The 47,136-nt window shown below is 64.5% G+C and carries 47 protein-coding genes; 25 read left to right on the plus strand and 22 right to left on the minus strand.

What is annotated here, in order from left to right; translation table 11 throughout:
- Nucleotides 1-189 (plus strand): transposase (locus tag F3H26_RS16530; protein ID WP_149777095.1); only part of this gene is annotated, 189 nt, incomplete at its 5' end.
- On the opposite strand, the gene F3H26_RS16535 is transcribed toward F3H26_RS16530, so the two are convergent.
- From F3H26_RS16535 to cobU, 4 genes are all read right to left on the minus strand, one after another.
- Nucleotides 186-1,700, minus strand: coding sequence for a YifB family Mg chelatase-like AAA ATPase (locus F3H26_RS16535; RefSeq protein WP_149777096.1), 1,515 nt, complete (start codon nucleotides 1,698-1,700; stop codon nucleotides 186-188). The genes F3H26_RS16530 and F3H26_RS16535 overlap by 4 nt on opposite strands.
- A gap of 64 nt (nucleotides 1,701-1,764) precedes the next feature.
- The gene (locus F3H26_RS16540; protein ID WP_149777097.1) at nucleotides 1,765-2,643 is read right to left on the minus strand and encodes a glutathione S-transferase; all 879 of its coding nucleotides are present in this window, start codon (nucleotides 2,641-2,643) and stop codon (nucleotides 1,765-1,767) included.
- A gap of 58 nt (nucleotides 2,644-2,701) precedes the next feature.
- Entirely contained in the window at nucleotides 2,702-3,280 is a 579-nt protein-coding gene (locus tag F3H26_RS16545) for a histidine phosphatase family protein (RefSeq protein WP_149777098.1), read from the minus strand.
- Entirely contained in the window at nucleotides 3,277-3,798 is a 522-nt protein-coding gene (gene cobU / locus F3H26_RS16550) for a bifunctional adenosylcobinamide kinase/adenosylcobinamide-phosphate guanylyltransferase (RefSeq protein ID WP_149777099.1), read from the minus strand. The genes F3H26_RS16545 and cobU overlap by 4 nt, the downstream gene beginning before the upstream one ends.
- A 101-nt stretch (nucleotides 3,799-3,899) precedes the next feature.
- On the opposite strand from cobU, the gene F3H26_RS16555 reads away from it, so the two are divergent.
- The 6 genes from F3H26_RS16555 (at nucleotide 3,900) to F3H26_RS16580 (ending at nucleotide 10,505) form a co-directional block, all read left to right on the plus strand.
- Nucleotides 3,900-4,778 (plus strand): RNA polymerase factor sigma-32, encoded by an 879-nt coding sequence (locus F3H26_RS16555; protein ID WP_149777100.1) that lies wholly within the window; start codon nucleotides 3,900-3,902, stop codon nucleotides 4,776-4,778.
- On the plus strand, nucleotides 4,775-5,599 hold the full coding sequence (locus F3H26_RS16560; RefSeq protein WP_149777101.1) for a ChaN family lipoprotein: 825 nt from the start codon (nucleotides 4,775-4,777) through the stop codon (nucleotides 5,597-5,599). Before F3H26_RS16555 ends, F3H26_RS16560 begins: the two co-directional genes overlap by 4 nt.
- Nucleotides 5,600-5,663: 64 nt before the next feature.
- Entirely contained in the window at nucleotides 5,664-6,860 is a 1,197-nt protein-coding gene (gene coaBC, locus F3H26_RS16565) for a bifunctional phosphopantothenoylcysteine decarboxylase/phosphopantothenate--cysteine ligase CoaBC (RefSeq protein ID WP_149777102.1), read from the plus strand.
- Nucleotides 6,861-6,905: 45 nt separating this feature from the next.
- Nucleotides 6,906-7,361 (plus strand): dUTP diphosphatase, encoded by a 456-nt coding sequence (gene dut, locus F3H26_RS16570; protein ID WP_149777103.1) that lies wholly within the window; start codon nucleotides 6,906-6,908, stop codon nucleotides 7,359-7,361.
- On the plus strand, nucleotides 7,361-8,407 hold the full coding sequence (locus F3H26_RS16575; RefSeq protein ID WP_149777104.1) for a HesA/MoeB/ThiF family protein: 1,047 nt from the start codon (nucleotides 7,361-7,363) through the stop codon (nucleotides 8,405-8,407). The genes dut and F3H26_RS16575 overlap by 1 nt, the downstream gene beginning before the upstream one ends.
- A gap of 82 nt (nucleotides 8,408-8,489) precedes the next feature.
- Complete coding sequence (locus F3H26_RS16580; RefSeq protein WP_149777105.1) at nucleotides 8,490-10,505, plus strand: M3 family metallopeptidase; 2,016 nt, start codon at nucleotides 8,490-8,492, stop codon at nucleotides 10,503-10,505.
- An 87-nt stretch (nucleotides 10,506-10,592) separates the two neighbouring features.
- On the opposite strand, the gene F3H26_RS16585 is transcribed toward F3H26_RS16580, so the two are convergent.
- The 6 genes from F3H26_RS16585 to F3H26_RS16610 form a co-directional block, all read right to left on the minus strand.
- Nucleotides 10,593-11,519: a 2-hydroxyacid dehydrogenase gene (locus tag F3H26_RS16585; protein WP_149777106.1), complete on the minus strand. Its 927-nt coding sequence runs from the start codon at nucleotides 11,517-11,519 to the stop codon at nucleotides 10,593-10,595.
- 15 nt (nucleotides 11,520-11,534) lie between these two features.
- Nucleotides 11,535-12,674 carry a rod shape-determining protein RodA gene (rodA, locus tag F3H26_RS16590; RefSeq protein WP_149777107.1) on the minus strand — a complete coding sequence of 380 codons (1,140 nt, stop codon included), beginning with the start codon at nucleotides 12,672-12,674 and terminating at the stop codon, nucleotides 11,535-11,537.
- Nucleotides 12,671-14,617, minus strand: coding sequence for a penicillin-binding protein 2 (gene mrdA / locus F3H26_RS16595; protein WP_149777108.1), 1,947 nt, complete (start codon nucleotides 14,615-14,617; stop codon nucleotides 12,671-12,673). The genes rodA and mrdA overlap by 4 nt, the downstream gene beginning before the upstream one ends.
- Nucleotides 14,614-15,150 carry a rod shape-determining protein MreD gene (locus tag F3H26_RS16600; RefSeq protein ID WP_149777109.1) on the minus strand — a complete coding sequence of 179 codons (537 nt, stop codon included), beginning with the start codon at nucleotides 15,148-15,150 and terminating at the stop codon, nucleotides 14,614-14,616. The genes mrdA and F3H26_RS16600 overlap by 4 nt, the downstream gene beginning before the upstream one ends.
- A complete protein-coding gene (gene mreC / locus F3H26_RS16605; protein ID WP_149777110.1) occupies nucleotides 15,143-16,048 on the minus strand; it encodes a rod shape-determining protein MreC in 906 nt (301 codons plus the stop codon). The genes F3H26_RS16600 and mreC overlap by 8 nt, the downstream gene beginning before the upstream one ends.
- Nucleotides 16,049-16,109: 61 nt before the next feature.
- Nucleotides 16,110-17,156, minus strand: coding sequence for a rod shape-determining protein (locus F3H26_RS16610; RefSeq protein ID WP_005978801.1), 1,047 nt, complete (start codon nucleotides 17,154-17,156; stop codon nucleotides 16,110-16,112).
- Nucleotides 17,157-17,312: 156 nt separating this feature from the next.
- On the opposite strand from F3H26_RS16610, the gene F3H26_RS16615 reads away from it, so the two are divergent.
- Nucleotides 17,313-18,098: a 23S rRNA (adenine(2030)-N(6))-methyltransferase RlmJ gene (locus F3H26_RS16615; RefSeq protein ID WP_149777111.1), complete on the plus strand. Its 786-nt coding sequence runs from the start codon at nucleotides 17,313-17,315 to the stop codon at nucleotides 18,096-18,098.
- A 168-nt stretch (nucleotides 18,099-18,266) separates the two neighbouring features.
- Here F3H26_RS16615 and F3H26_RS16620 read toward each other — a convergent pair whose 3' ends face one another.
- Complete coding sequence (locus tag F3H26_RS16620; protein WP_149777112.1) at nucleotides 18,267-19,838, minus strand: 2-isopropylmalate synthase; 1,572 nt, start codon at nucleotides 19,836-19,838, stop codon at nucleotides 18,267-18,269.
- 287 nt (nucleotides 19,839-20,125) lie between these two features.
- Between F3H26_RS16620 and F3H26_RS16625 the strand changes: the two genes are divergently transcribed.
- Complete coding sequence (locus tag F3H26_RS16625) at nucleotides 20,126-20,791, plus strand: SDR family NAD(P)-dependent oxidoreductase (protein WP_149777113.1); 666 nt, start codon at nucleotides 20,126-20,128, stop codon at nucleotides 20,789-20,791.
- A gap of 4 nt (nucleotides 20,792-20,795) precedes the next feature.
- On the opposite strand, the gene F3H26_RS16630 is transcribed toward F3H26_RS16625, so the two are convergent.
- Complete coding sequence (locus F3H26_RS16630; protein WP_149777114.1) at nucleotides 20,796-22,265, minus strand: MORN repeat-containing protein; 1,470 nt, start codon at nucleotides 22,263-22,265, stop codon at nucleotides 20,796-20,798.
- A 155-nt stretch (nucleotides 22,266-22,420) separates the two neighbouring features.
- On the opposite strand from F3H26_RS16630, the gene F3H26_RS16635 reads away from it, so the two are divergent.
- A complete protein-coding gene (locus F3H26_RS16635; RefSeq protein WP_149777115.1) occupies nucleotides 22,421-24,079 on the plus strand; it encodes an NAD+ synthase in 1,659 nt (552 codons plus the stop codon).
- A gap of 309 nt (nucleotides 24,080-24,388) precedes the next feature.
- Nucleotides 24,389-24,616 (plus strand): hypothetical protein, encoded by a 228-nt coding sequence (locus tag F3H26_RS16640; protein ID WP_223162544.1) that lies wholly within the window; start codon nucleotides 24,389-24,391, stop codon nucleotides 24,614-24,616.
- A gap of 135 nt (nucleotides 24,617-24,751) precedes the next feature.
- Here the strand turns inward: F3H26_RS16640 and F3H26_RS16645 are convergent, their stop codons facing one another.
- The gene (locus tag F3H26_RS16645) at nucleotides 24,752-25,684 is read right to left on the minus strand and encodes an MBL fold metallo-hydrolase (protein WP_149777117.1); all 933 of its coding nucleotides are present in this window, start codon (nucleotides 25,682-25,684) and stop codon (nucleotides 24,752-24,754) included.
- Nucleotides 25,685-25,823: 139 nt separating this feature from the next.
- On the opposite strand from F3H26_RS16645, the gene gltX reads away from it, so the two are divergent.
- Complete coding sequence (gene gltX, locus F3H26_RS16650) at nucleotides 25,824-27,149, plus strand: glutamate--tRNA ligase (protein WP_149777118.1); 1,326 nt, start codon at nucleotides 25,824-25,826, stop codon at nucleotides 27,147-27,149.
- Between the two features lie 69 nt (nucleotides 27,150-27,218).
- On the opposite strand, the gene F3H26_RS16655 is transcribed toward gltX, so the two are convergent.
- The gene (locus F3H26_RS16655) at nucleotides 27,219-27,788 is read right to left on the minus strand and encodes a gamma-glutamylcyclotransferase family protein (RefSeq protein WP_149777119.1); all 570 of its coding nucleotides are present in this window, start codon (nucleotides 27,786-27,788) and stop codon (nucleotides 27,219-27,221) included.
- A 96-nt stretch (nucleotides 27,789-27,884) separates the two neighbouring features.
- Between F3H26_RS16655 and F3H26_RS16660 the strand changes: the two genes are divergently transcribed.
- Nucleotides 27,885-28,331, plus strand: coding sequence for an RrF2 family transcriptional regulator (locus F3H26_RS16660; RefSeq protein WP_005978780.1), 447 nt, complete (start codon nucleotides 27,885-27,887; stop codon nucleotides 28,329-28,331).
- A gap of 3 nt (nucleotides 28,332-28,334) precedes the next feature.
- Here the strand turns inward: F3H26_RS16660 and F3H26_RS16665 are convergent, their stop codons facing one another.
- The gene (locus F3H26_RS16665) at nucleotides 28,335-30,863 is read right to left on the minus strand and encodes an ABC transporter permease (protein ID WP_149777120.1); all 2,529 of its coding nucleotides are present in this window, start codon (nucleotides 30,861-30,863) and stop codon (nucleotides 28,335-28,337) included.
- The gene (locus F3H26_RS16670; protein WP_149777121.1) at nucleotides 30,860-31,555 is read right to left on the minus strand and encodes an ABC transporter ATP-binding protein; all 696 of its coding nucleotides are present in this window, start codon (nucleotides 31,553-31,555) and stop codon (nucleotides 30,860-30,862) included. Before F3H26_RS16670 ends, F3H26_RS16665 begins: the two co-directional genes overlap by 4 nt.
- Nucleotides 31,556-31,581: 26 nt before the next feature.
- Here F3H26_RS16670 and F3H26_RS16675 point away from each other — a divergent pair, with 26 nt between their 5' ends.
- Both F3H26_RS16675 and trxC read left to right on the plus strand, forming a co-directional pair.
- Entirely contained in the window at nucleotides 31,582-32,247 is a 666-nt protein-coding gene (locus F3H26_RS16675) for an arylesterase (protein WP_149777122.1), read from the plus strand.
- A 156-nt stretch (nucleotides 32,248-32,403) separates the two neighbouring features.
- The gene (trxC, locus tag F3H26_RS16680) at nucleotides 32,404-32,829 is read left to right on the plus strand and encodes a thioredoxin TrxC (RefSeq protein ID WP_149777123.1); all 426 of its coding nucleotides are present in this window, start codon (nucleotides 32,404-32,406) and stop codon (nucleotides 32,827-32,829) included.
- Between the two features lie 29 nt (nucleotides 32,830-32,858).
- Here trxC and F3H26_RS16685 read toward each other — a convergent pair whose 3' ends face one another.
- The 3 genes from F3H26_RS16685 to ettA form a co-directional block, all read right to left on the minus strand.
- Nucleotides 32,859-33,065 (minus strand): cold-shock protein, encoded by a 207-nt coding sequence (locus F3H26_RS16685; RefSeq protein ID WP_149777124.1) that lies wholly within the window; start codon nucleotides 33,063-33,065, stop codon nucleotides 32,859-32,861.
- Nucleotides 33,066-33,311: 246 nt separating this feature from the next.
- Nucleotides 33,312-33,965, minus strand: a complete 654-nt coding sequence (locus tag F3H26_RS16690; protein WP_149777125.1) for a hypothetical protein — start codon at nucleotides 33,963-33,965, stop codon at nucleotides 33,312-33,314.
- A gap of 16 nt (nucleotides 33,966-33,981) precedes the next feature.
- Nucleotides 33,982-35,649, minus strand: coding sequence for an energy-dependent translational throttle protein EttA (ettA, locus tag F3H26_RS16695; RefSeq protein ID WP_149777126.1), 1,668 nt, complete (start codon nucleotides 35,647-35,649; stop codon nucleotides 33,982-33,984).
- Nucleotides 35,650-35,787: 138 nt separating this feature from the next.
- Between ettA and F3H26_RS16700 the strand changes: the two genes are divergently transcribed.
- A complete protein-coding gene (locus F3H26_RS16700) occupies nucleotides 35,788-36,444 on the plus strand; it encodes a nicotinate-nucleotide adenylyltransferase (RefSeq protein ID WP_149777127.1) in 657 nt (218 codons plus the stop codon).
- A gap of 32 nt (nucleotides 36,445-36,476) precedes the next feature.
- On the plus strand, nucleotides 36,477-37,955 hold the full coding sequence (gene dacB, locus F3H26_RS16705; protein ID WP_149777128.1) for a D-alanyl-D-alanine carboxypeptidase/D-alanyl-D-alanine endopeptidase: 1,479 nt from the start codon (nucleotides 36,477-36,479) through the stop codon (nucleotides 37,953-37,955).
- An 11-nt stretch (nucleotides 37,956-37,966) separates the two neighbouring features.
- On the opposite strand, the gene F3H26_RS16710 is transcribed toward dacB, so the two are convergent.
- Nucleotides 37,967-38,389: a tellurite resistance TerB family protein gene (locus F3H26_RS16710; protein WP_040633393.1), complete on the minus strand. Its 423-nt coding sequence runs from the start codon at nucleotides 38,387-38,389 to the stop codon at nucleotides 37,967-37,969.
- A 256-nt stretch (nucleotides 38,390-38,645) separates the two neighbouring features.
- On the opposite strand from F3H26_RS16710, the gene F3H26_RS16715 reads away from it, so the two are divergent.
- From F3H26_RS16715 to F3H26_RS16725, 3 genes are all read left to right on the plus strand, one after another.
- Nucleotides 38,646-40,220: a lysine--tRNA ligase gene (locus tag F3H26_RS16715; protein ID WP_149777129.1), complete on the plus strand. Its 1,575-nt coding sequence runs from the start codon at nucleotides 38,646-38,648 to the stop codon at nucleotides 40,218-40,220.
- Between the two features lie 49 nt (nucleotides 40,221-40,269).
- Complete coding sequence (locus tag F3H26_RS16720) at nucleotides 40,270-40,671, plus strand: DUF4864 domain-containing protein (protein WP_149777130.1); 402 nt, start codon at nucleotides 40,270-40,272, stop codon at nucleotides 40,669-40,671.
- Nucleotides 40,672-40,810: 139 nt separating this feature from the next.
- Nucleotides 40,811-43,096 carry a glycosyl hydrolase family 28-related protein gene (locus F3H26_RS16725; RefSeq protein ID WP_149777131.1) on the plus strand — a complete coding sequence of 762 codons (2,286 nt, stop codon included), beginning with the start codon at nucleotides 40,811-40,813 and terminating at the stop codon, nucleotides 43,094-43,096.
- Nucleotides 43,097-43,138: 42 nt separating this feature from the next.
- On the opposite strand, the gene F3H26_RS16730 is transcribed toward F3H26_RS16725, so the two are convergent.
- A complete protein-coding gene (locus F3H26_RS16730) occupies nucleotides 43,139-43,804 on the minus strand; it encodes a hypothetical protein (protein WP_149777132.1) in 666 nt (221 codons plus the stop codon).
- Between the two features lie 152 nt (nucleotides 43,805-43,956).
- Between F3H26_RS16730 and F3H26_RS16735 the strand changes: the two genes are divergently transcribed.
- The 5 genes from F3H26_RS16735 to F3H26_RS16755 all read left to right on the plus strand — a co-directional run bounded on the left by F3H26_RS16735 (nucleotide 43,957) and on the right by F3H26_RS16755 (nucleotide 46,098).
- Entirely contained in the window at nucleotides 43,957-44,277 is a 321-nt protein-coding gene (locus tag F3H26_RS16735) for an antibiotic biosynthesis monooxygenase family protein (protein WP_149777133.1), read from the plus strand.
- Between the two features lie 72 nt (nucleotides 44,278-44,349).
- Nucleotides 44,350-44,757 (plus strand): universal stress protein, encoded by a 408-nt coding sequence (locus tag F3H26_RS16740; protein ID WP_149777134.1) that lies wholly within the window; start codon nucleotides 44,350-44,352, stop codon nucleotides 44,755-44,757.
- A 63-nt stretch (nucleotides 44,758-44,820) separates the two neighbouring features.
- The gene (locus tag F3H26_RS16745) at nucleotides 44,821-45,276 is read left to right on the plus strand and encodes an excalibur calcium-binding domain-containing protein (protein ID WP_149777135.1); all 456 of its coding nucleotides are present in this window, start codon (nucleotides 44,821-44,823) and stop codon (nucleotides 45,274-45,276) included.
- Nucleotides 45,277-45,492: 216 nt separating this feature from the next.
- A complete protein-coding gene (locus F3H26_RS19745; RefSeq protein WP_223162545.1) occupies nucleotides 45,493-45,681 on the plus strand; it encodes a hypothetical protein in 189 nt (62 codons plus the stop codon).
- A 63-nt stretch (nucleotides 45,682-45,744) separates the two neighbouring features.
- Nucleotides 45,745-46,098 (plus strand): MmcQ/YjbR family DNA-binding protein, encoded by a 354-nt coding sequence (locus F3H26_RS16755; protein WP_149777137.1) that lies wholly within the window; start codon nucleotides 45,745-45,747, stop codon nucleotides 46,096-46,098.
- Here the strand turns inward: F3H26_RS16755 and F3H26_RS16760 are convergent.
- A complete protein-coding gene (locus F3H26_RS16760; RefSeq protein WP_149777138.1) occupies nucleotides 46,095-46,802 on the minus strand; it encodes an ORF6N domain-containing protein in 708 nt (235 codons plus the stop codon). The two genes, F3H26_RS16755 and F3H26_RS16760, sit on opposite strands and share 4 nt — an antisense overlap.
- Nucleotides 46,803-47,136 lie beyond the last annotated feature (334 nt).

The following is a 47,136-nucleotide window of genomic DNA, read 5'->3' on the forward strand; positions in this document are numbered from 1 at the left end:
CGCTCCGACCCGCCGCCGCTGGACCGGGAAACCTACAAGCGGCGCAACCGGATCGAACGGTTTTTCTCAAAGCTCAAGCACTACAGGGCCATCGCAACCAGATACGAGAAACATGACGCCAACTTCCTCGCCCTAGTCAAACTCGCCGCAACACGCATCTGGTTGCGCGTCTATGAGTCGTTGACCTAGGCCGCAACCCGCGCGCTGATCCTGTAGCTCAGCGCCTCGGCCACGTGGGGGCGGCGCACATCGGGCGCGCCCTCGAGATCGGCAATGGTGCGGGCCACGCGCAGAATGCGGTGGTAGGCCCGCGCCGACAGGCCGAACCGCTCGGCCGCCTTGACCAGCAGGTCCTTGCCCTCGGCATCTGGTGCGGCGACCTCTTCCAGCAGATTGCCCTCGATATCGGCGTTCTGGCGAATGCCGGGCGTGTCCTGAAAGCGCCGGGCCTGAACAACGCGCGCCTGTTGCACCCGCGCGGCGACGGTCACCGAGCTGTCGCCGGATGGCGGCAGGTCAAGGTCGGTAAAGCCCACGGGCGGCACTTCGATCCGCAGGTCGAACCGGTCCATCAGCGGCCCCGAGATGCGGCCCAGATAGTCCTCGCCGCAGACCGGCGCGCGCGAGCAGGCGCGCGACGGATCGCTGAGATATCCGCATTTGCAGGGGTTCGCCGCCGCCACAAGCATGAACCGGCAGGGGTATTTCACATGGGCGTTGGCGCGGGCGACCATGACTTCGCCGGTCTCGATGGGCTGGCGCAGGGTTTCCAGAACCGTTCGCGGAAACTCGGGGAATTCGTCCATGAACAGCACGCCGTTGTGGGCCAGGGAAATTTCGCCGGGTTTCGCGCCTTTTCCGCCGCCCACGATCGCCGCCATCGACGCCGTATGGTGCGGTTCGCGGAACGGACGGGTCCGGCTGATGCCGCCCTCGTCCAGCATGCCGCACAGCGATTGGATCATCGAGGTCTCGAGCGCCTCGGTTGGCGTCAGCGGCGGCAGGATGCCGGGCAAGCGGGCGGCCAGCATGGATTTGCCTGACCCCGGCGTGCCGATCATGATCATGTGGTGACGGCCGGCCGCTGCGATTTCCAGCGCGCGTTTTGCCCGTTCCTGCCCCTTGACGTCACGCAGATCGCGGGTCGAGGGTTCCAACCTGACCTCGCCGGGCTGGGCGACCGGCAGGGGCGACTGGCCGGTGAAATGGCGCACGACGTCGGCCAGGGACGCGGCCCCGATCACCTGGGTCGCGTCGACCCAGGCCGCCTCGGCGCCCGACGCGCGCGGACACAGCAGTGTGCGGCCCTCGGCCGCGGCGGTCATCGCGGCGGGCAGGGCGCCGGCCACGGGCACCAACGAGCCGTCCAGCGAAAGCTCGCCCAGAGCCATGGTGCTTTCGGCAGCGTCGGCGGGCAGGATGTCGATGGCACAGAGCAGGGCCAGCGCGATCGGCAGGTCGAAATGGCTGCCCTCCTTGGGCAGATCGGCGGGCGACAGGTTGATCGTGATGCGTTTGGATGGCAGCGCAATGGCCATCGCGCCAAGCGCACTGCGTACGCGTTCGCGGGCCTCGGACACGGCCTTGTCCGGCAGCCCGACGATCGAAAAGGCGGGCAGCCCGGGGGATACGGCGCATTGCACCTCGACCGGGCGGGCCTCGACCCCCTGAAAGGCAACGGTATGAGCGCGGGCGACCATGGCAATCCTGTTATTGGTTAACGGGACCTTGCTGCCATGGCTTCGGTTTAGGAATGGTTAACGGTCACACCGCTTGCCGGATCATTTGCGTGAATTTCGGCCACGCTCCGGGGTCGGCCAGGGTTTTGTCGCGGCAGAAGGTGTTGCAGAAGCCCCATCGATTTCCATCCAGCTCAAGAAATGCGGTCACCGGCTTGCCGGAATAGGGGCAGAGGTCATTGACCGAAGGCCCCGCCTCAACCGCGCGGGCCGTCGAGGCCCCGCCGATCGGCCAGGGCTCGGCGTTGAGCGGCTGGTCATAGGGGAACGGGTCGTAGTCGACAGTCAGCCCCATCGCGCGCCATTGCCGAACCGCCGGGTCTGACAACAATTCCATGCAGTAGTCGTGGCTCTGCACGGACACGGGCAGACCGTAGCCGATGATCCGGGCTGCGACCGGCGTATAGAACACATCGGCCAGCGAATAGCGGCCGAACAACGGGCCGGACGTCGTGCCCGAGATCTTGCGCGCATGCGCCCACAGGGTCTCGATCCGGGTCAGATCGGCGCGGGTTTCTCCAGACGGCTCGAACCCTTTCCAGCGGTGTTTGAGTTGCATGGGGCAGGCCGACCGCAGCGCGTGGAACCCGGCGACCATCTCGGCACACAGCCAACGGGCGGTTGCGCGAGCGGCGGCGTCTTGCGGCCAAAGCCCGGCATCGGGGTGGCGTTCGGCGAGCGTCTCGGCCATGGCGTGGCTTTCGCCGACCACCGTGCCGTCGGGCAGGCGCAGCGCAGGGACCAGACGGGCCGGGGCCAGCGGCTGCATGTCCCGGGCCATCGTGTCCGAATACAGGCCGATCATGTGGGTCGTGCAGGGCAGGCCAAATTTTTCCAGCATCAGCCAGCCGCGCATGGACCAGCTGGAAAACAGGCGGTCCCCGATGAAAAGGTCATATGTCATGGCTCAAGGATGGCCGAACGCCTGACATCGGTAAAACGCTGAATTGTGTGCCCCGTGTTCACGGAAGATGATTGATCCGGCCGGTCGACCAGGTTTTGCCGTCAAAGGCCAGCTCGGTCACCGACAGGTTGTCGATGCGATGGGCGAAGGTCTGTTGCGCGTTCAGGTCAAGGGCACGCTGTAGCTGGGTCAGGATCACGCCGAAATGGGCCACGATGATCAGATCAGCCCCGGTATACGTATCAATCAGCCCGTCGATGGCCGCGTCGACCCGCGCGCGGACCGCGTTCCAGCTTTCGCCGTTGGGCGGGCGTACGTCGCCGGGGCTGTCCCAATAGGCAAATGCCAGTTCGGGGTCTTCGGCCTCGATCTCGGCGAAGGCGCGCATCTCCCACGTGCCGAAATGGATCTCGCGCAGGTCGGGATGGTGCGGCAGGCGGCGGCGCGTGCCTTGAATGGCCGTGGCCGTATCCGCGGCGCGCGACAGGTCCGACGAAATGACCAGCGCATCCCGCGGCAGGTGGTCATGCAGGCGCGCGAGGGCCGCGTGGTCGCTCAGGTCGGCGGGAATATCGGACCAGCCCACCATCGTTTTGGCACGGGTCGGGCCGTGGCGGACAAGATGCAACCGGGTCACGGCAACTGGCCTTTCAAAACCTGCGGCAGTCCCGCGATGACCTGAACCACAAGGTCGGCTTGGGCGGCGAGAGCGATGTTCAGTCGCCCTTGCGCCTCGCGGAATTTGCGGGCCAGCGCATTGTCGGGAACGATACCGTGCCCAACCTCGTTCGAGACGATCACGATCTGCGCGGGGCAGGCCCGCAAAGCGGCCAGAAGGGCGGCCTGTTCCTGTTCAAGATCGCTGTCGGCCAGCAGGTGATTGCTGAGCCACATCGTGGCGCACTCGATCAGACAGACCTGATCCGGGCTCAGCCCCGCCAGCGCCGGGCGCAGGTCCACCGGGGCTTCGATCGTGTGCCAGCCGTCGCCTCTTTGATCCACATGGCGCCTGATTTTTAGGCGCATCTCATCATCAAACACTTGTGATGTTGCCAGGTAGATGCGGGTTTTTCCTGTTGAAACAACGAGTTGCTCGGCAAATGCAGATTTTCCCGATGCCGCGCCACCCAGCACAAAGGTTAAATCGGGATGCATTTTTGACTACCTTTACAGTGATCCACCCGGTGCGCCCTTGCGTATCGACCATACGTCGGCAAGGCAAGACCGGCGGCGCCTACGACAGATGGGAGAGCTGCATGGCACTGGATAACCCGAACGACTTCTCGATGTCCCGGCAGGCTATGAAAGCCGAATTGCTGGATGCGGAAACCGAATTGCGCCTGGCTTATGCCTGGCGCGACGAGCGCGACGAACAGGCCCTTCACCGGTTGATAACGGCCTATATGCGTCTGGCCATTTCAATGGCGGCGAAGTTCAAACGCTATGGCGCGCCGATGAATGATCTGATCCAAGAGGCCGGGCTTGGCTTGATGAAGGCCGCCGACAAGTTCGACCCGGATCGCGGGGTCCGATTTTCGACCTATGCTGTGTGGTGGATCAAGGCCAGCATTCAGGATTACGTGATGCGCAACTGGTCGATGGTGCGGACCGGTTCGACCTCGTCCCAGAAATCCCTGTTTTTCAACATGCGGCGCGTGCAGGCGCGGCTGGAGCGTGAAGCCGCGTCCGATGGTGTGGAACTGGACCGCCACCAGCTGCACCAGATGATCGCGGCCGAGATCGGTGTTCCGCTGCGAGATGTCGAAATGATGCATGGCCGGCTGGCCGGGTCCGATTTTTCTCTGAACGCCGTGCAGTCGGCCGACGAGGATGGTCGCGAATGGATCGACGCGCTGGAGGATGACAGCACGCAGGCCGCCGAACTGGTGGAACACGGACACGACATCCGCCAACTGCGGGAGTGGCTGATCACGGCGATGCAGGCGCTGAACGACAGGGAACGGTTCATCGTGCGCGAGCGAAAACTGCGCGACCCGGCGCGGACGCTGGAAAGCCTGGGCCAGGAACTGGGCCTGTCGAAAGAGCGCGTGCGCCAGCTCGAGGCGGCGGCTTTCGTGAAAATGCGCAAGAGCCTTGAAGGGCAATCGCGCGAGGTGCAACACTTCTTCGCATGAGATTTCTTGCGATTCTGACGGCGGCTGCCGTTTCCCTCACCGGTATGGCGCGCATGGCGGCGGCCGGTGAATACATTCCCGGCGACGTTCTGGCCCAGATGAAAGAGGCCGATGTGGTCATCCTGGGTGAGGTTCACGACAACCCGCGCCATCACCTGGTGCAGACCGAGGCGATCGCGGCGATCCAGCCGTCGGCCGTGGTTTGGGAAATGGTCACCGAAGAGGGCGCGCAGCGCCTGGCGCAGACGGCTGCGTCCAACCCCGAGGAACTGTCGCGCATCCTGCGCTGGGCCGAATCCGGCTGGCCACCGCTCAGCATGTATTATCCGGTTTTTCAGGCGTCGGACGCGCCGGTCTATGGGGCGATGGTGCCCCGTGCGGCGGCCCGGGCCGCGATGGAGCGCGGGGCCGCGACCGCGCTGGGCGCCGATGCGGCGCGATACGGCCTGACCGTGCCGCTGGCCCCCGAGGATCAGGCCGCGCGCGAGTCCGAGCAGCAGGCAGCCCACTGCAACGCCATGCCTGCCGAGATTTTGCCACAGCTGGTCGCCATCCAACGCCTGCGCGATGCGGTTCTGGCCCGCGCCATCCTGCGCGCGATGGATGAGACCGGCGGACCGGTGGCGGTGATCACGGGCAATGGTCATGCGCGCAAGGATCAGGGCATTCCGACCTTCCTGGCGCGCTTGCGACCGGGGCTGAAGCTGTTCGTGCTGGGGCAGGCCGAAGACGGTGCGCTGACCGGTCAATTCGATGCGGTGATCGACAGCCCCGCCGCCGAACGCGAGGACCCCTGCAAGGCGTTCGAGACTCAGGATTAACCGCTGGAACTTGGGCCATGCGTGGCATAGTGTCGGGTCCGACTGCGACCGGGAAAGGCTGAACATGCTGGCATCCAAACGGATTCTCCTGATCATCGGCGGAGGCATCGCGGCCTACAAGTCGCTCGACCTGATCCGCCGCCTGCGCGAGCGGGGCGCCTCGGTCACTCCGGTCCTGACCCGCGCGGCCGAGGAATTCGTGACCCCGCTTTCGGTGGCGGCTCTGGCCGGGGAAAAGGCCTATCGCGATCTGTTCGACCTGACGGATGAGGCCGAGATGGGGCACATCCAACTGTCGCGTTCGGCCGATCTGGTGGTGGTCGCGCCCGCGACGGCCGATCTGATGGGCAAGATGGCCGGGGGGCTGGCCAACGATCTGGCCTCGACCCTGTTGATGGCGACGGACACGCCGGTTCTGTGCGCGCCGGCGATGAACGTGCGGATGTGGACCCACTCGGCGACCCAACGCAACCACCGTCAGTTGATCGCCGACGGGGTTCGGTTCGTGGGGCCGAACGATGGCGACATGGCCTGCGGCGAATACGGGCCCGGGCGGATGTCCGAGCCGCTGGAGATCGTCGCGGCGGTCGAGGCGGCGCTGGCGGACGGTCCGTTGACGGGCAAGCGGATTCTGGTGACCTCGGGGCCGACGCACGAGCCGATCGACCCGGTGCGGTACATCGCCAACCGGTCCTCGGGCGCGCAGGGCACCGCGATTGCCCGGGCTCTGGCGGCGCTCGGGGCCGAGGTGGTCTTTGTCACCGGTCCCGCCGAGGTGCCGCCGCCTGACGGCGTGCAGGTGGTGCGTGTCGAGACCGCGCAGCAGATGTCGGATGCGGTGGATGCCGCCTTGCCGGTGGATGCGGGCGTGTTTGCGGCCGCGGTGGCCGACTGGCGCGTTGACAGGGCCTCGGATCGCAAGCTCAAGAAAAGCCGCGATGGCACGCCCGCGCTGGAGTTTGCCGAGAACCCGGACATTCTCAAGCGTGTGTCGCACATGGGAACCGGCCGGCCCGCCTTGGTCGTGGGTTTCGCCGCCGAGACTGACGACGTGATCGCCCATGCAACCGCCAAACGGGCGCGCAAGGGGTGTGACTGGATCGTGGCCAATGACGTCAGCCCGGCGACGGGGATCATGGGCGGGCCCGAGAACGCGGTTGTTCTGATCTCGGACGCAGGCGCCGAGGAATGGCCGCGCATGGGCAAGGACGCGGTGGCCGCGCAGTTGGCGGAACGGATTGCGGCGGCTTTGGCCGGGTGACCGGCCCGTTGCAGGTGCACGCAGTTGGAAAACGAGGGGGCAGCGATGGTGGCAATTCGGGTGATCCGGGAAGACGGGGCCGATCCGGCGGTTGCATTGCCGTCCTATGAAACGGCCGGCGCCGCCGGTGCGGACGTGCGGGCCAACCTGCCGGATCGGGGCCAAATCGTTCTGATGCCCGGAGAGCGCGCCCTGGTGCCGACCGGCCTGCGGATCGAGATACCGGATGGCTATGAGGTGCAGGTCCGCCCGCGTTCGGGGCTTGCGTTGAAACATGGGATCACGCTGCCCAACGCGCCGGGCACGATCGACAGCGACTATCGCGGCCCGCTGGGGGTGATCGTGTTGAACGCGGGGCAGGACCGGTTCGAGATCGCCCATGGCGACCGGATCGCGCAGCTGGTCGTCGCGCCGGTCGTGCAGGCCCGGTTCGAGCTGACCGGCCACCTGCGGCAGACGGAACGCGGAGCCGGTGGGTTCGGATCCACCGGGCGCAGCTGATGCTGTTGGTCCTGATCCTGGCGGTGGGGCTGTGGGGGCTGGGCTATCTGGCCGGCGCCTCCCGCACCGCGCGATGGGTCTCGGTTCTGGTTCTGATGGCGGGGGTCGTGCTGTCGCATCTGGTTCTGCCCGATGGCCACCCGGTCCGCCTGGCCACCGGCGGGTCGGCCGCGATGTGGTTGATTTTGGTGGGGGCGGCGGCTTTGGCGGCGGGGTATGGCGCTATCGTGAAAGCGTTGCACCGTCGTGCACATGCGGTGCAGGCCGAGCCTGCGCCCGCCCCGGCCGGGCAGTTCAGCCAGACCGAACTGGAACGCTATGCCCGCCACATCGTCCTGCGCGAGCTGGGCGGACCGGGCCAGAAACGCATGAAGACGGCGCGCGTGCTGGTGATCGGCGCCGGGGGGCTGGGCGCGCCGGCCTTGCAATATCTGGCCGCCGCGGGTGTCGGCACGATCGGGGTGATCGACGACGACGTGGTCGAAAACGCCAACCTGCAGCGGCAGGTGATCCATCGCGATCCCGACATAGGCATGCCCAAGGTGTTTTCCGCGCAGCAGGCGATGGTGGCGCAGAACCCCAACGTCATCGTGCGCCCCTATCACCGCCGCCTGACCGAGGAGATCGCCGCCGAGCTGTTTTCAGACTATGACCTGATCCTCGACGGCACCGACAATTTCGACACCCGGTACTTGGTCAACCGCACAGCCGTGGCGCTGGGCAAACCGCTGATCTCGGGCGCGCTGTCGCAGTGGGAGGGACAGCTGAGCGTGTTCGATCCGGCCAGCGGTGCGCCTTGTTACCAATGCATCTTCCCCGAGGCTCCGGCCCCGGGTCTCGCGCCATCCTGCGCCGAGGCCGGGGTGATCGGGCCGCTGCCCGGTGTGGTGGGCGCGATGATGGCGGTCGAGGCGATCAAGGTGATCACCGGTGCCGGGCAGGCCCTGCGCGGCGATATGCTGATCTATGACGCGCTATACGGCGAAAGCCGCAAGATCACCCTGTCACGGCGCGCCGATTGCCCCGTCTGCGGGCGATCGGGCTGAAAGCACCCGTTCCAGAAACCTGGCGTCCGCCTCTGGACGATCCTGGCCGCTATTCCTAGCTTGACGCTCGAAGGAGTATTCGATGAGCAACCCGATCCTGTCCGACTGGACGACCCCGTTTGAAATCGCGCCCTTTGCCGAGATCTCGGATGATGACTTCGCCCCCGCGCTCGAGCAGGCGCTGCAGGCGCATGCCGACCAGATCGCGGCGATTGCGGCCAACCCCGAACCGCCAAGCTTTGCCAACACGATCGAGGCGCTCGAGGCCGCCGGTGAAGGTCTGAGCAAGGTTCTGTCGGTTTTCTACACCGTGGCCGGTGCCGACAGCAATCCGGCGCGCGAGGCGCTGCAGCGCGACTTCTCGCCCAAGCTGGCGGCCCATTTCGCGGCGATCTCGTCGAACAAGGCCCTGTTCCGGCGGGTGGCGGACCTGTGGGCGCAGCGGGACGATCTGGGCTTGACCGAGGAACAGGCGCGGGTGCTGATGCTGACCCATCGCGGCTTTGTCCGCTCGGGGGCGGCCCTGCAGGGCGAGGCGGATGCCCGCATGCAGGAGATCAAGGCGCGTCTGGCCAGCCTTGGCACCGCCTTCACCCAGAACCTGCTGGCGGACGAGCGCACCTGGTTCATGCCGCTGTCCGAGGATGATCTGGACGGGCTGCCCGATTTCGTGATCGACGCCGCGCGGGCCGCGGGCCGGGAAAAGGGGGCGGATGGCCCTGTCGTGACCCTGTCGCGGTCGCTGATCGTGCCCTTCCTGCAATTCTCGCCCCGGCGTGACCTGCGCGAGAAGGCCTATCGCGCCTGGACGGCGCGTGGGGCGAATGGGGGCGAGACCGACAACCGCGACATCGCGGCCGAGATCCTGAAGCTGCGCGAGGAACGCGCCCGGCTGCTGGGCTATGAGAATTTTGCGGCCTTCAAGCTGGAGACCGAGATGGCCCGCACCCCCCAGCGTGTGCGCGATCTGCTGATGCAGGTCTGGACCCCGGCCAAGGCCCGCGCCGAGGCCGATGCTGCGGTACTGACGCAGATGATGCAGGCCGACGGCATCAATGGCCCGCTGGAGCCGTGGGACTGGCGCTACTATGCCGAGAAACGCCGCAAGGCCGAGCATGACCTGGATGAGGCGGCGCTGAAGCCCTATCTGCAACTGGACCGGATGATCGAGGCCGCGTTTTCTTGCGCCAACCGTCTGTTCGGGCTGGAGTTCGCGCCGCTGGATGTGCCGCTGTATCATCCCGATTGCCGGGCCTGGGAGGTCACCCGCGACGGCCAGCATGTGGCCGTGTTCATCGGCGACTATTTCGCGCGCGGCTCGAAACGGTCGGGCGCATGGTGCAGCGCGATGCGGGCGCAGGCCAAGTTTCCCAAGGTGCAGAGGCCGGTTGTCATCAACGTGTGCAATTTCGCCAAGGGTGACCCGGCGCTGCTGTCTTATGACGACGCGCGGACCCTGTTCCACGAATTCGGACACGCCCTGCATCAGATGCTGTCGAACGTGACCTATGAAAGCATTTCGGGCACCAGCGTCGCGCGGGATTTCGTCGAGCTGCCCAGCCAGCTGTACGAACATTGGCTGGAGGTGCCCGAGGTGCTGGCCGAGTTCGCGACCCATGCCGAAACCGGGGCGCCGATGCCGCCCGAGATGCTGGAAAAGGTTCTGGGTGCCGCCAATTTCGATCAGGGCTTCCAGACGGTGGAATATGTGGCCTCGGCGCTGGTCGATCTGGCCTTTCACGACGGTCCGGCCCCGGCCGATCCGATGGCGCGGCAGGTCGAGGTTCTGGCCGAGATCGGGATGCCGCACGCGATCGGGATGCGCCACGCGGCCCCGCATTTTGCGCATGTCTTTGCCGGGGACGGCTACAGCTCGGGCTACTACAGCTACATGTGGTCCGAGGTCATGGACGCGGATGCCTTTGCGGCCTTTGAAGAGGCCGGCGGTGCATTCGACCGCGAAAAGGCGCGGGCGCTGGAAGACCACATCCTGTCGACCGGCGGCTCGAAAGAGGCCGAAGACTTGTATCTGGCGTTCCGCGGTCGCTTGCCGGGCGTCGATGCCTTGCTGAAAGGGCGGGGGCTGATCGCGGTGTGACCGACCGGCTGCGCCCACCCGGCGCGGCCCATTGCGGGCCGGGCGACGGACCAGGTGAGACTGGCGTGCGGCGCTGTTTCGGCGCCGTCAGTAGCCCAGGTCGCGATCGACCAGATGCAAAAGCGGCTGACCGGCCTCGTTGCGCCGGATGTTGTCGCAGATGACCTGGGCTGCGGTCTCGGGCCGGGTTTCCGATGCGATATGGGGCGTGACCGTCACGTTCGGATGCGCCCAGTAAGGATGCTGGGGCGGCAGGGGTTCGGTGCGGAACACGTCGAGCGTGGCATGGGCGATCTGGCCCGTGTCCAGGGCTTGCAGCAGGGCATCGTCGTCGATCAGCCCCCCGCGCCCCGGATTGATGATCCGGGCGCCTTTGGGCAGCAAGGCCAGTGTCTCGGCGTTCAGGGTGTTTTCGGTCGCCGGGGTATCGGGCAGCAACAGAACCACGATGTCGGCCTGCGTCAGCGCGCGGCGCAAGCCGTCAGGCCCATGCAGGCTGCGGATGCCGGGGATTGTCTTGGCGGTGCGGCTCCAACCGATGACGTTGAACCCGAGGCTGCTCAGCACCCCGGCCGCCGCCTGCCCCAGCGCGCCCAGCCCCAGCACGCAGACCGTTCGCTGCGACGCCAGTGGCGGAGGGTCGGGCGCCCAGACACCGTCTTGCATCGTGATGTGGCGGTCCATGCCCAGATGGTAGCGCAGGACGTGGCCCACCACCCATTCGGTCATGCCCTGAGTCAGACCGTGATCGACCATCCGCGCCAGCGGAACGGTCAGGGTTTCGTTCCCGGCGATCTTCTCGACCCCCGCCCAGAGGCTGAGTACCGCCTTGAGCCGCGTGTACGGGGTGAAATCCTGCAGACCGCCATTGGGGGCATAGACGACATAGTCCACCCGTTCCGGCGGAAGATCGGTGGCGATGGTGACGTCCATCCCCGACAGCCCCTTGGTCAAAAGCGGTTCATAGATCGGCCACAGGGCAGGGCGGGCGGAGAACAGGACGTTGATCGACATCGCAAGCCTTTCGGGTCAACGGGGGCGGTGGATGTGGGCGCTCTGAACGATGCCGAAGGCGGCCATCAGCACCAGCATGGCCGAGCCCCCATAGCTGACCATCGGCAGCGGCACCCCCACCACCGGGGCCAGACCCATGACCATCGACATGTTGACCGCAAAGAACAGGAAGAAGTTCAGCGAGATGCCCAGGGTCACAAGCGACGAGAACCGGTCCTTGGTGGACAGGGCGGTGACCAGGCAGAAGACAAGAATAAGCCCGTAGAGCGTCAGCAGCGTGATGCCCCCGACGAAGCCGAATTCTTCGGCCAGGGTCGTGAAGATGAAGTCGGTGTGTTTTTCGGGCAGGAAGTTTAGGCGCGACTGCGTGCCCTGCATGAACCCGCGCCCGTTCCAGCCACCGGATCCCAGCGCGATTTTCGACTGGGTGATGTGATACCCGGCGCCCAGAGGGTCGCTTGAGGGGTCGAGAAAGGTGTCGATGCGGCGGAACTGATAGTCTTTCAGCAACTGCCAGTCGGTGCCGCGACTTTTGAACACGGCGGTGACCAGGCCCACACCCGCCGCGATGACGGCCGCGAAATAGGCCCAATGCACGCCCGCCAGGAACATCAGCCCTCCTCCGGCCGCCAGCAGCAGCAGCGCGGTTCCCAGATCCGGCTGTTTCAGCACCAGCGCGGTGGGGATCAGGATCAGAAACACGGGCAGAAGCACCCAGAGCGGCCGCGACGTCTTTTCCGAAGGCAGCCAGTCGTAATAGGCCGCCAGCACCATCACCAGCGTCACCTTGGTCAGTTCGGACGGCTGCAGCCGCATGAACCCCAGGTCGATCCAGCGCTGGGCGCCCATGCCGACCGTGCCGAACAGTTCGACCAGCACCAACAGACCGACCGAGCCCAAATAAGCCAGCAAGGACATGCTGCGCCAGAACCAGATCGGGATCAGCGCCACGATGAACATGACCACAAGCCCGAGGGCGAAACGCTCCATTTGCGGTTCCGCCCAAGGGCGCCACGACCCTCCGGCGACCGAATACAGCATCAGGAACCCGGCGCTGGCCACGCTGATCAGCAACAGGGTCAGCGGCCAGTTCATGTACAGAAACTTGCGCAGCCCGGTCGGCGTGGTCTTGACGGCATATTCCAGATAGCTCATGCGCGATCCTTCTTCTCGGGCCGCGCCTTGGGACGCCGATCGCCTTCCAGGCGCTTTTGCTGTTCCTTGATACGCTCTCGATCGGCCACCGGATAGGCCTCGAGCGGGGGCGTACCCCCGTACAGTGCCTGCAGCATCACGTCGCGCGCGACCGGCGCCGCCGCCTTGGAGCCGCCGCCGCCATGCTCGACGACCACCGCCACCGCATATTTCGGGTTGTCATAGGGCGCGAAGCTGACGAACAGGGCATGGTCGCGGCGCTCCCAGGGCAGGTCTTCGTTGCGGATGACACCGGCGGCACGCTCGGCTTTGGTGATGTTGCGTACCTGGCTGGTGCCGGTCTTGCCTGCCATCCGGAACTCGTCGGCGATGATGCGGCTGCGATAGGCCGTTCCGCGACGGTCGTTCGAGACGGAAAACATCGCCTTGCGGACCTGTTCGAGGTTGCGGGGGTTCACGTCCAGCGGTTCACCCGCGCCTGTGGGCTGTTCGACGCCGTTGATGCTGCGGATCAGGCGCGGCGTGACCGTGCGCCCTGTGGCGATCCGGGCCGACATGACGGCCAGCTGCAGGGGTGATGCCAGCATGTAACCCTGTCCGATCGAGGCGTTGGCCGTGTCGCCGATCAGCCATTCCTGGCCGTGGACGCGCCGTTTCCATTCTTGGTTCGGGGCAAGACCCGCGGCCACGGCCGACATCGGCAGGTCATGTTTGATGCCCAGACCGAACTTGCGCGCCATGTCCGAGATCTTGTCGATCCCGACCCGCAGCGCCACGTCGTAGTAGTAGACGTCGCAGCTGCGCTTCAACGAGGTCTCCAGATCGACCATCCCGTGTCCGCCGCGCTTCCAGCAGTGAAACCGCCGGCTGCCCACCTTAAGGAAGCCAGGGCAATAGACGGTGTCGCCCGGACCCACGACGCCAGCCTCGAGCGCGGCCAGCGCGGTGATCATCTTGAAGGTCGAACCGGGCGGATAGGTGCCCTGAACCGTCTTGTTGGCCAGCGGGCGGTGGTTGTCCTGGGTCAGGGCCTGGTAATCGGCCACAGATATCCCTCGCACGAACAGGTTGGGGTCGAAGCTGGGAGTCGAGCTGATGGCCCGCAGATCGCCCGTCTCACAGTCGATCACGACCACGGCGGCGCTTTCGCCGGCCAGCCGGGCCTGCGCGTATTCCTGCAGGTCGGCGTCGATGGTCAGTTGCAGGTCGGCGCCGGGCTGGCCTTCGCGGCGGTCGAGTTCCCGCATGACCCGGCCGGTCGCATTGACCTCGACCCGCTTGGCGCCCGCCTTGCCGCGCAGCAGGTCTTCCTTCTTGGCCTCAAGCCCGACCTTGCCGATCTGAAAGCGCGGGATCATCAAGACCGGCTCGGGGTCTTCCATCTTGCTCAGGTCGTAGTCGCTGACCGGGCCCACATAGCCGACCACATGGGCGAAATCCTCGTAGCGAGGGTATTGGCGGGTCAGGCCGACCTCGGGCGTGACGCCGGGAAGGGCCGGGGCATTGATCGCCACTTTCGAGATGTCCTCCCATGTCACCTGGTCGGCCAGGGTGACGGGCAGGAACGGGGCCGTGCGCCGCATTTCGGTCTTGGCGCGCTCGATCTCGTCTTCCTTCAACGGGATCAGCCGCGCCAGATCGGCGATCACCTTGTCGACGTCGCCGGCGTCCTCGCGCACGATGACGATCCGGTACGAGGGCGAATTCTGCGCGATCACCTGTCCGTTCCGGTCATAGATACGCCCTCGGGTCGGCGGGATCAGCCGGATGTTGATGCGGTTCTCTTCGGCCAGCAGCCGGTATTGATCGGCCTGTTCGACCTGCATGTACCGCATGCGCGCCGCCAGCCCCCCGGCAAAGGCAAGCTGCATGCCGCCCAGAACCAGGGCCCGCCGGGTCAGGCGTTTGTGGGCCTGGCCCGTGTTCTTGGTGGGGCGTTTCATGCCTGTCCCCCCCGGATCGTCGGGTCGACCGCCGACGGGCGCCGGACGCCCAGTACGCCTTGGCCGAAGATGACGACGAGCGGATAGACCACAACGGTCAGAGCCGCCTGGACCAGAACCGGCGCCATCGCTCCCTGTTCAACCGACAGCAGCCCCAGAACGAGGCGGTTTGACAGGAAAATGGTCGAAATTACCGCCCCGACCGATGTCCATTCCGCCACGAATCCGGCATCGCGCATGCCCGGCCCGGCCGACCGAAGATAGGACGCACCCATGACCACCAGCGCTGCCAGCAGGCCCGGTGGGCGTTGCAGCAGCAAATCCTCCATCAACATGACGAACGCCACGCTGAGGGTTGGCACGTCGTCCGGCCGCCGCAGGACCCATGCAAAGGTCAGGGCGATCAGCAATTCGGGAAACGGCCAGCGATCGGGGCGGGTGTCCAATGGCAACAGGTGGAAGAACATCACCAGCACGCCCAGGGCCAGATACAGGCCCCTCATCATCCAAAGACGCGACGTGGCCCTATCCATCGGCGGCCTCGTCATCGGGAAGCAGCAGCGCTTCGGGGCGTTTCGGGCCGACAAGCCCGCCCGGATCGCGGATCGGATCGGCCGCGTGATAGCGCAGCACGCGCAGGAATTCCAGGCGTTCGAAATCCGCCGACAGGCGGACACGCAGGCGACCGCTTGGGTCTTCCGCGATCTGGCCAATCAGCAGGCCCGCCGGAAAGACGCCGCCGTCGCCCGAGGTCACCACGCGGTCGCCGGGACGCACGAGTTCGCGGTTTTCCAGAAATTCGACCACGGGAGCCGGGGTGTTGTCCCCCTGGATCAGCGCCGTCTGGCCGGACGGCTGAATGGTGGCCGGTATTGCGCTGGACGCGTCCGTCAGCAGGATCACCCGCGCCGTATCCGGCCCCACGCCCGAGATTCGCCCCACCAGCCCGATGCCATCCATCGCGGCCCAACCGTCGACGATGCCGTCCCGCTCGCCGACATTCAGCAGAACCGATTGCCGGAACGGGGAACCGCTGTCGGCCATGACGACGCCGGTGATGTAGGTCAGCCGCGGGTCGAGGCGGACGTTGTTGAGATCAAGAAGGCGGGCGTTTTCCTGTTCCAGTTGCAGCGCGGCCTCTTTCCAGGCGCGCATGCGGCGCAGTTCGCTGCGCAATTCGCGGTTCTGTTCGCTGAGCCGCTGATAGCTTTGGAAATCACGCACCAGGTTCACGGCGGCCGTCACCGGCACCATGGCCCACTCCATCGAGGGCACCACCGCATCGACCACCTGCGCCCGGAACCGCTCGACCCGGGGGCTGTCGATGCGCCAGATCAGAAAGATGCCCAGCAGGCACAAGACGACGATCCCCGTGAACAAGCGGCGCAGGGGGGTGGTATAGTCGTCGCGCTGTGCCCGGTCTTTTACCACAGGACTCCTTACCGTGCTGCTCGTGCCCGATCTTGAACCCTCGGATCAGAGGGTGCGCGCCTCAGCTTTCGTAGTCAATCGCGTGGCGCAGCTGTTTTTCGTATTCCAGCGCCTTGCCGGTGCCCAAAGCCACGCAGTTCAGGCTTTCGTCGGCAATCGACACCGCCAATCCGGTCTGTTCGCGCAGGGCCAGATCCAGATCACCCAGCAGCGCTCCGCCACCGGTCAGCATCACGCCGCGGTCCACGATGTCCGCGGCCAGATCCGGCGGGGTGGTTTCCAGCGCGGTCATCACCGCCTCGCAGATCTGCTGGACGGGTTCCGACAGCGCCTCGGCCACCTGGGCCTGGCTGATCTCGATTTCCTTGGGGACACCGTTCAGAAGGTCGCGCCCGCGGATGTGCATCGACTGTCCGCGCCCGTCATCGGGCATGCGGGCCGTGCCGATCGTGGTCTTGATCCGCTCGGCGGTGGATTCGCCCACCAGCAGGTTCTGCTGACGGCGCAGGTACGAGATGATCGCCTCGTCCATGCGGTCGCCCCCCACGCGGACCGAGCGGGCATAGACGATGTCGCCCAGCGACAGAACGGCCACTTCGGTGGTGCCGCCGCCGATGTCCACGACCATGTTGCCGGTGGGATCGGTGATCGGCATCCCGGCGCCGATGGCGGCAGCGATCGGCTCGGCGATCAGGCCCGCGCGCCGCGCGCCCGCCGACAGAACCGACTGACGGATCGCGCGTTTTTCAACCGGCGTTGCGCCATGCGGAACGCAGACGATGATCTTGGGCTTCGAAAAGGTCGAACGCTTGTGCACCTTGCGGATGAAGTGCTTGATCATCTCTTCCGCGGTGTCGAAATCGGCGATCACGCCTTCGCGCATGGGGCGGATGGCCTCGATCGAGCCGGGGGTGCGACCCAGCATCAGCTTGGCGTCCTCGCCCACGGCCAGAACCTTCTTGACGCCATCCTTGACATGGTAGGCGACAACCGAGGGCTCCGACAGGATCACGCCGCGCCCCTTGACGTAGACCAGCGTGTTGGCCGTCCCGAGGTCGATGGCCATATCCGCTGTGAACAGGCCGCCCAGATTGTCGAAGATCCCCATATTTCCCCTGATCCTGTCTGTCAGAATTTTCTACTGCCCGCGACTCGACGGTTCCGGGACGGATGACTTATAGGGTGCCACGGCGCCCGGTAAAAGGGCTGATTCCGCGTAAATCAGCGCCTTTCCGCCTTGCTGACAGGGACTTTAGAAGGCAACATGCTCTCATATCAACACATTTACCACGCGGGCAATCTGGCGGACGTGCAAAAGCACGCCTTGTTGGCATGGATGCTGGACTACATGACCCGCAAGGACAAGCCGATCAGCTATCTCGAGACCCATTCGGGGCGCGGCCTGTACCACCTCGATGCGGCCGAGGCCGTGCAGACCGGAGAGTCGGTGGCAGGGATCGGACGCGCGCTGAGCAACGGGTGGTTTGCCGAAGATCACCCGCTGGCACGCGCGTTGCGCTCGGTGCAGGCGCAGTTTGGAGAAACGGCCTACCCGGGCTCGCCGCTGATTGCGGCAAGCTTGCTGCGACCGCAGGACAGCCTGCATTTCGCCGAGCTTCATCCGCAGGAATACGCGGCGCTGAACCAGGCTCTGTCTGGGCTCGATGCCAAGACGTACAGACAGGACGGGTTCGAGCTGGCTCAGTCGGTTCTGCCGCCCACACCTCGGCGCGGGGTGATGCTGATTGACCCCAGCTACGAGGTAAAGGCGGATTATGGCCGCCTGCCGGGGTTGATTTCCAAGTATCACCGCAAGTGGAACGTGGGTCTCATCGCTCTGTGGTACCCGATCCTGACCGACGATCGGCACGCTCCGATGGTGTCGGCGCTGAAGGGTTTGGACCTTCCCAAGTCGTTCGTACATGAAGTTCGGTTCCCGCCTGCGCGGAAGGGGCACCGGATGATCGGTTCTGGCATGTTCGTGGTCAACGCACCCTTCGGGATCGAAGACGAGGCGGCGCGTCTTTCCGGCCTGTTCGCAAAGATCTGACTGCGTATCAGGGTCAAGGGTCTCCCGCCCCGTTTGACAGCATCAAAGATGCCGCCAAACGAGTTGGGCCCGGCACTGCGCCGTGGCGCAGTGCCGGGCCCAAGGCCGCTAGGTTGCGCGGCGAAGCCGGGCCGCCGCGGGCGCGGGAGCCTTGACGGGCATTTCTGTTCAGGTCAGATCCTTGTAGCTGATTTCGCGCGCATCCGCGCCCGGGCCGGCCTTTTCGCGGCGCATGATCAAGCGGTTCAGCGCGCTGATATAGGCCTTGGCCGACGCCACCACGGTATCCGTGTTCGCGGATTGGCCCGTGGCGATCATGCCGTCTTCCTCGAGGCGGACAGAAACCGTGGCTTGTGCGTCGGTACCTTCGGTTACGGCATGCACCTGGTACAGCTGCAGATGCGCCTCGTTCGGGTAGATGGCACGGATCGCCTTGAAGGTCGCGTCGACCGGTCCGTCGCCGTGCTCGGTTGCGATGACATCCTTGCCGTCGACCTCCAGTTCGACCGTCGCTTCGGCCTGACCGCCGGTGCCGCAGGTGACTTTCATCGAGACCAGCTGCAGGTGATCGTTGGTCGCGTCATCCGCGCTCATCAGCGCGATCAGGTCGTCGTCGAACACCTCTTTCTTGCGGTCGGCCAGTTCCTTGAACCGCACGAAGATGTCCTTGAGCTGGTTGTCCCCGATCTCGTAGCCGAGTGTCTCCAGCTTGTCGCGCAGCGCGGCCCGACCGGAATGCTTGCCCAGCGGAAGAGATGTGCCCGAGAGGCCGATATCCTCGGGGCGCATGATCTCGAAATTCTCGCGGTTCTTCAGCATGCCATCCTGATGGATGCCGCTTTCATGCGCGAAGGCGTTCTTGCCGACGATCGCCTTGTTGAATTGCACCGGAAAGCCCGAAACCGTCGCCACCCTGCGCGAGATGTGCATGATCTTGGTGGTGTCGATGCCCGTTTTCCACGGCATGATGTCGTTGCGGGTGCGCAGCGCCATCACGACCTCTTCCAGCGCAGTATTGCCCGCGCGTTCGCCCAGTCCGTTGATCGTGCATTCGATCTGGCGCGCGCCGCCGGCAACAGCGGCCAGGGCGTTGGCGGTCGCCATGCCAAGGTCGTTGTGGCAATGGGTGGCAAAGATCACCTCGTCGGCGCCGGGCACGGTTTCGATCAGCCTGCGGATCAGATCGGCCGACTCCGCCGGCGCGGTATAGCCCACCGTATCGGGGATGTTGATCGTGGTCGCGCCGGCCTTGATCGCAATCTCGATCACGCGGCACAGATAGTCCCATTCGGTCCGGGTCGCGTCCATCGGCGACCATTGCACGTCTTCGCACAGGTTGCGGGCGTGGCTGACGGTTTCGTGGATCTTTTCGGCCATCTCGTCCTGCGTCAGGTTCGGAATGGCGCGGTGCAGCGGCGAGGTGCCGATGAAGGTGTGGATCCGGTTCTTTTCGGCGTGTTTCACCGCCTCCCAGCAGCGGTCGATATCGGCGAAATTGGCGCGCGCCAGGCCGCAGATGCGGGCGTTCTTGGCGCGCTGCGCGATTTCCGACACGGCCTTGAAATCACCCTCGGAAGCGATGGGGAAGCCGGCCTCGATGATGTCGACGCCCATGTCGTCCAGCAGCTCGGCGATTTCCAGCTTTTCGTCATGGGTCATGGTTGCGCCGGGGCTTTGCTCGCCGTCGCGCAAAGTGGTGTCAAAGATCAAGACGCGGTCTTGGTCGGTCACGTTGGTCATGGGGGTCACTTTCTTGTCTGTCCTAAAGCCATTGGCGCGCAGGCCTCCTCCTCTGAGCGGGCGCGCCGGATGGCACGCTCAGAGGCGGATTAGGATCAGTAGGCCACGCAGAGCAGCGCCGGCGAAAGCGGCGAAAGCAAAAGGGATATCTGCGCGGTTGATCATGAGTTCGAGGTTATACACCCCGAACCGGGAATGAAAAGAAGGAAAATGCGCGGCCGCCCGATTTCGCGAAAGGATTGGAAACGGGGATTGATTGCGTGGGCAACTCCGCTAGCTGGAAGGCGATGAGAAATGCTTTGGTCATAGGCGCAAGTGGTGGGATCGGCCGAGCCGTCTGCAATGAGCTTCTGTCGCGGTCGGTTCATGTTGTCGGTCTGTCGCGGTCGGAAAATGGGCTGGATCTGATGCAGCCGGAACTGGCCGACGAGATGCTGGGCCGTGTCGAAGGGCCGTTCGACCTTGTTCTGGTGGCATCCGGCGCGCTCGAGATCGACGGCGCGGAACCGGAAAAGACCATTCGGGCGGTGTCGGCCAAGGCCATGATGGATCAATTCGCCCTGAACGCGGTTGGGCCGGCGCTGGCGCTGAAACACGCGCATCGCCTGTTGCCGCGCAACGGGCGGTCGGTTTTCACCGTGCTGTCGGCGCGTGTGGGCTCGATCGGGGACAATCGTCTGGGCGGTTGGGTCAGCTATCGCGCGGCCAAGGCGGCGGTGAACCAAATCGTGCATACGGCCGCGATCGAACTGGCCCGAACCCACAAGGATGCGATCTGCGTCGCCCTGCACCCCGGAACGGTCAAGACCCCGTTCACGCAGAAATATCTGGGCCGGCACCCTGCGGTTGCGCCGGAGGAGGCGGCGCGCAACCTGATGCAGGTCGTCGAGGGCCTGCGTCCCGAGCAGACCGGGCAGTTCTTCGACTGGGTCGGAAAACCGGTCCCTTGGTGACGTTCTACCCGTCCGACGGGGCGGCATCGGGGTCCGTTTCGGCCTCGGGCGTCTGCGGTTCAGCCTCGGCCGGCTGTTCGGCGTCGGCTTCGGTCAGTGCGCCATTTTCCCAGGTGCCTGTTTCCTCTTCCCCGTTGGCATAGCGCATCGTGCCGCTGCCCTGACGCTTGCCATTGACGAAATTGCCTTCGTACACGTCGCCGTTGGCATAGGTCGCAACGCCATATCCGGTGATCTTGCCCTCGGACCAGGCGCCCGAATATTTGAACCCGTTGGGCATCACCACCTCGCCCTGGCCGTGGCGCTGGCCGTTCAGGAAATCGCCGGTATAGACGGTGCCGTCGGCATAGGTCGCCTTGCCTTTGCCCTGGCGCACGCCATCCACCCAGTCTCCGTCATAGCTGGAGCCGTCGGCGCGGGTCAGAACACCCTTTCCGTGTGTGCGGGCGTTCTTGAACTGGCCCTTGTAGATCGTGCCGTTGGCGTAGGTGGCGGTGCCCCGGCCCTCGATCACCCCGGCAACCCAGTCGCCTTCGTACGAAGAGCCGTCCGGATAGGTGATGCGCCCCTGCCCGTCGGCCAGATCCGCCTTGAAATCGCCGACATAGACCGAGCCGTCGGGATAGGTCGCCTCGCCCAGCCCGTGAATCTGGCCGTCCTTCCATTCGCCCGAATAGATATAGCCGTCGGTGCCCGTGTAGGTGCCCTTGCCGTGGCGCCGATCGTCGACGAATTCGCCTTCGTAAATGTCGCCATTGGCATAGGTCACTTTGCCCGTGCCCTGGCGCCGGCCGTCGACCAGCGGGCCATCGTAGACGTCTCCGTTGGGCTGGGTCAGGCGTCCGGTTCCGGTGATCCGGTCCTCGGACCATTCACCCGCATAGATCATGCCGTCGGGCATCGTCAACGTGCCCTGACCGTCGCGCTGCCCGGCCTTGACGTCGCCCTCGTAGACGGCGCCATCGGCATAGGTGATCTTGGCCTTGCCCTGACGCAGGCCATCGACCCAGTCGCCGTCATAGATATAGCCTCCGGGGTCGGTCATCACGCCCTTGCCGTGGTGCTGCGCGTTTTTGAACCCGCCCTCGTACCGTATGCCGTTGGCATATGTCACGACACCGGTGCCGTTGATCGCGCCGTCCACCCAGTCGCCTTCGTAGGTGCCGCCATCGGCGAAGGTGATCTTGCCCTTGCCGTGGGGCCGGCCCTTGACGAAGTCGCCCTCGTAGACCGAGCCGTTGGCATAGCGCGCGATGCCCTTGCCCTGGATCTCGCCTTCGACCCATTCGCCGGTATACTCGAACCCGTCCGGCAGCCGGTAGGTGCCTGTGCCGTGGCGCAGACCGTTTTCGAAGGTGCCTTCGTAGACACCGCCCACGTCGTCATCGGCAACGATGACCTGGTCCTGCTGCGCCAGAGACTGGCCGGCCATGCCCATCGCGGCGATGGCAATCGAATTCCTTAGAAGCTTCATCTGCGTCCTGCCTGCCCGGTTGTCATCTGTTGGGTTCGCTCGTGCAAAACTATGACACAGCATCCGGTCGGGCAACGGGTTTTGCCGCTATGGTCTTTCACTTGCGGCCCGATCTGCTAAATGCCTTGGCAGGTGACGAGGGCAAGAGGGCAGACATGGCCGACAATTTCCGCATCACGCTGGCACAGCTGAATCCGACGGTGGGCGACATCGCGGGCAACGCCGCCAAGGCCCGGTCCGCGTGGGAGCAGGGCCGAGCGGCGGGCGCCGATCTGGTCGCACTGCCCGAGATGTTCATCACCGGCTACAACACGCAGGACCTGGTGCAGAAGCCCGCCTTTCACGCCGCCGCGATGGACGCGGTGCGGCAACTGGCCGCCGACTGCGCGGACGGGCCGGCCATGGCCATCGGCGGGCCCTGGGTCGAGGACGGCAAGCTCTACAACGCCTATCTGATCCTCGACCAGGGGCGGATCGTCAGCAAGGTATTCAAGCATCACCTGCCCAATGAAACGGTGTTCGACGAAGTGCGCCTGTTCGATGCCGGGCCGCTGGGCGGGCCCTATGCTGTCGGCAACACGCGGATCGGCAGCCCGATTTGCGAGGATGGTTGGCACGAGGACGTGGCCGAGACGCTGGCCGAAACCGGGGCCGAATTCCTGCTGATCCCCAACGGGTCGCCGTATTTCCGCGACAAGTACGATGTGCGCCTGAACCAGATGGTCGCGCGCGTGGTCGAGACCGGCTTGCCTGTGATCTATCTCAACATGGTCGGTGGGCAGGACGACCAGGTGTTCGACGGGGGCAGCTTTGGCCTGAATCCCGGTGGCGCGCTGGCCTTCCGCATGCCGGTTTTTGACGAAACGGTGGCGCAGGTCGATCTTCGGCGCGGCGAACAGGGCTGGACCATCGCGCCGGGCGCGGTCGCCGAACAGCCCGACGCCTGGGAGCAGGACTACCGCGCGATGGTGCAGGCGCTGCGCGACTACATGGCCAAGACCGGGTTTTCCAAGGCGTTGCTAGGCCTGTCGGGCGGGGTCGATTCCGCGCTGGTGGCCACGATCGCCGTCGATGCGCTGGGGGCGGAAAACGTGCGCTGTGTGATGCTGCCGTCGGAATACACCAGTGCCGCGTCGCTCGAGGATGCCGAGGCCGTCGCCAAGGCGCTGGGCGTGCGATACGACTATGTTCCGATCGGTCAGTCCCGTGCCGCCGTGACCGAGACCCTGGCCCCGCTGTTCGCGGGCCGGCCGGCCGACATCACCGAGGAGAACATCCAATCCCGTCTGCGCGGTCTGCTGCTGATGGCGATTTCGAACAAGTTCGGCGAGATGCTGCTGACCACCGGCAACAAATCCGAGGTCGCCGTGGGTTATGCCACGATCTATGGCGACATGAATGGCGGCTACAACCCGATCAAGGATCTGTACAAGACCCGGGTGTTCGAAACCTGTCGCTGGCGCAATGCCAATCACCGCGACTGGATGAAAGGGCCGGCGGGCGAGGTCATCCGCCCCTCGGTCATCGACAAGCCGCCCAGCGCCGAGCTGCGCGAGGACCAGAAGGACAGCGACAGCCTGCCTGACTATCCGGTGCTGGATGGCATTCTTGAGATTCTCGTGGACCGGGACGGTTCGATCGCCGATTGCGTCGCCGCCGGGTTCGACGAGGCCGATGCCCGCCGGGTCGAGCACCTGATCTACATCAGCGAATACAAGAGATTCCAGTCGGCGCCGGGCACCCGGCTGACCAACCGGGCCTTCTGGCTGGACCGGCGCTATCCGATCGTGAATCGCTGGCGGGATCGCGGGTGAACACCGCGACGGGGCGGTGTCTTGGGCAAAAAATACAGAATTTTGTTTGTGTGCGGGAAACAGTGCCGCTTGTCGATCCGTCATTGTGCGCCCTCTGCGGCGGAATGGGCGTTTTAGCCCCGCAAATCCTTGCTGAAATGACATTTTTTCGACATAATTTGGTACAGGTCCTGCCTTGATTGGCCGTTTCGGCCGCGTTCATCTGGACAGGCAGGGCCGGTGGCAAAGCATCCGTGGTGGGGTGCCGAACGTTAGTTGGTGGGTGTTGAGATGTTTAACGATTATGACAGGCCGCTGCATGCGCCGTGGTTGTACAAGGAAATGGAGTCGCAGCCGCAGGACTTGGACGAGGCGGGCTTGGCTGCCTCGATTGCGGATATCATGCAAGAGGAACGGCGCCGGACTCCGGCCGCAGCGATCAAGCGCCCGGAATTTCCCGACCTGCGTTCTGACGAGGAGCCCGACCCCGAGCAGTCCGCGCCGAGCCTGGTTGGGACCTTCAGGCAGAAACTGGCGGAACTGGCAGGCGCAGCCTGAGCCCGGGCAGAGTGCGTCTTGACCGAGCGTTGATAGCCGCAGAGCGGCGCCCTGCAGCCTTTGTCGTCGAACTTGCAGCCATGAAAAGATGAAAAGCCCGCGCTCAGCGTGGGCAATCCAATGGTGCGCCGTCGTTCACCCCATCATCTGATAACTGACGGGCACGAAGCGGAAGCCTTCACCGCGCGCCTCGACGAAGCCTGCCGCCGGGAACGGCATGTGATACCCGATCATCGGTATCTTGTCGGCGGCCAGCATGCCCAGAACCTTGCGCCGCGCCGCGGTCGCCGCGGCCTTGTCCATGTCGAACCGGACCTCCCATTCGGGATGAGCGAAGGACCAGACATAGTGGTTGGCCAGATCCGCAGTCAGGATCAATCGCTGACCGTTGCTTTCCAGGTGATAGACCATGTGCCCCGGCGTGTGACCGAATGCGGCCATGGCGGTGATGCCAGGGGCGACCTCGGCGCCGTCTTCGACAAAGGTCATCTTGTCCGCCATCGGCGTGACCTTGGCGGCCACCATGTCGCCGACGCGGTTTCCGGCCTCTTGCGCGGACCAGAAGTCATATTCGGTCGCGGCCGTGACATAGCGCGCGTTGGCAAAGGTCGGGGCGTCATTCGTGGTCATCCCACCGATGTGGTCGGGGTGCATGTGGGTCAGAACCACCACGTCGATGTCATCGGGCGAAACGCCGGCATCGGCCAAGGCCTTTTGAATGCCGCCCTGGCCAAGGCCCGTGTCGAACAGGATCATCTCGCTGCCGGTGTTCACCAGCGTCGGTGTGAAGAAGAACTGGGCCTTGTCGGCAGGGATGAAGTTTTCCGCCGACACTCGGGCGAATTCCTCGTCCGAGGCGCCTCCGCCAAAGATCTCCTTGGCGCCGTCCCTTGGCAGGCTGCCATCCAGCAGGGTCGTCACGGTGAGATCGCCGAGCATGAAGCTGCGGGCGACGGCCGAGTTGGCCATGGCCCCCGATCCAGCAGCGAGGACCGGTTTGACCGAGGCGGCAAGGGGCAGCGCGGCTGCGGCGCCCAAAGCGGCGCGGCGGGTGAATTTCAGTGTCATTGAACTGTCTCCCTGTGTGATCACGCGTGACGACCTAGGGTGGCCGCGCGTCCCGGCAACCCCGCGCGGCCTCGGCCGCCCAGCAATCGCTGGACAAAAACGCGCCCATGTGACAAGAGCCGCGCAACAGGAGACACCCATGACCACCACCCGTTTCGCCCCGTCGCCCACCGGTTACATTCACGTGGGCAACCTGCGCACCGCGCTGATGAACTATCTGATTGCCCGCAAGGCCGGCGGCACGTTCATCCTGCGCATCGACGACACCGATCCCGAGCGGTCGAAGGAGGAATATGTCGATGCGATCAAACAGGACCTGGAGTGGCTGGGCCTGCACTGGGACCGGGTCGAGCGGCAGTCGGACCGACTGGACCGCTATGCCGAGGCCGCCGACAAGCTGCGCGAGATCGGCCGGTTCTACGAAGCCTTCGAGACCCCGACCGAGCTGGACCTCAAGCGCAAGAAGCAGCTGAACATGGGCAAGCCGCCGGTTTATGACCGCGCCGCCCTGAACCTTTCGGAGGCCGAGAAAGAGGCGCTGCGGGCCGAGCGCGGAAACGGCGTGTGGCGGTTCAAGCTGGATCACGAGCGGATCGAGTGGAAAGACGGCATCTTGGGCGACGTGTCGATCGACGCGGCCTCGGTGTCGGATCCGGTGCTGATCCGGGGCGACGGGCAGGTTCTCTACACGCTGGCCTCGGTGGTGGATGACACCGAGATGGGCGTGACCGACGTGGTGCGCGGCGCCGACCACGTGACCAACACCGCGACCCAGATCCAGATCATCAAGGCGCTGGGCGGTAATGTTCCGAACTTTGCGCACCATTCTCTGCTGACCGGCCCGCAGGGCGAGGCGCTGTCCAAACGCCTGGGCACCCTGGCGCTGCGCGATCTGCGCGAACAGGGCGTGCAGCCGATGGCGCTGCTGAGCCTGATGGCGCGGTTGGGGTCTTCGGATCCGGTGGAACCGCGCAGCGACATGGCCGAGTTGATCGAAGGTTTCGACGTGGCCCGGTTCGGGTCGGCACCGACCAAGTTCGACGTGCAGGACCTGTTCCCGCTGACCGCCCGGTATCTGCAGACGCTGCCGCTCGAGAAGGTTGCCGACGCGGTGGCCGCGGCCGGTGTGCCCGATGAACTGGCCGAGCCGTTCTGGATGATGGCGCGCGAGAACATCACCACGCTGAACGACCTGAAGGGCTGGTGGGAGCTGTGCCGCGACGGGGCCGAGCCGCTGATCGGCGACGAAGACCGCGAATTCGTCGCGCAAGCGATGGAGCTGCTGCCCGAGGGGCCGTTTGACGGAGAGACCTGGGGCAAGTGGACGGCAGCCGTGAAAGAGGCGACCGGCCGCAAGGGCAAGGGCCTGTTCATGCCCCTGCGCAAGGCGCTGACTGGGATGGAGCGTGGCCCCGAGATGGCGACTCTGATGCCGCTGCTGCAGGTCATCCGCGCGCGCAAGTAAGCCCGCGCCCTGCGGGCCTGAGCGATTTCGAACAGATGGCAAGGCGGGCGCGAACTGTGCCCGCCTTTGTCATGCGGCCTGAACGATCTGCGCGGCGATGCGAGTCAGATGGGCATCCACCAGGTCGGTTTCCTCCGGGCGCAGTTGCTGGTGACGCGGATAGCGTGGCTCGGCCCGGTCGTTCAGGATGGGGGCGTTCCAGCCATCCGTCGTGTCAAAGAAATCCCGGACACCGGATTCACCGAAGGCGCGCAGATAGCCCTGCACGACCACGTCGACATAGCTGAGCAGGATCGGGTGGCTCCGGTTGGGATCATTCCGCCGCCGTTGCGGAACGGCATAGACCGCGATCTCGACCGCGCGCGGCAGGGGATGGCTGACCTGTTCGGTGGCCGCGATCCGGTCATAGGCCCATTCGCGTTCGTCCAGCGCGGCCCAGTCGTTCTTGGGCACATGGGCGATCATCCCGTCGATTTCGGACTGTGCGTCGGGGACCGCTGTCAGGAAGGCCACCGGGCGCAGGTCAGTGTGGCACCAGGCGCGCCGCCAGCCGCGCAGACGGGCCGGGTGCGGGTCGGGGAAGTCATGCGTGGCCAGATTCACGAGGCTGCCATAGCCAAAGAAATACGGGTCAGTCATTCACGCGCCGTCCGAAGTTTCGATTGATGTATGTCAAACCGTTTTTTTGCCGTGCGTGCAATAAGGCTGCATCTTGTTTTTCGGGGGGAGGATCTCATGCGGATCACCAAACGAACGAATATCGCGGTGCGGCTGCTGATGTATTGCGCCGCCCATCCCGACCGGCTGGTGACCAAGTCGGAAATCGCCGAGGTGTGCAACATCTCGGAAAACCACCTGGCGCAGGTGATCAACCAGCTCAGCCAGCTGGGGTATCTGAGCACGCAGCGTGGCCGGAACGGCGGTATGGAGCTGGGCCGTCCGGCCGACCAGATCCGGATCGGGTCGGTCTTCCGACATGTCGAGGGCGACCTGCCGATCGCCGAATGTTTTGCCGATGCCGACAACACCTGTCCGTTGACCGATGCCTGCCGGTTGCGCCTGGCCCTGCAGGATGCGGCCGAGGTGTTTTTTGCCTCGCTGGACGAAATCACGCTGGATGCGTTGGTCTGTGACAACGATCCGTTGTTGAAGATTCTGCAACCCGTGACTTGCGCTCGGTGATCCTCAGTCGCTGGCGCGCAGGATGCGCGCCGGGCTGACGGACAGCGGGCGCAGTGCGAAGGCAAGGCCCGCCAGCAGTGTGACGCTCAGCCCCGCCGCCACGATCCCCAGGGCTGCGGGCCAGATGACAGTGTACCGGGTGTCGAAAACATAGGTCGCCACGGCCCAACCGCCCAGCACGCCTGTCGCCAGCGCGATGCTGCCTGCGGCCAAGCCCAGCAAGGCCGAGCGCAGCGCAAAGCTGAGCAGGATCTTTCGGCGGTCCGCGCCGATGGTCTTGAGGATCGCGGCCTCGTAGCGCCGGGAGGGTTCGCCGGCGGCAGCCGCCCCGATCAGCACCAGAAACCCGGTCAGCAGAGAAACGCCCGCCCCATAGGATGTGGCCGACGCAAGCCCGGCCAACAGGCCCGAAACCCGGTCGATCGCGTCGCGCACGCGGATTGCGGTGATGTTGGGGAACTGATCGGCCAGATCGCGCAGGATGGCGGCCTCGGCGGTTTCCTCGGCATAGACGGTGGCGATGAAACTGTGCGGCGCGCCGGCCAATGCCGACGGGTTCATCGACATGACAAAGCCCATGCCGGCGGTCGAGAAGTCCACCTCGCGCAGCGATGTGATCGTGGCCGTGATGTCTCGGCCCAGGATGTTGACGGTCAGGGCGTCGCCCAGTTTCAGGCCCATCTCCTCGGCCTCTTCGGCGGCAAGGCTGATCTGCGGCGGGCCGGAATAGTCCGCCGCCCACCAGTCGCCTGCCGTGATGCGCGCGTTCTGCGGTGGACGTTCCGAATAGGTCACGCCGCGGTCGCCTTCCAGAACCCAATGATCGCCGGCCACCTCTTGCGCGGGGCGGCCGTTGATCCGGGTGATGATGCCGCGCAGCATCGGCGCGCTTTCCACCCGTGTGACGCCGGGGTCGTTTTCCAGCCGGTCCAGAAACCCGGGCATCTGGTCCTTCTGGATGTCCACGAAGAAATACGAGGGCGCCACATCGGGCAGGTTGCCCGAGATTGCGTTGCGCAGGGTTCCGTCGATCTGGCCGACGGCTGCCAGAACCGACAGGCCCAGCCCCAGCGACAGAACGACCGGGGCCGCCCCTTCGCGCGGGTCCGAAATGGCGGCCAGCGCCCAGCGCAGGGTAGGGCGGCCTCGGGTCCGCCGGGCCGACCAGTGTGCAACCCGCCGGATGGCGAAGGCCGAAAGGGCCAGCACGGTCAGGGCGCCAAGGAATCCCGCGGCCGTCCAGAGCGTCAGCCGCGTGGATCCGCTGAACACCGCGGCTGTGGCGATCAGCGCGGCAAGGGCCAAGCCCGTGGCCAGCAGGAAAGCCGGGCGCGGCAGGGCCCGGGCCGCGGACAGCGCATCGCGGAACAGGGTCGCGGCGCGGACATCCTCGGTGCGGGCAAGCGGCCAGAGCGTGAACACAAGCGCGGTCAGCAGGCCATAGAGCGCGGCCTCGAACAGCGGCTGGGGATAGAGCGCGAATACGGCAGGGACAGGCAGGCGGCTCTCGAACACCGGAGCCAGAAGAATCGGTGCCAACCCGCCCAGAACTGCGCCGGCGACGATGCCGAGCACGGAAAGAACACCGATCTGGATCAGATAGGTCTGAAAGATCGTGGCCCGGTCAGCGCCCAGGATGCGCAGCGTGGCGATGGTTTCGATCTTGCGGGCCAGATAGGCGCGCACCGCAGCCGAGACGCCGATACCGCCCACCGCCAGCCCGGACAGGCCGACCAGCACGAGAAACGCGCCCAGACGCGCCACGAATTCGGCAATGCCCGGCGCGCCGTTGCGCGCGTCTGTCCAGCGCATGCCGGACCCGTCCAGAACCTGCGCCGCTTGCGCTGATACCTCGGCCAGATCCGCGTTGGCCGGCAGGTCGAGCCGGTACTTGGTGGAAAACAGCGTGCCGGGTTGCAGCAGGCCAGAGGCGCTCAGATCCCGCGTGCGGACAAGGGTCCGCGGGCCCAGCGTGAACCCTTCGCCGGCGGCATCGGGTTCGTGGATCAATGCTGCGGTCAGTATGAAGTCCTGGGTTCCCAGCGCAAAGCGGTCGCCAATCGCCAGGCCCAGCCGTTCGATCAGAACCGGATCCATCACGGCACCGGGACGGGCGCCTTCACCATCGAGTGCGCGGGACAGCGGGATATCGGGGTTCAGGACAACCGTGCCGATCAGAGGATAGGCGTCGTCCACCGCCTTGACCTGCGTCAGCGCGCGCAGGGGGGCGGGCCCGTTTCGGGTCACGGCCATCGAGCGGAAGTCGACCACCTCGGACACCTGCGCCGCGGTTCGGTCCATCCATGCGCGTTCGGCATCGTCGGCAAAGCGATAGGTCAGTTCGATCTGGGCGTCGCCCCCCAGAAGGGCGGCGCCTTCCTGGGCCAGGCCGATTTGAATGGCTTGCCGGACGGACCCCACCGCGGCAATCGTCGCAACGCCCAGGGTCAGACAGGCCAGGAACACCCGGAACCCATTCAGCCCGCCGCGCAATTCGCGCCGGGCCAGCCGCGCGGCCTGACGCAGGCTCATTCCGCGGCCTCTTGCGCGGTGTCTTCGGTGATGCGGCCGTCGCGCAGGCGCACGACCCGGTCGCATCTTGCGGCCAGGCCGCGGCTGTGAGTGACAAGGATCAGGGTCGCGCCGTGGCGGTCGCGCAGGCCGAACAGCAGATCGACGATCGCGGCGCCGTTGGCTTCGTCCAGGTTGCCCGTGGGCTCGTCCGCCAGCAGAATTCGCGGGCGCGGCGCCGATGCGCGGGCCAGAGCGACCCGCTGCTGCTCGCCCCCGGACAGCTGAGCGGGGTAGTGATCGCGCCGGTGCGACAGGCCCACCGCATCCAGCTCGGCCTCGGCCCGGCCAAAGGCATCGCGGTGGCCGGCCAGTTCCAGCGGAGTGGCGACATTTTCCAACGCGGTCATGGTCGGGATCAGGTGGAAATTCTGAAAGACGACACCCATCGAATCGCGACGGAAGCGGGCCAGCGCGTCTTCATCCATCGTGGTCAGGTCGTGCCCCAGCGCCGTAACTCGGCCTGCCGAGGCCCGCTCGAGCCCCCCCATCAGCATCAGTAGAGACGACTTGCCCGATCCGGACGGGCCGATCAGGCCCAGAGACTCGCCCCCTCCCACCGAAAGCGTGATGTCGTGCAGGATTTCGATGGGTCCGGCATTGCCATTCAGCGTCAAAGCGGCATTTTCAAGGGTCAGAACGGGCGTGGGCATCGGGCAATCCGGTTGGAGAGATTTAGATGGGATATGGAGCGATGGGGAATTTGCGCAAGGTGCTGATGGCGGGCGCATTTGCCGTCTGCGGCTTTGCGGCCACAGCCGAGCAGGTCGTCATCGCGGCGTTGGGAGATTCGCTGACGCAGGGCTATGGGCTGATCGAGCAGGACGGGTTCGTACCGCAGCTGACCCGCTGGTTGCGGGATCACGGTGTCGATGCGCGAGTGATCAATGCCGGGGTCTCGGGCGATACCACGGCGGGCGGCGCGGCGCGGGTCGACTGGACGCTGACGCCGGAGGTCGACGCCATGATCGTGGCGCTTGGCGGCAATGACCTGTTGCGCGGGATCGAGCCGGACGTGTCGCGCGCCAATCTCGAGCGCATTTTGCAGACGGCCCAGACGGCGAGCATTCCGGTGCTGCTGATCGGGATGCAGGCGCCGGGCAACTACGGGGCGGACTACAAGAATGCGTTTGACGCCATCTATCCGGAGTTGGCCCGGAAATACGGCACCATCTTTGCGCCCAGTTTCTTTGCCGGTCTGTCGGCCGAGGGCGACCCGGACGCGGCCCGGGCATACATGCAGCCCGACGGCATTCATCCCAACTCTCACGGGGTTGCGTTGATCGTGGAAAACCTGGGCCCGGCGGTTCTGCAACTGGTCGAAGCTGTTGAAGGGGACCGCTAGGAAGTTCGTGCGATCGTACTGATGCACGGACGTTCGCGTGCTGATAGCCGTGTGCTGCCTGGTCGTGAAATACGGATGGAACGAGTTTGACGCGGCCGTTGCGCGGTCGGCCACTCGGCCTATATACATTCGAGAAGCGGAATGTGGAGGGCCGGTATGGCTGGCAAGACATTGACCTGTCTGGAATGCGGACAACTCAACCGCGTACCCGACGCAAAACTGACGGCCGGTCCCAAATGCGGGACTTGTGGCGCCGCGCTGATAACCCGCAAGGCGGTCGAGGTGGAACCGGCCATATTGGAGAAGGCGGCAAAACATGACGACCTGCCGTTGGTGGTCGATTTCTGGGCGCCGTGGTGCGGACCCTGCCGCATGATGGCGCCCGAGTTCTCGAAAGCGGCCGAGACGCTGGCCGGGCGGGTCCGGCTGGTCAAGCTGGACACCCAGAAACACCAATCGGCCGGTGCGCGGTATCGGATCCAGGGTATCCCGACGATGGTGGAATTTCAGCGGGGGAAAGAGACCAAGCGGCAATCCGGCGCGATGCGGGAGGGGCAGATCGTGGCCTGGGTGAAGGGATAGGGTGGGCCTGAGCGCCCACCCCGAGGGTATTATACCAGTTCGATGTTGTCGGCGCTTTCGCGGCCGTCACGGCCCGAACGCAGCTCGTACGTCACTTTCTGGTTGTCGGCCAAGCCGGTCAGGCCCGAACGTTCGACGGACGAGATGTGCACGAACACGTCCTTGCCGCCTGTTTCGGGTGCGATGAAGCCATAGCCTTTGGTGGTGTTGAACCATTTCACGGTGCCTGCGGGCATTCCGTGTCTCCTTGAATTGTTGCTGTCCACGGTATTGCGACAGCCCGGCGTCGTTGTCTGTATCGATAGACTGAACGCCGAGATCGGAGACAGTAGGTCGAAGTAGAAAAACGTAAGCCCTTTCCATATGACACCGCCGGGTGCGGGTGACAAGGGCGTTCTTTGGAATTCACGCAGGTCTGGGCCCAAGCAGGTCCGGTTTTGGTTGGCGACCCTGGTGTGCCGGTTCGATTTTCCCCAGATCACTCAGGTCGGCAGCTTGGCCACCGTTTCCTCCATGCCTCTTGAGGCGGGAAATATGTCCGGAAGCTCGGCCAGGATCTCGTCGATCGGATCGTAGACGGCCGAGGCGGCCTGCAGAATTTCTTCGGGTATTTCCTTTGGCGTCCGCTTTCGGCGCTGTGGTGGATCGAATTTCAGCCCGGTGAAATCGGCGATTTCCTGCTGGCGCCGCCAAATGGCCTCGTATCGAAGGCACAGAACGGGGACGTCTTCGAATGTGGCCCATCGCTGAACCTGTTCGGCCTGACGAAGGACATCGTGGCGGAACAGATCGTCGAAAGTGCCCTTGGCCGCCAAGTGGAAAAAATGATCCTCGATCCACTTGGGGCCGAAGCGCTCCAAAGCGGAATAGACCGACAGGGCCGAATCACGGGTCGAGCCGAAGCAGAAAACGACCCGAACGTTTCTTCGGCCGCGCAGGGCATCGGGGAAGTCATGGGTCTTGGTGATGGTGCCCGGTACAAGAGGTGCGTCCTGAAGGCGCGCATCGAAGATATAGTCCTGTTTCTTCCACCAGAAACGCCGGTTGCGCGCTTTGCGCAACGTGTCATAGGTCAGAGTGCTGCCCGACCGTCCGTTGCTGGCAACGACGATGCAGGGATATGGACGAAAAAACATGATTGGCCTCTGCCGGTCAGCGCGCGAACTTCTTGTGCTTCAACCGTTTGGGCTCCAGCGCGTCCGGCCCCAGGCGGCGTTTCTTGTCCTCTTCGTAGTCGGCAAAGTTGCCCTCGAACCATTCCACATGCGCGTCACCTTCGAAGGCCAGGATATGCGTGCAGATCCGGTCGAGGAAGAAACGGTCGTGCGAGATTACGACCGCGCAGCCGGCGAAATCGACCAGCGCGTCTTCCAGCGCGCGCAGGGTTTCCACGTCAAGATCGTTGGTCGGTTCGTCCAGAAGCAGGACGTTGCCGCCCTCTTTCAGCAGGCGGGCCATGTGGACGCGGTTGCGCTCACCCCCTGACAGCAGCGAGACCTTTTTCTGCTGGTCGCCGCCCTTGAAGTTGAAGGACGAGCAATAGGCGCGGGAATTGACCTGCGCGTCGCCCAGTTGGATGATCTCGGCGCCGCCGGTGATCGCCTCCCACACGGTGTCGTCGTCGTTGAGGTCGTCGCGCGACTGATCGACATAGGACAGTTGCACCGTGTCGCCGTATTCGATGGTGCCCGCGTCAGGTTTTTCCTGGCCGGTGAGCATCTTGAACAGAGTCGACTTGCCGGCGCCGTTGGGGCCGATGACGCCGACGATGCCGCCCGGCGGCAGGTTGAACGAGAGGTCCTCGATCAGTTGCTTGTCGCCCATGTGCTTGGACAACCCGTTGACCTCGATCACCTTGCTGCCCAGGCGCGGGCCGTTGGGGATGACGATCTGGGCGCGCGACAGCTTTTCGCGTTCGGATTGCTGGGCCAGTTCGTTGTAGGCGTTGATGCGGGCCTTGGATTTGGCCTGACGCGCCTTTTGACCCTGGCGCATCCATTCCAGTTCGCGCTGCAGGGTCTTCTGTTTGGACTTGTCCTCGCGGGCTTCCTGCTCCAACCGCTTGGCCTTTTGTTCCAGCCACGAGGAATAGTTGCCCTCGTACGGGATGCCGCGCCCGCGGTCGAGTTCCAGAATCCAGCCGGTGATGTCATCCAGGAAGTAGCGGTCGTGGGTGACGATCAGGATGGTGCCCTTGTAGTCGATCAGGTGTTGCTGCAGCCAGGCGATTGTCTCGGCGTCCAGGTGGTTGGTCGGTTCGTCCAGCAGCAGCATGTCAGGCGCTTCCAGCAGCAGTTTGCACAGCGCCACGCGGCGTTTCTCGCCGCCCGAGAGGGTTGTGACATCGGCGTCGTCGGGCGGGCAGCGCAGCGCCTCCATCGATACGTCGATCTGACTGTCCAGATCCCACAGGTTTTCCGCGTCGATCGCGTCCTGCAGGGCGGTCATTTCCTCCATCAACTCGTCCGAGTAGTTCTCGGCGATCTCCATCGCGATCTCGTTGAAGCGGTCGACCTTGGCCTTTTTCTCGGCCACGCCCAGCATGACGTTTTCGCGGACGGTCAGGTTCGGGTCCAGCTGCGGTTCCTGCGGCAGGTAGCCCACCTTGGCGCCGTCGGCAGCCCAGGCCTCGCCGGTGAAGTCCTTGTCGAGGCCGGCCATGATCTTGAGCAGGGTCGATTTACCGGCGCCGTTGACGCCCACGACACCGATCTTGACGCCGGGAAGAAAGCTCAGGTGGATGTTTTCAAAGCACTTTTTGCCACCGGGATAGGTCTTCGAGACACCCTGCATGTGGTAGACATATTGATAGGCGGCCATGTCGCGTCCTCTGGATCGGGGAATTCAGGTTGATCCGCTTGATAGCCAAGCACGGCAGGCGGGGCAAGCTGATGCGTTCCGCGCATTCGAACGGGCCGCGGATTGACAAGCCCGCCCGGTTCTGAACATCCACGGGGGATGTTTCGCAGCGCCATCCCTTTCGCGCGGCCCGGGCAGGTCGTCGGCTTGTTCGGCGGATCTTTCGATCCGCCGCATGCAGGGCATGTCCACGTGACATTGGAGGCGATGAAGGCCTTTGGTCTGGACCGGGTCTGGTGGCTGGTGTCGCCGGGCAACCCAATGAAGGAGCGCGGCCCCGCGCCATTGGCGCGCCGGATGGCGGCGGCGCGCGCGATCATGCGCCATCCGCGTGTCGCGGTCACGGATATCGAGGCGCGCATCGGCACGCGGGCTACGGCCGATACGCTGGCCGCCATGCGCCGGCTGTATCCCGGCGTCCGGTTCGTCTGGCTGATGGGGGCCGACAACCTGGCCCAGTTCCACCTCTGGAAGGACTGGCGCTGGATCATGGACAACGTTCCGGTCGGGGTCGTGGCCCGGCCCGGAGACCGGATCTCGGCGCGGATGTCGCCGGCGGCACGGGTCTATGCGCGGCATCGCATCGACGGGACCGCCCGACACCTGCTGGGCCGGGCCCAGGCGCCGGCGTGGTGTTTCGTGAACGTGCCGATGGTCGACATCAGTTCGACCCAGATTCGTTCCAACAGCGATTGGGCGCGTGCGGTGTTGCCGGAACAGCCGCCCGGGGCGCGCGGTTTGACGCCGGGTGGTTGAAAGCCCGCATTCTCTGAGGTCTTATCTGATCCATGATGGACCGAATTTCGCGCCGTATCTTTCTGGGAGGGCTGGGGGCAGGGCTGGTTCCCGCGCTTGGCCTGGCAGGACCGCCCTCGGTCTCGTTGCGTCCCGTGGCCCGGGGAAACGACCTGTCGGGCGTGGAGCGGGTCGTTCAGGCGGCGGGGCTGAAAGGAGACGTCGTCTTTGCGGTGGCGGATGTGAAAACCGGCGCGCTGCTCGAGGCCCGGGGAGGGGATGAAGGCTTGCCGCCGGCCAGTGTCGCCAAGGCGTTGACGGCGCTTTACGCGCTGGACGTGTTGGGGCCTGGCCATCGGTTCAAGACGGCGCTGATTGCGGATGGACCCATCGAGAACGGTATCCTGAAGGGCGATCTGATTCTGGCGGGCGACGGTGATCCGCTGTTGGATACCGACGCCCTGGCAGGTATGGCCGCCAATCTGCGCATGGCCGGGGTGACCGAAGTACGGGGCGCCTTCAAGGTGTATGACGGGGCCTTGCCCTATGTGTTCACCATTGACCCGGGCCAGCCGGACCATGTGGGCTACAGCCCGGCGGTCAGCGGGATTTCCCTGAATTTCAACCGCGTGCGTTTCGAGTGGAAGCTGGGGGCCGCGGGGTACGACGTGACGATGGATGCGCGCAGCGCCAACTACACCCCGTCCGTCGAGATGGCGCGGATGCGGGTCGAGGCGCGCAGCCTGCCGATCTACACCTATCAACGCAGCGCCCGGCAGGATCGGTGGACGGTGGCCAAGGGCGCGTTGGGCAAGGGCGGCGCGCGGTGGTTGCCGGTGCGCAAGCCGGCGCTCTATGCCGGCGACGTGTTTCGGACGCTGGCCCGGGTGAACGGGATCGTTCTGGGCCGGGTGCAGGTCACGCGGCAGGCCCCACGGGGGCAGGTGCTGGTTGCGCATCACAGCGACGCGTTGGACAGCATCCTGAAGGGCATGCTCAAGTATTCCACGAACCTGACGGCCGAGATGGTGGGGATGGCCGCGACCAAGGCGCGCGGGGTGTACCCGGGTTCATTGGCCGCATCCGCCGCCGAAATGAACCGCTGGGCGGCCGGGAAATACGGGGCCGGCCGCATTGCGATGGTGGATCATTCGGGCCTTGGCGATGCCTCGCGCATGGCGCCGTCGGATCTGGTCAAGGCGCTGGTCGCCTCCCGGCAGGATGGGCTGCTGCGGCCGTTGCTCAAGCCGTTCACGTTGACGGACGCCAAGGGGAGGCGGGTGGTCGGACCCCCGGTCAAGGTCGATGCCAAGACCGGGACGTTGAACTTCGTGTCCGGCCTTGGCGGGTTTCTGACCACCGCTGGCGGGACCGAGCTGGCTTTTGCGATCTTCACCGCCGACATGGCGCACCGGGCGACCATCCCGCGAGAGGCCCGCGAACGCCCCGACGGCGCCCGCAGCTGGAACCGTCGGTCACGCAGGCTGCAACAGGCGTTGATCGAACGCTGGGGCGCGCTGTACGGAAGCTGACCCGAACCGCGTCAGACCGTGTGCCGGGCCCGTGCGCCGCGTTCAATCGCGGCGGCATGCAGGCGGTCGATGCTCAGCTCATAGCGGATTTCTTCCAGCAGGCGCAGCTCGGTCTCGGCCAGCGCGCCATCTGCGGCGGCCACGTCGCAGGCCAGCGCATAGGCCGTTTCATGCAGCCGCTCCGGCAGGTTGTCGCGGATCAGACCGAACAGCGCATCCAGGCCGTCTTCCTGCTCGAAAAGGTCGAACACGATCTGCGAGACGCGCCGCATGCGGTCGATGTCGTATTCGGCGAATACCGGCAGCATGTTCACCGCGGCCTCGATCTTGACCAGTTCGGCCGTACGGATGTTCTCGTCAGATGCGGAGACGGCCACCATGATTGCCACGAGGCAGTCCTGGGGCGACATGGGGTGGGCAACGGCTTGGGTCATGGGTGCGTCCTGAATTGGGCTGTCTGCCGCGGCACGATAGGAGCGCGCGCAGCAGGGTTCAACCGCTTCTTGCGCGCGTCCTGACGGCCCCGGTGTGCGGCAAGACCTTGCGGGCGCGCACCCGCCGCGAAAATCGGCGGTTTTGTCGGGCAAGTACGGCGTGCTTTATTGACTCATGCTGCACCGGCACAATAGGAGGGGTGGCCCGGTTGCATGGGGTGGCCGGCGCTGTTTGTCCCGATGGAGACCTGATCAAATGTCTGAACTGCGTGAAGCCGCGATGTCGTCCAAGGCCTGGCCTTTCGAAGAGGCGCGACGGGTGCTCAAACGCTATCAGAAAGCGCCGCCGGAAAAGGGATACGTGCTGTTCCAAACCGGCTATGGCCCCTCGGGCCTGCCGCATATCGGAACCTTCGGCGAGGTCGCGCGGACCTCGATGGTGCGTCACGCCTTTGAACAGCTGAGCGACATCCCCACCAAGCTGATCTGCTTTTCCGACGACATGGACGGGTTCCGCAAGGTGCCGGGCAACGTGCCGATGCAGGAAGAGCTGAAGCAGGACCTGAACCTGCCGCTGACCAAGGTGCGCGACCCGTTCGGCACGCATGAGGGTTTTGCCCAGCACAACAACGCGCGGCTGTGCGAGTTCCTCGACAGTTTCGGGTTCGACTACGAGTTCGCCTCGGCCACCGAGTATTACACCAGCGGGCGCTTTGACGAGATGCTGCTGGTGGCGCTGGAGCGGTTCGACAAGATCATGGAGATCATGCTGCCGACGCTCGGCCCCGAGCGGCGCGAGACCTATTCGCCCTTCCTGCCGATCTCGCCCAAGACGGGCCATGTGCTGCAGGTGCCGACGCTGGAGCGCAATGTCGAAAAGGGCACCATCGTCTACGAGGAACCCGATGGCGAGCGGGTCGAGATCCCGGTCACCGGCGGCCACGTCAAGATGCAGTGGAAGCCCGACTGGGCGCTGCGCTGGGCCGCGCTGGGCGTGGACTACGAGATGTCGGGCAAGGACCTGATCGACTCGGTCACGCAATCCTCCAAGATTTGCCGGGCGCTGGGCAAGCAGCCGCCCGAGTCGCTGAGCTATGAGCTGTTCAACGACGAGCACGGCCAGAAGATCTCGAAATCGAAGGGCAACGGGTTGTCGATGGAGGAGTGGCTGACCTATGCCGCGCCCGAGAGCCTGTCGTACTTCATGTACCAGAAGCCCAAGACGGCAAAGCGGCTGTATTTCGACGTGATCCCCAAGGCGGTGGACGAGTATCACCAGCAGCTGCGGGCCTATCCGGGGCAGGAGCTGAAGGCGCAGCTGAACAACCCCGTCTGGCATATCCACGGCGGCGAGGTGCCCGAGTCGACCCTGATCGTGCCCTTTGCGATGCTGCTGAACCTGGCATCGGTGTCCGGGGCCGAGGACAAGGAGACCCTGTGGGGCTTCATCCGCCGCTATGCGCCCGAGGCCACGCCCGAGACCCATCCCGACCTGGATCAGGCGGCCGGGTTCGCCGTGCGGTACTACAACGATTTCGTCAAACCCACCCGCCAACACCGCGCCCCGACCGAGCAGGAGCGCGAGGCGCTGGAGGCGTTGAAGGCGGCTTTGGCGGCCTATGACGGCCCGATCGAGGACGAGGCGCTGCAATCGGTGGTTTATGCCATCGGCCGTGAGCGGTTTGATCCGATGCGCGCCTGGTTCACGGCGCTGTACGAGGTGCTGCTGGGCGCCAGCCAGGGGCCACGCTTCGGCGGGTTCATCGCGCTTTACGGCGTGCCGGAAACCATCGCCCTGATCGACAAGGCGCTGGCCGGCGAACTGGCCTGATTTGACCCGAACGCGCCTGGGGCTACGCTCTGACACAGGAGGTGGCCCCATGCGTCGTTTGTTTCTTGTCGTTTCTCTGAGCGCCGGTCTGGCAACCGGTGCCCTGGCCCAGAACGCCGAGATCGAGGCGAATATCCGCGCCCAGATGCAGGCGTTTCAGGCGGATGATTTCGTCACCGCCTTCACCTACGCCAGCCCCGGAATCCAGACCCTGTTTCGTACGCCCGAAAACTTCGGTGCCATGGTGCGCAACGGCTATCCGATGGTTTGGCGACCAGCCGAAGTCAGGTTTCTCGACCTGCGTCAGATCGACGGCCAGTGGTGGCAAAAGGTGATGGTGGTTGATGGCGACGGCCGGGCGCATATCCTGGACTATCAAATGGAGCAGCGGGAGAGCGGTTGGAAAATCAATGGCGTTCTCCGTCTGGGCAACGCCGACCCCGCGGCCTGACGCAACACCCACCGTCACGGTGCCGTGAGCGGCGGTTAAATCCTTTCCGATATCTCAGGCCAGCGTGTCCGGAAACATCCGGGCCGGGGAATTGGCCTGTGCCGCGTTGGGGCGTGGCGCGATTGGGAAAGGGTATTCAATGAACAAGGCAATCACCGACGGCATCGTGTTCATGCCGCCGCAATTCGCGAATGGTCTGGATGTATGGTCAAGCGGCGACGGGACGCCCGGGACGCCCACCTATGACGGATCGGGGTCGGGGGCGTTCGTGCCGGCGGATGCGGATTTCGGCGGGTGTCTGGAAATCCTGAAGGTCAATACGATCCAGCAGCTGCGCTATATGGGACAGACACCGCTGTTGCCGGGGTGCTATCTGCAGATCAAGGCGCGGGTCAAGGCGGTCAGCGGTCCGCTGCCGCAGGTGCGTATTGCCGGTTGGGCCGGCGGTGCCGGCGACACGCATGTTTCGGGACTGGTCGAACAGGGGCCCGCCACGCAGCTGACGGCCTATGGCCTGGTTCACGAGATCACGGCCATCGTCGGCACCGGCCAGCGTCCCGGCGTGGACATGCCGTGGGGCATGTCGGCGCTCTATGGGCATTTCGGGCTGGATATCGAAGGCGCCAACGGGGCCGTGGTGCGCGTCGATGACATCGAGATCACCGACGTGACCGACGTGTTTCTGCGCGACATGATCAGCCTGGTGGACGTGCGCGATTTCGGTGCCGTGGGCGACGGGGTCACCGATGATTCCGCCGCCTTCGAGGCCGCCGATCAAGCCGCCAACGGCCGCCGGGTCTATGTGCCCGAGGGCGTCTATTACCTTGGGCAGGACGTGGGCCTGGATTCGGAGGTCGATTTCGAGGGCACGGTCATCATGCCCGATGACCGGATGCTGCTGCTGACCAAGAATTTCGACCTGCCGACCTATATCACGGCGTTTGGCGACGAGGCGCTCGCCTTCAAGAAGGCGTTTCAGGCACTGTTGAACAACGTCGATCACGAGTCGCTGGATCTGTGCGGCCGCAAGATTTCGGTCTCGGCCCCCATCGACATGCAGGCCGCCGTGCCGAACCGCACCAGCTATTCCACCCGCCGCGTGATCCGAAACGGGCAGTTCGACGTCAAGGACAGCACCGCGTGGGATACCCAGACGTTCACCTCGACCGCGTCCTATGATCCGGCGGACCCCTACAGGCTGACCAACGTGGCAAACGTGGCCAACATTCCTGTCGGCGCCCTGGTTCAAGGCAGCGGCGTCGGACGCGAAATCTACGTGCGGTCCAAAAACGAAGGCGCGGGCGAGATCACGTTGAACGCTCCGATCCATGATGCCGCCGGAACACAGACCTACACTTTCGTGGATTTCAAGTATCTGCTGGACTTCAGCGGCTTCAGCGCGTTGCAGAAATTCGGCATGGAAGACATCGAATTCCAGTGCAACGGGCGGTCCAGCGGCATTCGCCTGGCTCCGGGCGGCAACACCTTCGTGCTGAAGAACTGTTTCGTCAGCCGGCCCAAGGATCGCGGCATCACTTCGATTGGGACGGGTTGCCAGGGGATGCTGATCGACGGGTGTCAGTTTCTGTCCAGCGAGGAGGCCCTGGATGTGCCCGATCGCAGCTCGATCGCGCTGAATGCCAACGCCAATGACGTCAAGCTGCGTCACAACCGGGCGGTGCGGTTCCATCACTTTGCGGTGCTGGGCGGTGACAACAACCTTGTTCTGGGCAACCACTTCTTCCAGGGCGACAGCGTTCCCAACGGGGTGCGCAACGCCGGGTTGGTCATGATCGGCACGTACAACAGCTCGGCCATTGCCGAGAATTACATTGACAACTGCTTTGTCGAATGGACCAACGAACGCGACGCCGCGCCGGACTATGCCTCGGGCTTTTCCTTCAGCGCCATGAGCATCACCGACAACATCTTCTACAGCAGCGATGTCGCGGCCTGGTTCAGCTATATCGTGATCCGACCCTATGGAAGCGGCCACTTCCTGAACGGGCTGACGGTTACGGGCAACAAATTCCGTACCGCCAATGGGACGATCGATCGGGTGGATCGCGTCGACACCAGCTTTGCCGGGCTGGACCCGGACCGCTTTGTCAACGTCACCTTCGCCAACAATACCTATCACAACGTGACCATCAAAACCGCCAACCCGCTGCGGGTGAACCACGAACAGAACTCGGCCGCGCAAGCCTGGTTGGTCGATTCCGGTGGCGCCTTGCCCTTTGGCGGGCAGGCCCGCGGTTGCGACAGTGTCGTGGCCGTTTCTGCGCTCAAGTCTTCACTGGGTGCGGTTCGCTATGCGGCCCCCTACGTGCAGCTGCAACAGGGAGGCGCGGAGGATCAGGTGCAGTTGCGGTGGCCCGAAAGCCTGAGCGGTCAGGTTACCGTGGTCATGCGCGTCGAGAGGTGATCGCCCGTTGACCGCAGGTCCGGCGCAGCCGGCCGCCTGCGGTCAGAAATCGCGCCACAGGGATAGCCTGAGCCCGACCGACTCTTTGAACGAGTTCTTCTCGAGCCCCACGAGCCAGGTGTTTGGGCCGTCTTTCGGGCGATACATGATGGATGGCCGGGCGCTCCAATAGAACGGGCGCCCGGGCACATAAGAGGTTTCGATCTGCAACAGCGGGTCGATGCGCCGCGGCGAGGACAGGCCTGCGGTAAAGTCCAGCTTTCGGATCACCGCCTCGTGGGTTCGATACTCAAGAGACGCGTCCACAGCCATCCACCCTCCGCCGGACCGGGTCTGGAACCCTTTTCCCCACGACAATGTCGCCTTGTACATCGCCCAGGCCTGACGCTGCCGATGATGGGCGCCGATGCCGAATTCGGCGGCAAATCGCCCCGCGTCTTCAAGATCCGCCACGGGAACCCGCGCGAATATCAGCGCATGGCCGTAGAGATCGCGGTGTTCCTCGGCGTCCAGCCCCAAGGTCAGGTTCGGCCGCATCCCCCATTCGGCATACAGCGACGTCTTGTAGGCGATCGCCCCGTCCTCTTCGCGGAACCCGGTCACGGACAGGGCGGTGAACGCCTTGTTCTGTTCGCGCAGCCAGGCACCCGCCAGCACCGGGCCGGGCGCAAGAAGACAAGAGAGCAGAAGCGCGATCAAACGGGTCATGATGGCAAATTCGTCAATCTTGGTTAACAGAGTATTAGTTTTGCTTTCGTTTCTCTGAATGCCGCCTGAACCTGGGCGTTCGCGCCGATGCAGGAAAACCGAGACCTTTCGAAAAGCTGTGATAATCTTGATCTCAAAACAGGAGGAGCAAGATGCCCAGGATTTCAAAAGATGCGAATGTTCAGACCGTTATCACCACGTTCGAGATGACGCCGGGCACATGCCAGGACCTGCTCGAAGCGCTGACGGATGCCTATGCGAACTTCATTTCCAAGCAGCCCGGATTCATCGCCGCGGGCCTGCATGTCAACGACGCCCAGACGCGGATCGCGAACTATTCCCAGTGGCGGCGGCGCGAGGACTTTCTGGCCATGCTGCGGACACCCGAGATGCGAGAGCGCAACCGTCGTATCAACGAGCTGTGCAAAAGTTTCGAGCCGGTGATGTACGACGTTGCCGAAACTTTCGATTGACCGTGACCTGGATCAAGGTCCGTTTCCACAGGGCGTTTCATTCTGCCGGCGAAACTCAAGGAGGCGCGAGCCATGTATCACAATATTCTTGTCCCGATTTCCTTCGATGCCGAGCGTGACACCTCGGCCCCGCTGAAACTGGCGAAGATCCTGGCGACACCGGATGCCAAGGTGACGCTGTTGCATGTGGTCGAGCACATCCCCGACTATGCGATTTCCTACATGCCCGCCGAATACCTGACCGAGGCGCGCAAGGCGATCCAGGACGAGTTGAACAGTCTGGCCGCAAAGCTGCCAAACGCCAAGGGCGTCGTGGTCGAGGGGCATTCAGGTCGGACGATCCTTGATTGGGCCGAGTCCAACAAGCCTGACCTGATCATTCTGGCCTCGCACCGGCCCGGCATGCAGGATCTGCTGCTGGGGTCCACGGCGACCCATGTGGTGCGCCACGCCAAATGTGCGGTGCATGTGGTGCGTTGACGCCCTGGGCCGGTTCGGCGTCGGCGCCACGGCATTGCCATAGTGTTGGTTCAGAATCGGCGCATGATCGATGAAACCAAGGCCGCCCGAGGCTCGGCTGTCGACAGACGCGCCCTGCGACGGCAGCGCAGGGCGGACGCAACGCGGCGGCGGGCGCTTTCGCCGTGGCGCATCCTGTTCATGGTGCTGACCCTTCCGGTGACCGTTGCGGGCATCGCCTTGGGCGTCTATCTGCGCACGTCCGAGTATGATCGCACCGGTGCGATGATGCACCTTTGGGCGCTGGCGGGTTGCGACGCCGCACGTTCAGTCGGACTTGGCCCGATGCGCAAGGGACAATTGGGGTATCACGAACGCAACGACCCCGACGGCAACGGGATCGCCTGCGAGATCGGCGCGGCAGACCGCGCCAACGCGCCGGTGCCGATTCAATCAGTCGCGCCGAGGCCCGACAGGTCCAACAGCCAAACTCAACGCAAGATTGGCACTGCCAAATTCGTTCGCCCCCAAGCGGATTGACCGGCGGTTGTCTCGTGCGAATGCAGCAATCGTTCCGCCTGTGTCTGTGCGGGAAATGGCCCCTGTATGCTAAGCTGCAGGCGGCAATTTCGCCCACAGACAGGGGGAAACACCATGTTTGCAAGAATAACCCAATTCAAGATGAAGCCTGGAACGCGTGAGGCGGCCACGGCGAAAATGAATGAATTGAAGGCCGAAATAATGGGCATGCCCGTAATGCATTGCTTTATCAACGTGATGAACGAAGACGGCAGCGGATATGTGATTTCGGTGGTCGAGAGCGAGGAAACCTCGAACGCGAATGCGCCGAAGGTGGCCGAGCTGTGGGGCCATTTCGCCGAATTCATGGAAGGACCGCCCGCGCCGGCCGGCTTTGATGTGGTGGCGCACTGGGACAAGGGCTGATCCCCTTGGCATGGCCGCTGCCACCCGCTTGCCAGTGTCGCGCGGTTCAGTGACACTGCCCCCATGACCCGGGATGAATTCAACACCTTTTGCGCCTCTCTCAAGGCCACGAGCCACGTCGTGCAGTGGGGCAATGCGGATGTGTGGAAGGTGGGTGGCAAGGTGTTCGCGATCTGCGGATGGAACGACGGCAAGGATGCCTTTACCTTCAAGGCCACCGACCTGGCCTATGAGGTGCTGCAGGATCAGCCCGGCGTCCGGCCCGCGCCCTATCTGGCCTCGCGCGGCATGAAATGGCTGCAGGTTTATGACGAACGCGGGATGAGCGATGCGTCCCTGCGCGACCACATCGTGACGTCCTACGAGATGGTCGTGGTCAAGCTGACGAAAAAGATGCGGGCCGAGCTGGGGCTTTAGCCCTGCATTGCCTGCAGCAGTTCGATCAGCCGCTTGCGGTCATCGTCATCGGCGTAATCGCCGGCGGCCAGACGTTCGGCGATGCGCAGGCGCAGTCGCTCGTGCTGGGTGCGCACCTCTTCGCCTGCGGTTTCGGCCAGGGTCTTCATGATCACCGCCACCGCCTGCTGGCGCTTGGTGGTGGGGTTGGCGATGTAATCGACCAAGCTCTGTTGCCCGGAATCGAGGATGTTTTCGGCCAGCGCCCGCAATTGCTCGCCATTCGGCAGCAGCGGGGCAGGGGTGCTTTCTGGCGGCAGGATCTCGGGCTCGCTGCTTGGGGTTTCAGCGAGGGCGTTGGCGCCGTCGACGAAGGCCTCGGTGATCATCCGGGTGATCTTGATCGCGCGCGGGTCCTTGAACAGGGTCGAGGCGATGGCCACGCCGTAATCGGTATAGACCCACGGATTGACCCGCCGCCCGCCGCGGCCCTTGGGCTTTGAAATCACATTCCGTGATATCAAATCGGCCACCTCGGCGTCGGTCAGCTGAAAGCGGTAGCCCTCGAACAGGTCCTTGTTGCGCGAGACGGCCTGATTGAAGGCGCTGACGGATTTTCCGTAGAACCGGGCCAGATCCTCGGCCAGCACCACGCGGGTGCCGCGCACCCGGTGAATGGCGCTTTGGACCTCATGTGAGGAGGGCAGGTTCTTGGCGTTTGTCATGGCACCCGTTTGGAATCACAATTTGTGATTTCAAACGTGGCGGAGGGGGAGGTGGCGTGCAAGGGTGGAGGTGTGTAGGATGGATGATTTCACCCATCATGGTGCGTCATCGGAATAGACGGGTGCGTGCACCCATCCTACACTTGCTTGGTCAATTGTCGCTAAGGAGCTTGTCGTTAGGGAAGCGCTTTTCCCATGTTTCGACTAAAAACAAAGCGGTTGTTGTAGCTGTACTGACGTGTAAAACACACGACTTGATCTGACATTTCTGCTCTTTTGGAGCGCAAGCAAGGAGTGTCGATCAATGACAAGCATTCAGGAAAAGATCATCAAA

This window comes from Ruegeria intermedia, assembly GCF_900129345.1.
Taxonomy (GTDB): Bacteria; Pseudomonadota; Alphaproteobacteria; order Rhodobacterales; family Rhodobacteraceae; genus Ruegeria; species Ruegeria intermedia.

Excerpts from the sequence above, each read along its gene's own strand:
- cobU (WP_149777099.1), bottom strand. The coding sequence starts at position 3,798 with ATGCATCCCGATTTAACCTTTGTGCTGGGTGGCGCGGCATCGGGAAAA.
- F3H26_RS16630 (WP_149777114.1), bottom strand. The coding sequence starts at position 22,265 with ATGAAGCTTCTAAGGAATTCGATTGCCATCGCCGCGATGGGCATGGCC.
- dacB (WP_149777128.1), top strand. The coding sequence starts at position 36,477 with ATGATGGACCGAATTTCGCGCCGTATCTTTCTGGGAGGGCTGGGGGCA.
- F3H26_RS16720 (WP_149777130.1), top strand. The coding sequence starts at position 40,270 with ATGCGTCGTTTGTTTCTTGTCGTTTCTCTGAGCGCCGGTCTGGCAACC.
- F3H26_RS16760 (WP_149777138.1), bottom strand. The coding sequence starts at position 46,802 with ATGACAAACGCCAAGAACCTGCCCTCCTCACATGAGGTCCAAAGCGCC.
- trxC (WP_149777123.1), top strand. The coding sequence starts at position 32,404 with ATGGCTGGCAAGACATTGACCTGTCTGGAATGCGGACAACTCAACCGC.
- F3H26_RS16620 (WP_149777112.1), bottom strand. The coding sequence starts at position 19,838 with ATGACCAACGTGACCGACCAAGACCGCGTCTTGATCTTTGACACCACT.
- F3H26_RS16665 (WP_149777120.1), bottom strand. The coding sequence starts at position 30,863 with ATGAGCCTGCGTCAGGCCGCGCGGCTGGCCCGGCGCGAATTGCGCGGC.
- F3H26_RS16745 (WP_149777135.1), top strand. The coding sequence starts at position 44,821 with ATGATCGATGAAACCAAGGCCGCCCGAGGCTCGGCTGTCGACAGACGC.
- F3H26_RS16730 (WP_149777132.1), bottom strand. The coding sequence starts at position 43,804 with ATGACCCGTTTGATCGCGCTTCTGCTCTCTTGTCTTCTTGCGCCCGGC.
- F3H26_RS16700 (WP_149777127.1), top strand. The coding sequence starts at position 35,788 with ATGTTTCGCAGCGCCATCCCTTTCGCGCGGCCCGGGCAGGTCGTCGGC.
- F3H26_RS16735 (WP_149777133.1), top strand. The coding sequence starts at position 43,957 with ATGCCCAGGATTTCAAAAGATGCGAATGTTCAGACCGTTATCACCACG.
- F3H26_RS16560 (WP_149777101.1), top strand. The coding sequence starts at position 4,775 with ATGAGATTTCTTGCGATTCTGACGGCGGCTGCCGTTTCCCTCACCGGT.
- F3H26_RS16600 (WP_149777109.1), bottom strand. The coding sequence starts at position 15,150 with ATGGATAGGGCCACGTCGCGTCTTTGGATGATGAGGGGCCTGTATCTG.
- F3H26_RS16625 (WP_149777113.1), top strand. The coding sequence starts at position 20,126 with ATGAGAAATGCTTTGGTCATAGGCGCAAGTGGTGGGATCGGCCGAGCC.
- dut (WP_149777103.1), top strand. The coding sequence starts at position 6,906 with ATGGTGGCAATTCGGGTGATCCGGGAAGACGGGGCCGATCCGGCGGTT.
- F3H26_RS16615 (WP_149777111.1), top strand. The coding sequence starts at position 17,313 with ATGCTCTCATATCAACACATTTACCACGCGGGCAATCTGGCGGACGTG.
- F3H26_RS16655 (WP_149777119.1), bottom strand. The coding sequence starts at position 27,788 with ATGACTGACCCGTATTTCTTTGGCTATGGCAGCCTCGTGAATCTGGCC.
- F3H26_RS16670 (WP_149777121.1), bottom strand. The coding sequence starts at position 31,555 with ATGCCCACGCCCGTTCTGACCCTTGAAAATGCCGCTTTGACGCTGAAT.
- rodA (WP_149777107.1), bottom strand. The coding sequence starts at position 12,674 with ATGAGCTATCTGGAATATGCCGTCAAGACCACGCCGACCGGGCTGCGC.
- mrdA (WP_149777108.1), bottom strand. The coding sequence starts at position 14,617 with ATGAAACGCCCCACCAAGAACACGGGCCAGGCCCACAAACGCCTGACC.
- gltX (WP_149777118.1), top strand. The coding sequence starts at position 25,824 with ATGACCACCACCCGTTTCGCCCCGTCGCCCACCGGTTACATTCACGTG.
- F3H26_RS16690 (WP_149777125.1), bottom strand. The coding sequence starts at position 33,965 with ATGTTTTTTCGTCCATATCCCTGCATCGTCGTTGCCAGCAACGGACGG.
- F3H26_RS19745 (WP_223162545.1), top strand. The coding sequence starts at position 45,493 with ATGCATTGCTTTATCAACGTGATGAACGAAGACGGCAGCGGATATGTG.
- F3H26_RS16715 (WP_149777129.1), top strand. The coding sequence starts at position 38,646 with ATGTCTGAACTGCGTGAAGCCGCGATGTCGTCCAAGGCCTGGCCTTTC.
- F3H26_RS16685 (WP_149777124.1), bottom strand. The coding sequence starts at position 33,065 with ATGCCCGCAGGCACCGTGAAATGGTTCAACACCACCAAAGGCTATGGC.
- F3H26_RS16585 (WP_149777106.1), bottom strand. The coding sequence starts at position 11,519 with ATGTCGATCAACGTCCTGTTCTCCGCCCGCCCTGCCCTGTGGCCGATC.
- F3H26_RS16610 (WP_005978801.1), bottom strand. The coding sequence starts at position 17,156 with ATGGGGATCTTCGACAATCTGGGCGGCCTGTTCACAGCGGATATGGCC.
- F3H26_RS16660 (WP_005978780.1), top strand. The coding sequence starts at position 27,885 with ATGCGGATCACCAAACGAACGAATATCGCGGTGCGGCTGCTGATGTAT.
- F3H26_RS16710 (WP_040633393.1), bottom strand. The coding sequence starts at position 38,389 with ATGACCCAAGCCGTTGCCCACCCCATGTCGCCCCAGGACTGCCTCGTG.
- F3H26_RS16725 (WP_149777131.1), top strand. The coding sequence starts at position 40,811 with ATGAACAAGGCAATCACCGACGGCATCGTGTTCATGCCGCCGCAATTC.
- F3H26_RS16540 (WP_149777097.1), bottom strand. The coding sequence starts at position 2,643 with ATGACATATGACCTTTTCATCGGGGACCGCCTGTTTTCCAGCTGGTCC.
- F3H26_RS16675 (WP_149777122.1), top strand. The coding sequence starts at position 31,582 with ATGGGATATGGAGCGATGGGGAATTTGCGCAAGGTGCTGATGGCGGGC.
- F3H26_RS16755 (WP_149777137.1), top strand. The coding sequence starts at position 45,745 with ATGACCCGGGATGAATTCAACACCTTTTGCGCCTCTCTCAAGGCCACG.
- F3H26_RS16645 (WP_149777117.1), bottom strand. The coding sequence starts at position 25,684 with ATGACACTGAAATTCACCCGCCGCGCCGCTTTGGGCGCCGCAGCCGCG.
- F3H26_RS16635 (WP_149777115.1), top strand. The coding sequence starts at position 22,421 with ATGGCCGACAATTTCCGCATCACGCTGGCACAGCTGAATCCGACGGTG.
- F3H26_RS16575 (WP_149777104.1), top strand. The coding sequence starts at position 7,361 with ATGCTGTTGGTCCTGATCCTGGCGGTGGGGCTGTGGGGGCTGGGCTAT.
- F3H26_RS16555 (WP_149777100.1), top strand. The coding sequence starts at position 3,900 with ATGGCACTGGATAACCCGAACGACTTCTCGATGTCCCGGCAGGCTATG.
- coaBC (WP_149777102.1), top strand. The coding sequence starts at position 5,664 with ATGCTGGCATCCAAACGGATTCTCCTGATCATCGGCGGAGGCATCGCG.
- F3H26_RS16535 (WP_149777096.1), bottom strand. The coding sequence starts at position 1,700 with ATGGTCGCCCGCGCTCATACCGTTGCCTTTCAGGGGGTCGAGGCCCGC.
- F3H26_RS16740 (WP_149777134.1), top strand. The coding sequence starts at position 44,350 with ATGTATCACAATATTCTTGTCCCGATTTCCTTCGATGCCGAGCGTGAC.
- ettA (WP_149777126.1), bottom strand. The coding sequence starts at position 35,649 with ATGGCCGCCTATCAATATGTCTACCACATGCAGGGTGTCTCGAAGACC.
- F3H26_RS16580 (WP_149777105.1), top strand. The coding sequence starts at position 8,490 with ATGAGCAACCCGATCCTGTCCGACTGGACGACCCCGTTTGAAATCGCG.